This window comes from Nostocoides veronense (assembly GCF_039531185.1).
Lineage (GTDB): Bacteria > Actinomycetota > Actinomycetes > Actinomycetales > Dermatophilaceae > Nostocoides_A > Nostocoides_A veronense.
Window position 1 is genome coordinate 40,163 of record NZ_BAAAPO010000016.1, and the last position, 56,039, is coordinate 96,201.

Here is a 56,039-nt window from a genome sequence, read left to right on the forward strand (position 1 = left end):
CAATGCGCCGATTGCGTGCTGTCGCGCGGATCGGGTGTCGATGCGTTACTTCGGCGCGTCGGGTCCGTTGTAGACCGTCTGGCTCCCGGCCCGCCGCACGGCCTCATCGAGCGCCGCCGGATCCACCGAAGCGGGTCCGCCGAAGGCGACCACCAGCTCGGTCGCCGCCCGCGAGCGGTCGAGGCGGGCCGCGGTCAGGGACGGCAGGGTCGCGCCCTTCGCCAGCAGGATAGGCTGCTGCCATTGGCTGATCAGCGCGCCGCCGGTCGTGGCGTCCGGCCAGTTCAGGCCGGAGACGATTGTCGCGATCCACTCGGCGGTGAAGAAGCGGTCGGCGACCTTGGCGGCCACCTCATAGCGGTCGGCGCCGGAGATGACCTCAACACCGGCATACCCGGCCAGGCTGCGGCTCCCGCCGCCACCGATGCCGAAGAGGGTCGTCCCCGCATGCGCGCTGAGGTATGCCGCGGTCTCGGCTGGCATCGTGTCCGCGTCGCTGAGCAGGATCACGCCGCGGTTCGCGGTCGCCGCCGGGCTGGCCACCAGCGCGTCAGGGAATACGCGCCCGTTGGCGACGAAGATGCTGGCCGGCTGGGCCCCGCGCACGGCACTGAGGGTGTCAGCCACGGTCGTGGCAACGGCGAAACGGTTCGCGCCGCCGAGTCGGACAACAGGGTGGCCGGTGCTGCGCAGGGTGGCCAAGACCGCCTCGTCCACGGTCGCGGGTCCGCCCAGGACGTAGACCGTCGTCCCCGGCTTCAGCACCCGACTCAACTCCGAGACCACGGCTGCGTCGACGCGATCGCGGCGCGTCAGCATCAACGGTCCCTTGAGTGCGGCCGAGAGCGGGCTGCCGGTGAGGGCATCGGCATACGCCTCGCCGCCGGCGATGACGGCGCCGCCGGCGCTGGCCGCGGCATACACGCTGCGCGAGACATTGACGCCGACGTCATAGCGGGTGTCGCCGCCGATCCGAATGCTCTGCGCCGCAGCGGTTTTCGCTCGCCAGGAAATGCGGGTGTAGGGCTCGCCCGCTGGGGAGACAACCAGCGTGGAGACCGTCGTGGGGTCGTAGAAGCCGTTTGTCCCGAGGCTCACCACCCGCACGGCCGTCTGGCTGCACGGATTGGTGCCGGCGGCGACGCCGACGAGATAGGCGATGCGCCGCCGGTCGGGGCTGAAGGCCGGGGCGACGGTGGTGCACGGCATACCCGCCTGCACCACGGCGGTCGGCTGCAGGGGCTGGTTGAGGTGACGGCCGTCCTGGTAGTCGACGAAGAGCGAGGCCTTCGTCGTGCCGGGCTCGACGCCGAGGAAGGTGATGAAGGTGCGGGCGCTGCTGTCCTGGACGCCCTTGCCGGCTTCCTGCGCGATATCCGGATCGCCGGGCCGATAGCTGGAGACGAAATAGTCGCGGGTCGGGAAGGGCGCCGGCTGACCGGAGAGCTTCATGGGGCTGCGCACCGGGACGAGGAAGAGGTTCGAGATGCTCCCGCTGACGCCGCGGACGACGGCCTCCGAGCCATAGGGGCTCACGGCGAAGGCGCCATATGTCGCACCGGCGGCCGCGAGCGGTTGGATCCACCGGCTGCCCGGCGTCATGGAGACCGCCGAGCTATAGGGGGCCGCGGTGGGCGACTGCTGGACGAAGCCATCGCCGGACGGCAGCCAAGACGGCGCCAGCGCGCCGGTCGGGCGGGGGTAGGTCGCGACGAGAGCCCCATCGGCGGTGCGAGTCGACCAGGCGGCGGCGCCGCCGTCCAGGGCGATATCGCCGGCGGGGGACCACACGCGCGGGGTGTCCCCGGTGATCTTGCTCAGCTGCGCGCCTAGCGTGCCGGTGGCGTCATTGAAGGCATAGGTCGTGCTGCCGCTGGCGGTGCTGACGCTGATGGCATCGGCCGTGACGGGCATCGGGGCGGCCCGGTGGGCCTGGCTGGCGAGCTGCTGCAGGCTTGCCCCTGCTGGCTGGTCGGTCGCCGAGGCGCTGGGCATTGCGTATGCCGCGGTGGAGGCGGGCAGGGCGAGCGCCGCGGCGACGAGGCGGCGGGCGCGGGGAGAGCGGGACATGGTGGAAACTCCTGGCGTGCGGCATACCCGTGGGGGCGGGGCCTGGCCAACCTAATGCACGAGGGTGAACGGCACGCCAGTGCCCCGACACACCATCGAGGAGGTGGCCGGTGGCCTCAGGGTCGGCACCTAGACTGAAACTTCCGATGGGCCGCCGCCGCGCCGATCCTTGTTCACAACCAAAGGTCTTTGACTCCGCGCATGATCCGATTCGAGAACGTCACCAAGACGTATGCCCGCTCGCAGCGCCCGGCCCTCGACGACCTCTCCCTGGAGATCGAGCGCGGGCAGTTCGCCTTCGTCGTCGGCCCGTCGGGTTCCGGCAAATCGACACTCTTGCGCCTGGTGATCCGCGAGGAGCCGACGACCAGCGGCTCGGTGCTCGTCGCGGGCCACGATTTGGCGATGCTGCCCCCGCGCAAGGTGCCGCGGTTGCGCCGCCAGATCGGCACCGTCTTTCAGGACTTCCGGCTGCTGCCGAACAAGAATGTGACCCAGAATGTGGCCTTCGCGCTGCAGGTGCTGGGCAAGCCGAACCGAGCCATCCGGATGCTCGTGCCGGAAACCTTGGAGTTGGTCGGTTTGGAGGGCAAGGGCAAGCGGATGCCCCACGAACTCTCCGGTGGTGAGCAGCAGCGCGTGGCAATCGCCCGGGCTGTGGTCAACAAGCCGCCGATCCTGCTGGCCGACGAGCCCACCGGAAACCTCGACCCCACGACCAGCCTCGACATCGTGCGGCTGCTGGCGGATATCAACAACCAGTACGGCACCACGGTGGTCATGGCGACCCACGACAATGTCATCGTCGATGAGATGCAGCGGCGGGTCATCGAACTCGATCACGGTGTCCTGGTGCGCGACGAGGCGCAGGGCAGCTATATCCCCGCTCCTAGCTTTGACGAGCCGGCCCCCGCGCCGGAACCGGACGAAGGCGACCTGTGGGCCGATCCGAATCCGGACTGGACCGAGGATGTCGTGCGAGGGGACGACTGATGCGCCTGCGATTCCTCCTCGGCGACGTCTGGGTCGGGCTACGCCGCAATATGTCGATGGCGATCTCGGTCGTCCTCGTGACGATGATCTCGCTCTTCCTGCTCGGACTCGGGTTGCTCGCCCAGCGGCAGGCCGATGTCATGAAGGGCTATTGGTATGACCGCGTCCAGGTCTCGATCTTTATGTGCACCAAGGACTCTCGCCAACCCAATTGCACCGGAGCGGTGACCGAGGACCAAAAGGAAAACATCCGCAGCCAACTTGACCAGCTGCGACCGCTGGTCAAGGAGGTCTTCTACGAGAGTGAGCAGGAGGCCTACGACCGCTTCGTCGAGCAGTTCAAGGACACCCCGCTCGTGGGCAATATCTCGGTCGGCGACATTCCTCAAAGTTTCCGCGTCGCGTTGAGCGATCCGTCGAAATATGACGTCGTGGCCAGCACCTTCGAGGGTGCCCCCGGGGTCGCCACGGTTCAGGACCAGAAAAAGGTGCTGGACAAACTCTTCTCGATCCTCAACAAGTTCACGAGGTATGCCGTGGCCCTGGCCATCGTGATGGTCGCCTGCGCGGTGCTTCTGATGGCGACGACGATCCGGCAAGCCGCTTTTTCTCGTCGACGAGAAATCGGGATTATGCGGCTGGTCGGCGCGTCCAATATGGCGATTCGGCTGCCCTTCATTGCGGAGACCATCATCGCGGCGATCGTGGGGGCGGGTTTGGCGCTCGGCCTGCTCGTCGCCGCTGTGCGGGCGCTGGTCGGCGATAACTCGCGCAATGTCGTCCTCAATCAGGCGACCATCGGTGCGGCCGACGTCTGGCATATCGCACCGATCCTCGGTGGAATGGCGGTGGCTCTCGCGATCGTCACCTCCACGATCACGCTCTGGCGTTATCTGCGCGTCTGAGGCAGCCTTGGTCACGACACGCCGGAGCCGCGTAGGTGCTGACGTGCCGGGTCACGCTCGCTACCCTTGGGACCGATGATGCACGTGGGACGAACGAGGCGCACTGCCCGAACCGTGGTCGTAGCCGCCTCGCTGGTGAGCGGCACGCTCGCGTTGTCCGTCGTGGCCGGCAGCACGGCCCGGGCGGACCTCAACGACGACAAGCGCAAGGTCCAATCGCAGATCACCGCGCTGCAAGAAGACATGGACCACACCTCCGCCGCCTTGGCGAAGGCCAATGCCGCACTCCAGGACAGCCAGAGCCGGCTGCCCGGTGCGCAGAATGCGCTTGCGGCGGCGCAACAGGCGCAGGCTGCGGCAGATGCGCGCAATGAGCAGGCCAAGGTCGACCTCGCGAAGGCCAAGGCGGATCAGGCGCAGGCCGCTGCTGACCTCCAGGCGACCCAGAAGGCCCTGGCGGACACCCGCTCGGCCGTTGCCGGATTCGCCGCGCAGCTCTACACCGAGCAGGGTAGCGGCACTCTGGCGATCGCCTTGGAGACCAGTGACCCGCAGGCGCTCGCCGACCGGATGTCGATGACCGATGTCCTCTCGGACCTGCAGAACAGCACCCTGGAGGAACTCTCCACCTCCAATGCCTCGCTGCTGGCCGACCAGGATTATCTCGCCGCGACCAAGGCCAAGGTTGCCGCCGCTCAGGCCGCGACCGAAGCCGCGCTGGCGGACGCCACCTCGGCTGCCAACGCCGCTGCTGTCGCGAAGGCGACCCTGGAGAGCCTGATCGCACAGCAGAGCGCCGCGACGGCCACCTTGGCCACCGAGAAAGCGGCCGAGAAGAAGCGGTATGCCGACTTGACGGCCGAGTCCGATCGCATCACCGCCAAGCTGGCGGCGATCGCGGCCGAAGAGAAGCGCAAAGCGGAGGAGGAGCGCAGGCGCAAGGCCGCCGAGCAGGCCGCGGCCGAAGAGGCCGCGTCGAACAACAATGGCAACAACAATGGCGGCACCACCGGCTCCAACCCGACGTCGAATCCGCCGCCGGTCAATGACGGCGGCTTCTTGTCCGCCCCCGTGCGCACCGGCTGGGTTTCCTCGGAGTTCGGGTGGCGGATGCACCCGATCTTGAACTACCTGCGTTTGCACGCCGGTCGTGATTATGCCGCCCCCTGCGGCACCCCGATCTATGCCGCGGCACCCGGCACTGTCGTCTCGGCCGGCTGGGGCGGCGGCTATGGCAACCAGGTCATCATTTCGCACGGTCTGGTCGGGGGTGAGGCCCTCGCCACGACCTACAACCACATGGAGCGCATCGTCGCCGGCTATGGCGCGATCTCTCGCGGTCAACTCGTCGGCTATGTCGGCACCACCGGCCTCTCGACCGGCTGCCACCTGCATTTTGAGGCCCGCGTCAATGGAGCCCCCCAGGATCCGCGCCGCTGGCTCTGAAACACCCCACGAAGTTTCCTCACTCGCAAGCTCGCTCCGGTACTTCGCGGGGACCCCGTCCGGGATTTTCGCAACACGGCCTAGCGGCTCGAGTTGGCGCCGCCAGGTAGCCTGATCCGGCCCGCGCCCGCGACCTGGGTGTCGGCATACCCACGAACAAGGACGGATCAGGTGGCCAAGGAGACCGGGCGCAAGCTGGTGGCGAGCAATCGCAAGGCTCGCCACGACTACCTCATCGAGGACACCTTCGAGGCCGGCCTATCCCTCATGGGCACCGAGGTGAAGTCGCTGCGGATGGGCCGGGCCTCCCTCGTGGATGGCTTCGCGATCTTCTATGACGACGAGTTGTGGCTCGAGGGGGTGCACATCCCCGAATACACCCAGGGCACGTGGACCAATCACACCGCGCGGCGCCGCCGCAAGCTGCTGCTGCACCGGGGGGAGCTGGACAAGTTGATGGCAGCCACCCGCGAGAGCGGGCGCACGATCGTCCCGCTCGCGCTCTATTTCAAGGACGGTCGCGCCAAGGTGGAGATCGGACTCGCCAAGGGGAAGAAGGCCTATGACAAGCGGCACGCCCTGCGGGAACGGCAAGACCAGCGGGATATGGCTCGGGCGCTGCACAGTCGCGGGGAGTGACGCGTGATCACGAATCTTCGGCGCCTCCTGGCCGTCGTGGCGCTGCTGCTCGGGCTCGGTTTGCTCGCCGCCCCGGCCGGAGCCAGTGGCCTGGATCGCGGCTTCGTGGCCGTCGGCACGGGGGAGCGGATCGGCGCCTACGACAATGCGATGGTCCTCAACCCCGACGGCTCGGTGCGCATCACCGAGACGATCACCCATATCTTTCCGGAAGGTCAGGAGCGGCACGGCATCACCCGCGATATCCGCATCCGCGCGGGCTACCGGGACTCCCAGGACGTCTACCGCTATTACCGACTCAGTGACCTGCAGGTCACCTCACCGACCGGCGCGCCCACGGATGTCGATGAGAGCGAGCTCGGCGCCTACCTCCACCTGCGCATCGGGAGCCCTGACGAGACCGTCAGCGGGTCCCAGACCTATGTCATTGCCTACACACTCGCCCATGTCGTCAACGAGATCGACGCAGACCGCGCCGAATTCGTCCAGGACATCGTCTCGACGGCCAATGAGCAGTGGTATGACGAGATCACCGCGTCCGTCACCGCACCCGCAGCACCCCTGCAGGTGGGCTGCAATTTCGGCGAGCGGGGCGCGGACTCGATGTGCACGGCGACGGCCGGTTCGCCGTCGACCTTCTCGCACAAGGATCTCGAACCTGGCCAGGCGATGACGGTCGCGGTGTCGCTGCCTCGCTCGGCTTTTGGGGACCTGAGCCCGGAGCTCATCGAGGACTCGACCAATAACGAGAGCTACAACGATCCCAGCGTGCCGCCGGCGGTCTCGCGGCTCGCCGGCCAGCTCACCGGTGGCCTCGGACTTTTCTTGCCGGTGCTCGCGGCGGCCGGGATGTCGGCCCTGGTCTGGACCCGAGGGCGCGACGAGCAGTATGCCGGGCTGACCCCGGGCCTGGCCCCCGGTGCAGGGGAGCAGGCGGGAACCGTGCGCCGGTCGCGGCCGGGAACCGTTGCCGTGCAGTTCAATCCGCCGACAGGTGTGCAGCCCGGCCTCGTCGGGACGCTGATCGACGAGAGTGCCGACACGGTCGATGTCACCGCGACGCTGCTCGATCTGGCCGTCCGCGGCTACCTCACGATCAGCGAGACGACGAAGAAGTATGGTCGCGCCGACTGGCAACTGACCCGGACTGTGCCCCCCGCGGGTGCCAAGGCGCTGAGCACCTATGAAGAGATCCTCATGGAAGGCATCTTCCAGAGCGACAACCAGGTCCGCCTGTCGGAGTTGAAGAACACCTTCTCCTCCACGCTCTCCTCCGTGCAGGGCTCGATGTATGCCGAGGTGGTGCGCCGCGGCTGGTTCCGTCACTCGCCGCGCGCCCAGCGAGACTCCTGGTCCGGCTTCGGGACCGCCCTGATCTTCCTGGGAATCCTCGCCGTCTTCTTCCTCTCCGGAGTAATTCCGGCGGGTCGCCCGCTCTCGGCGCTGCCGTTCACCGGCACGACGATCCTTGGCATCGGGCTCGCCCTGAGCGGCCTGATCGTCAAAGTCCTCGGCCGCCGGATGGCCTCGCGCACCGCCGATGGCAGCGCCGTGCTCGCCCAGTCCCTGGGCTTCCGGCAGTACCTCGTCACGGCCGAAGCGAACCAGATCCGGTTCGAGGAGGCGCAGCAGATCTTCTCCGCCTATCTGCCCTATGCGATCGTCTTCGGCGTGGCCGAGAAGTGGGCCAAGACCTTCGATGAGGTGGCCGCCGCCGCTGCCGCGCAGGGCGTGACGATCAACGCGCCGATCTGGTACATGGGCCCGAACTGGGGCACCGGCGGCTTCTTCAACGAGATCACCTCCGGAGTCGACGACTTCGCCACCCAGGCGGCCGGCACCTTCATCTCCACCCCAGGCAGCTCCGGCACCTCGGTCTTCGATGGTGGCGGCGGCTTCGGTGGGGGATTCGGCGGGGGTGGCGGCTTCTCCGGCGGCGGCGGCTCCGGGTCGTCCGGCGGCTCCTGGTAGCGCGTCCACCCGGGATCGGGCTCAGCAGGTGTCGAGCATGTCCGAGAGGGCTTCGCGCTCAGCAGCTGTGACCGTGAGGTCGTAGCTCGCCTTCACCTCGACATACGACCGGGCAAAGCGGCATTGGTATGCCGCCGGCGGTCGCCAACTCTCCGCCCCGCGATAACTCTTGGCGAAGTTGGTGGCCGCGGAGACGGCATACAACTCGTGGATCGAGGTGTCGTTGGCGAACTGAACCCGGCGCTCGGGTGGCCACTCGCGGGCGCCTGAGATCCAAGCATTGAAGAGCGAGACGAGGTGGTCGATCTGGATCGTCGCGGCGATTGTCGGGTCCTTCATATTCGGACCGGGCAACGTCTCGCCGGTGTAGGCATCCACCCAGGTGCCGGAGAGGACCTCCCGGCAGCCGGTCCCGTGGCTCCGGATGACGCCGACGACAAGGTCGCGGCCGCCGCGGCGCAGCGTGTCCTGGCGCGCACTGCAGCCATTGCCGTCCAGGTCCGGCCAGGTCGAGGGCCCAAAGGCGGCTCGGCAGAAGTCATCTCCGCGAGTTCGTTCGGCGGTTCGGAGCCGGCTCAAGGCGGCCCGCGCGGCGCTCGTGCCGAGCATCGCGGTGCGAGTCCGGGGCAGCCGCTGCGACGGAAGGCTGGTGTTCTCCGGGCAGGACGATGGCACGGTCTTTGGCGGCGCCGGCTCGGTGCCCGGATTGGTCGAGGGCGAAGCGGCGGTCGGGCTGGCTGAGGCCGTCGCTGACCCGTCGGCTCCCCGCTCGGGAAGCAGCGAGCAACTGGTCAGCGCCAGCGCGAACAGGGTGGCGAGGAGCACGGGAAGCACGGACCGGACGGGGCGGGCGGGGCGGGTCTGGAACGGCATACGCATGCTCCTTCCCGGGGAATTGACTTGGGCCCGTCGGCGTTAGCCGTCATACTGAACCACGCGACCGACATCGTGCGGTTCGCTCTTTGACAAGTCCACAGCGTGACGGAAGGTCGTTCGCCCCTCGGGGGTGATCGGTTTCGACATTGGTCGGTCTTCCAGGGGAAGCGGGTCGAGGACGCACGGTTATCTCGTCAACGCTCCGTGCAAACCAATAGGTGCCAACTCCAAGCGCACCGACTTCGCCCTCGCCGCCTGAGCGAGCCCGAAGTCCGTTGGCCTATGCGTGATCTCCGCATAGTCACCAGCGTCAGCTAGAGATCTTGCTGCGTCGCCTTGCCGAGGGGTGGCGCGGGACTCTTACTCGGCTGGGCCTGTCAGGGAACGTGTGCGCGCGAGCCCTGGGGCCGAGAAACTCCATAGCGCACTGCACCCGGAGAAGTCCTGGTTCGCCGTCAGTGGACGCGGGTTCGATTCCCGCCACCTCCACCGGCTCGTTCGCGAGCTTTGGTGGACATCTTCCGTCACGCCGTGGAGGCGTCGGTATGCCGATCAGGTTCGGCTCGGCTCGCCCAGATCGAGCGCCCAACGATCGCCTTGCTGGGTGAACCCGAGCCGCCCGTAGTGCGTGGCAACCATTCCGGGCGGCGTGAGCACCCGCCGAAAACCCTTGCGCTGCAACAGTTCACTCTCGCGATAAACGAACTCGCCGGGGGAGAAGTCGCGATAGGGCTCGGTGACATAATCCAGATCCACCTGCGCCGTGCCGTCGCCGGCATCGTGCACGATCACCACCCCAGCCGTGGTGTCGCCATTTTGGATGAGGTATGCCGTCGCGGGTGCGGCCATCCCCGCGAAACCCGGATTGAAGCGACTGATGTCGGCCGCGTGCCGGCTCAGATAGCGCTGCAGGGGCGCATCATCGGCCTCGACCGGGATGATCTCGTAGGCCGCGCCAGCCCCGCGGTGCTCGCGCAGCAGCTTCACGATGTAGTAGACATTGAGCCCGGCCAGGACGGCATTCATGGCCACCATCGACCAGACCTCGATGCCCCAATTGAAGACCAGCAGGGCGATCGTGGCGGCGAGGTTGAGCAGGCGCAGCCGCAGGATGCGGGTCTGCATCACGGAAAAGACCAGCAGGGCCGAGCCGGCCCAGCCGAGGATGTCGAGTGCGCTCACGTGTCAGTGCGCCGGTTCAGTTCCAGGCCCAGCGCACGACAACCTGCGCGCTGACCGAGTTTTCGCCCAGCTCCACCGGCATCGACCCGGCATAGCTGTCCATCGCCATCTTCGCGCGCGAGAGGCCACCCACGGGGACCGGCCCCCCGCCGGAGGGGGTGTCCACGACATACAGCACCTGGCCCAAGGCCCGGCCGGCAAGTGCCGCGAACTGGCGCGCCTTGGTCTCGGCATCGGCGAAGGCCGCCCGCCGGGCCTCGGTCACCAGCGGCGCGGTGTCCTCGATCTGAAGGGCGATATTGTCGATCGTCAAGGCATTGCCGACGGCCGTGGAGAAGGCGGTGATGAGGCGACCGACCTGGTCGCGATCGCGGATCCGCAAGCGTAGCGACTGCTGCGCGACATAGCCGCTGATCGAGGAACCGTCGCGGTCATATTGCGGATAGACCGAGGCCCCCGTGGTCTGCATCTCGGCCGGCTTCAACCCGCCGTCCCGGGCCAGCCCGAGGATCGCGTGCATCCCGGTGTCGGCCGACTGCAAAGCATCCGCGACGGATCCGCCCGGGCAACGCACCGACAGATCGAGCGCGACGAGATCCGGTGGCGCGAGCGCCGTGCCGACTCCGGCCATTTCGACGAAGGCATCCATAGTCCGGCACAGTAGTAGTGATGGCCGCCCTCGTGCCGCCGACCCGCTCGCCCCCGACCTGGAATCCTCAATGCTGCCCACCCCCCGGCTCGCCCGGACCCTTGCCGTGCTCGCGATCGCCGCCAACGCCTATGCGCTCTTCGACCCCGACCCCGGCGGCCCGGCGCTCTTCCCGCACGCGGACAAGGTCATCCATACCTTGATCTTCTGGGTGCCCACGGCGCTCGCGGTGCTCGGGCGGTGGCCGGTGCCTTGGGTGGCCGGCGGGATGCTGGCGTATGCCGCCGCCTCCGAGATCACGCAGGCCGCCCTGCTGCCGCACCGCAGCGGGTCGTGGGGTGACCTGCTCTGCGATGCACTAGGCGTCGGATTGGGGGTCATGGCGGGCCTGCGTGCGAGACACTATGTCCATGCGCCCGACGCAGTTGTCCGGATGCCTGCTCGTCGCGACACCTGAGATCGACGAGGGCATCTTCTTTCGCAGCGTCATCCTCGTGCTGCACCACGGACCGGACGGAGCCCAAGGTGTGATCCTGGGCAGGCCCCTCGAAGCACAAGTCGACGCGGTGCTCCCGGGTTGGGGCAGCGCCGCACCCGATTGCGAGCGGCTCTTTCAAGGCGGACCCGTCGAGGTCGACTCGGCCCTCGCCGTAGCCCGCCTCGGCGGGGACGGACCAACCCCGACCGGCCTGCGGCGCGTGTTGCCCGGGATCGGTTTGGTGGATCTGGACGGCGACCCGCATGCCCTCTCGGGAATGGTGGTGGGCCTGCGCATCTTCGCCGGCTATGCCGGCTGGACCGCCGGCCAGTTGGAGGCCGAGATTGATGCGGGCAGTTGGTATGTCGTCGCTCGGGAGAGCGGGGATGGCTTCGGCCCCGTGGGGCAAGACCTGTGGCGAACCGTCCTCGCCCGGCAGCGGGGTGCGCTCGCCTTGGTGGCGAGCTATCCGCGGGACCCGGGGATGAACTGACGCCCGAAGCAGCAGGGGAGCCTCGTCATACACTGGCCGGCATGAGCAGCAGCCCTGGACTGGACGAGCCGGGCGCTCCCGGCGGCCCCTCGACGAGTACGTCTTTGCTGGAGCGGACCGAAACAGTCCCCCAACTGCAAGAGCCGGGCGATCACGAGCGGTTCAGCCACTATGTCCGCAAAGAGAAGATTCTCGAGTCCGCGATGACCGGCGAGCCGGTGGTGGCGTTGTGTGGCAAGGTGTGGGTGCCGGGGCGGGACCCACAAAAGTTCCCGGTATGCCCGATCTGCCAGGAGATCTACGACGGCTTGCGCGCCCCGCAGGACGGCGAGGACTGACGCTCGCGGGTGCCCGGAGAGTATGTGAGCCTTTGACTTCCCGATTTCGTCGCCCTTCGCGACTGAACGTGGCAGGGTGTTCCCGCGGAGGGACCGAAGGGGGCCCTCCGGGAGGAAACGAAAGGACACCACATATGTCACGTCGAGCCATGCTGGCGATCCCAAGCGCTGCACTGCTGACCCTGGGGATCGGCGCGGCCCCCGCGTCGGCCAAGGTGATGGCAGGCACGAACTCCGCTGCTGCCGACTGCGTCGTCCACACCGACGCCCGCGTCGCCAAGGGGGGCGTCGCGAAGGACCCGAACCACGGCTCGCAGGCCGAGGTCGCGGCCGCCGAGAAGATCTTCCAGAAGGCCCTCGCCGACCGTGGGTTGCACCTGGACGCCCAGGGCCGCGCGGTCGATGCCCAGGGTCGTCAGGCGCCGGCGACGGTCGTGCCGGTCTACTTCAACATCATCACCGCAGGCACCAAGGGTGCGGTGACCCAGACCCGGGTCAGCAAGCAGATGGCAGTCCTGAACAACGCCTTTGGGACGGCCGGCTTCTCGTTCAAGCTCATGGCCACCAAGCGGGTCAACAACTCCACGTGGTTCAACCTCAAGGCCGGCTCGAGCGCCGAGCGGTCGATGAAGACCACGCTGCGCAAGGGCGGCACGAACGCCCTCAACATCTACACGGCCAACCTCAGCGGCGGTCTGCTCGGCTGGGCGACCTTCCCCTTCGACGGCAACGCCGGGGACAAGATGGATGGCGTGGTGCTGCTGCACTCCAGCCTGCCCGGCGGCTCCGCCACCAACTACAACCTCGGTGACACCGCCACGCACGAGGTCGGCCACTGGATGGGGCTGTGGCACACCTTCCAGGGCGGCTGCGGCGGCGCGGGTGACCAGGTCGCCGACACGCCGGCCGAAGCCTCGCCCGCTTTCGGCTGCCCGACCGGCCGCAATACCTGCTCGTCCCCGGGCTTGGACCCCATCAAGAACTTCATGGACTACACCTACGACTCGTGCATGACCATGTTCACCGCCGGTCAGAAGTCGCGCATGAAGGCGCAGTGGGCAGCATTCCGCGGCTGACGTCGACGATGGCAGCCCGCCGACCACGGGGCTGACACATTGGACAAAGGGCCGCCACACCTCATCGGTGTGGCGGCCCTTCGCCGTCGTGCCTAGCCCGGGAGCAGGGCCGGTATGTCGCCCGGGAGCGGGGCGGTTACATAGGTAGCCCGGGAGCGGGGCCGGTTCGGTGGGCTGCTCGCGCAGCCCGAGATCAGTCCGTCAGCGCGCGGCGCACCAGGGGCGCGGTGCGGTGCTGCAGGTGGGTGACCAGCGAGATCGCGGTATTTGCGCGGACCACATGCTCGTCATTGAGGACGGCATCGATGACCCGGCCCAGGTCGGCGTTGTCGCGCGCGACGACACGGACCAGCAGGTCGCCCTGGCCGGTGATGGAGTGGATCTCCAGCACTTCAGGGATGCTCGTGAGGTGCTCGACCACCGGCGTGTGCCCCTGGCGCTGGCGAATCTCCAGCATGCAAAAGGCCGTCACGGGGAAGCCGAGGGCCTCCGGATCCAAGGTGGGGGCAAAGCTGTGGATGACGCCGCGCTGCGAGAGCCGATCAAGGCGGGCCTGCACCGTGCCGCGGGCGACGCCGAGGGTTCGCGAGGCACCGAGGACGCCGATATCGGGGTCGTCCGAAAAAACTTCGATCAGACGCGCGTCCAGTTCGTCGATCGTCGTGCCGGGGGAGGGTGCCACGCGTTGATAGTGACAGCTTTATCGGTCAACTTGCCACATGGCCGAACAAATTGAGTAAAGATACCTAGCGTTGTTGCGCACTCTCCCGGTAATCGGCACAGTGAGGGATATGCCCGAGCCGACCATGACCCTGACCGAATCCGAGCGCGACGCCGATCTGGGCCTGCATCAGCTCAAGCAACTGATCGGCTTGGTGGAGTACGACGCCAGCACCGACCCCTTCCCCGTCACGGGATGGGACGCCATCGTTTTCGTCGTCGGCAATGCCACCCAGGCAGCCCACTACTACCAATCGGTCTGGGGTATGGAGCTGGTCGCCTACTCCGGCCCCGAGAACGGCAACCGCGACCACAAGGCCTTCGTGCTGAAGTCGGGTTCGATCAAGTTCGTCCTCAAAGGTGCCGTCGACCCGAACAGCCCCCTCATCGCCCACCACGCCAAGCATGGTGATGGTGTCGTCGACATCGGTCTCGAGGTTCCCGATGTCGACAAGTGCATCGCTCAGGCCAAGCGCGCCGGCGCGACCGTCCTCGCAGAGCCCTACGAGATCTCCGACGAGTTCGGGACCGTGCGCCTGGCCGCGATCGCCACCTATGGGGAGACTCGGCATACCCTCGTGCAGCGCGAGATCGACGGGGTCCGGTATGCCGGACCGCACGTCCCGGGCTACCTCCCCCGAGCCTCCAGTTTCGTCAAGCGTGAGGGAGCGCCGAAGCGGCTCTTCCAGGCGCTCGACCACGTGGTCGGCAATGTCGAACTCGGCAAGATGGACGACTGGGTCACGTTCTACAACAAGGTCATGGGCTTTGTGAACATGGCGGAGTTCGTCGGCGATGACATCGCGACCGACTACTCCGCCCTGATGTCCAAGGTCGTCGCTAATGGCAACCACCGCGTCAAGTTTCCGCTCAACGAGCCGGCAATCGCCAAGAAGCGCAGCCAGATCGATGAGTACCTCGACTTCTACGCCGGCCCCGGTGCTCAGCATCTGGCGCTCGCGACCAATGACATCCTGCGCACGGTCGATGAGTTGCGCAAGGAGGGAGTGGAGTTCCTCGACACCCCGGACGCCTACTACGAAGATCCCGAACTGCGCGCGCGGATCGGCCAGGTGCGGGTTCCCGTGGAGGAGTTGCAGAAGCGCAAGATCCTCGTCGACCGCGATGAGGACGGCTACCTTCTGCAGATCTTCACCAAGCCGCTCGGCGACCGGCCGACCGTTTTCTTCGAGGTCATCGAGCGGCACGGCTCGCTCGGCTTCGGGAAGGGCAATTTCAAGGCCCTTTTCGAGTCCATCGAGCGTGAGCAGGACAAACGCGGCAACCTCTAATGTCGCGCTCTGCCGCAGGCGCAATAAGGCGGCGCTAGCCGAGCACTACCGGCCGGTAACAGTCACCTTCGCAAGCATGACTGCATACGGGGCTCTGCACACTGTCACCTCATCTCGGCGAGCGCTGCTTTCGATGGCTGTAGTCGGCGGGGCGGCGATCATCGCCGATCCGGCGCACGCGGCAAGCGAGAAGGCGAATCGCCTGACGATCATCGTCAAGGTCAAGGGTCGCTGGCAGGTCGGCTCCTCATCGGCGACCACGCTGAATGCCAACACCGTGCCCGAGGACCCAACGATCGCGGCGCTTATCCGCCCCGCGCACGAGAAGGTTCTCGCCTATGTCAACTCCGTCATCGGCACCTGCACGCAGGCGATGAGCGCGGCCACGTCACGTTATGAGGACACCGCCGCGATGGACTTCATCAACCAAGTGCAGGCGCAGGAGGTCAAGGCCCACCTGACGGGCGCCGCCGCCGGCCTGCCGGTCTTGTCCATTGCCGCGCCCTTCAACAAGGCGGCCGCGATCCCGCAGGGCTCGGTCACGGTGCGCGATGTCGCGGGGCTCTACATCTACGACAACACCCTGCTCGGCATCCAGTTCTCCGGTGCCCAGGTCAAGGCCTATCTGGAGAAGTCGGCGGAGTACTTCAAGCCGGTGCCCGGGCCAGGGACCTATGCCGCGGCGGATGTCACCAATGCCGCCACCGTCGCCGCCCCGAACGGCACGCCGGACTACAACTACGACATCATGTGGGGCCTGGACGCCCGGCTCACCTATGACATCGACCTCGCCGCGCCGGTAGGCTCGCGGGTCGTGGGGCTGTCGTATGACGGCGCTCCCGTCGCCGACTCCCAGCAGTTCGGCGTCGCGATCAACAACTACCGCCAGTCCGGTGGTGGCGGCTTCCCCGGCGTGACGACGGCTCCGGTGGTCTACAACAAGCAGTTGGAGATCCGGCAGCTGATCATCGACTGGGTGACCGCCCATGGCGTCGTCGACCCGCCGAGCTTCTTCACCATCGACTGGAAGCTGACCGCGAGCGGCACGCCGTTGACGATCACTCCCTAGTCCCCGGCGACCGCAGCCTGCGTCATTCGGCGGCGATGATCTGCACTAGGCGGGTGCAATCCTGGAAGTCGCGCGGGTTTCGAGTCATCAGCGGTATGCCGTGTTCCGCAGCCACCGACGCGATCATCAGGTCGAACCTTCGGGGCCGGGGATTGCGACCAGCAGCCCTCGTGAGCGCGATCAACGTGCCATAGTGGCTGGCCGCGACCTCGGAGTACACGAGTGGCTTGATGGACGACCTGATTATGCTTAGTCGCTGGCGGCGGTGTGCGGCGACAAGCGGGTCCGGGTGGCTGAGGCCTGACGTAAGTTCCGCCAGTGTGATGGTGCTGATGACGTAGTGGTGGCCCGGCACGGCATCGTGTCTCGGCGGGTCGATGACGGCTGAGGTGTCCAGCAGGATGCGGGGGGTCATGCTTGTGACGGCCGGTCCCAGGCGTCCTCGTCTGCGAGATTGCCGATTCGGGCGTCGAGGAACTCCCGTTCATCTGCCTCGAAGGACGCGATATCCCAGGGCGGAAGGTTTCCCAAAAGCCGGCTCAACTCTTCAAAGCTGACCGCTTCGCGGCGATCGTTCACGTGTGGGACGACGTCCGCGATCGGCTTACCTCTGCGGGTCACCGTGAAGCGCTCGCCCGCTTCGACGCGGCGCATGATCTGGGCGTTGTCATTGCGCAACTCGCGCTGGCTGATGGTCGTCATGCTACGAATGTAGCACTTTGCGTCGGGCGTCAGCCGCGGCGGGGGCGGCGCTCGAGTCCGATGATTACCGCCGCGAGCAGGGAGCCGAGGCCGAGACCGATGGACACGGCCGTCGCAACCTGCGAGCGTGCCTGCGTCGTGCAGGCGACGACCAGGTCGTGGGGGAGGGTGAAGCCCGGCTCGCCGCCGGTGACGACCGGCCCGCGAATCGCGATGGGCAGAGTCTGGCCGCAGATGGTGTTCAGCGCCTCGGCCCGGCTGAGCACGGTGACGGCGAGCGCCAGCATCAGGCCGAGCGTCAGGCAACTGACGATCAGCTTGACGGGGTGGGTTCGTCGAGCGCCCACTCGCGCAACGGCGACCCGCGGACTTGACCTGGGCTTATGTCCGGATCACGACTCGGCAGGGTGGACATTGGCATCGCTGAGGTTCGCCGGTCCAGCAGCACCCCAGCGGCCAAGGGCGTCGATGGACTCGCGCAGGTCGCGGCCGCGCTCGGTCAGGGCATAGGCGCGGGTGTTGTGGCGCAGTGGCAGCCGATATAGGACGCCGGCGGTTTCAAGTTCGCGCAGACGCGTGGCCAGGATGTTCGTCGGCACGCCGAGGTCGCGCTGCAGATCGCCATACCGCTGGGGTTGCTCCAGCAGGCGTTCCACGATCAGCAGGGCCCAACGCGCGCCGACAACCTCAAGGGCGGCGGCGAGATCGCTCACGCGCCCGGTTCAGTGTCCGGCTTCATCCAGAACGGCGAGTAGTGGTAGCCGTCGGGGTCGTCGAATTGGCGCTGATACATGAACGGATAGTCGTCGGTGTCGCCGATCCGTCCGCCCGCGGCGGCAGCCCGCTCGATCAGCTCATCGACGGCCTCGCGGCTGTCGAGGTCGAAGGAGACGGTGACCTTCGAGGGCGTGTCCGGCCCGCCGATCAGGTCCTCGGTGCCGCCGACACTGGCATACCCCTCGCGGCTGCAGAGCATCAGGTATTGCTCCGGCGCGAGAGCAAAGCAGGACACATTGTGGTCGGACATCTCGGGATTGAGGGTCCAGCCGAGAGCGGTGTAGAACGCGGTCGTCCGCTCGACGTTGTCGACCGGGCAGGTGATGAAGAGGCTCATGACCGGCATACTTGCAAAATGCAAGTGGACACGTCAAGGGCCGGGGGTCCGGCGCTCCTCGGCGATCGAGTTGCCGCCGTCGACGAGCAGGACCTGGCCGGTGATGTATGCCGCGCCGGGAGAGGCGAGGAAGGCAATGGCGGCGGCGATCTCGTCGGCGGTGCCGGATCGGCCGGCCGGAACCAACTCGCCTTCGGTCACCTCGCCAGGTGTTTGGGAGCCGGTGGCGATCCAGCCCGGCGCGACGACATTGACGGTGACGCCGTGGCGCGCCTCGTCCACGGACAACGCGCGCGCGAGCCCGACGAGGGCGGCCTTGGCCGCGGCATACGCCACCTCGCCCCGCATGGCCATCGCGGCCCCGGTCACGGAGGAGACCAGGATGATCCGGCCGGCGCCGCTCGCGCGCAGGTGGGGCAGGGCTGCGCGGCAGGTGAGGTATGCCGTGTCGAGATTTCGCGCCAGCGACGCCCGCCACCGCTGCGGGTCGGTCTCGTCGATGGAGCCAGCGAGGTAGTCACCGTCCAGCGCGGACACCATGCCGGCGTTGGCGACCAGGATGTCGAGGCGCCCGTGTGCGGCATACGCCTGCGCAACAAGGGAACTCGCGTCCTCCTCCCGCGTGAGGTCGCCGACCACCCCGAGCGTCGGTATGCCGCGCGCCCCCAGTTCTGCGGCGCGCTCGTGCACCCGGTCCGTGGTGGCGGCGAGAGTGAGAGACGCGCCGAGGTCGCCGAGGAGGCGCGCCGCGGCATACCCAATGCCTGTCGGGGAGCCGGCCCCCGTGACGAGGGCTGCTCGGCCGCTGAGGTCGAATGGTGGCGGTGTCCTCATATCTGCAGGTCCTCCAGTGGCCGCCAGCCGTGGGCGAGGGCGCGAGTGTCCCGGTCGAAACGGAAGAAGTGTCCTTGGCCTGGCTGGTCGAGATCGCGCGTGATGGCCTGGCCCAGGAGGTGGCACAGCAACAGCGTGCCGACGCCGCCGTGGGCGACGATGACGATATCGCCGTCGCCGGAACGAGGGTCCGCGAGAACCGACTCGAGCGCCGCGACAATCCGGGCCTGCTCGTCGGCGGCCGTCGCCCAGCCTCGGACACTTCGTTCGGGGTAGGCGAAGAAGGCATCCGCGAGTTCCTCGAACTCCTCAGGTGGCACGAATCCCGTTGCACTGCGGTCGTTCTCACCCAACTGCGCCAACTCAAGCCGGGGTATGCCGCCCGCCACCAGCTCCGCTGTCTCCCGCGCCTTGGTCTCCGTCGAACTCCACACGGCTGTCACGGCGTCGAGGAAGGGCGCGCCGGCGATGGCGGCGGCCCGCTGCCGACCCACCGCCGAAAGACCCCAGTGCGGAACCGGAGTGTCGGGGTCGACGACGACCTGCGGGTGGGTGAGGAACCAGACCGAACGACGCGGTGTCATGCTGTCGACGCCGAGGCTGCGGTCGCCAATAGGTCCTCGATGGCGCTGACGATGTGCGGGTCTGTCGGGTAGTTCGTGGACAGCCAGGCAAGGATTGCGCGAGCGCCGTCGACATTGTTGCCGTATCCCGGGGCCATGCTGGAGTAGTCCGGTTGGTCGCCGCCGCGCGCGCTCTCCACCCGACGGATGGCTTCGAAGGGGTCTGGATCGGCCCAGGTCGTGCCTGGGTCAAGGCGCTGGAGCGCGAGGACCCGGTCGACGGCATACACCTGGATGAAGCGCATGGCCGTCAGGCGTTCGCCGCGCAGCTGTCGATGAAGTCCCACGAATAGATTGGTCAGGGCCTCGTTGAGATGGAACTCGACGGTATCGAGCGCGCCTCTGGCGGGAGGATCGATCTCGTCGTAGTGGAAGTCCGGTCTGCTCCAGACAACGCGGACGCCGCTCAGCGGGAGGGCCTGGAGCTCCGCCGGCGTGAAGATGGCGTACTCCAGGAAGAGGCCGTCGGCGAAGAGCGCTTTGCGGCCGTTCGGGTCATTGACGAACTCGTAGATCACTTCGCCGCCGAAGCCGCCAAGCCAGGCGATGTCGTCGAGGTAGCGACGCTTGGCGTCCGCGTCCGTGACGACGACGAAGAAGTCGATATCGGAGTGATCGTCAAAGCGGTGCGTCTCTTGGCCGGCCGAGCCGAGGCCCAAGATCGCGATGACACTCGGATCGCCGCTGACTGCGGTGGCGAGTCGGTCTAGGCGGTGCAAGTCTTCGCGCATAACGCCGTCCTTTCTCTGATGAAGGAGGTCGACGTGTCAGCCCGCGCGGGTCTTCTCCCGCCGAGGTCGCGACCTGGCCACTCTAGCGCCGCGGGATTCTCAGCCCAGGGCGGCACGGCGGCGGGCCGGGTGCATCAACACATCGACGTTGTCGGTTCGCTGCTCGATGCTGCCGAGCCCGGGCGGGAGGTCGCGCACTAGCGGGTCGTCAATGCTGTCCGGGAGTTCGGGCACGAGGTGTGGATCGACATGGAGGTATGGCCGGTCCCAGAACGGGACGGCGACAGGCGTGGCCGAGGGCAAGCCGATTCGTCGCTGTTGGGTGGCCAGTGCTTCTAGGGCGCTCGCGAGGTGGGCCCCTCGGGCGTGCCAATCGTCGGCTCGGAGCGCCTGGCCCAGTGCTGTCCCGATTGCGGGGTCGAGCGGCAACCGAGTGAAGAGTGTGCCGCGCCACTTGGAATAGGGCGCCCACTGGCGACACAGCAGGAACCCGAGATGCATCGCCACGTCGACAAGGCGCCCGGCGATCACCCGCGAGCCGAGATCGTCGCCGCGGTCGCCGGCCCGCTGCATCAGCGGAAGTTCCTGGTCGAGGCGTTGCCAGTCGCAGGCCACGAGATAGCGCCAGAGGTCATCGGGCCACCACACCAGCGCCTCGCGTAAGGCCGTTAGGTCGCCGGCGTCGTCGCGGAAGACCTCACCGGCGGTCACTTCGAGAGCCGCCTGACCGGTGAGGCTCAGCCAGTCGTATGGTGACGGGTCGCGGCGCGGGTCGAAGCCCAGGTCCTCCTGCGCGAACCGGTCGAGCGTGGACACGTCGATCCGCACCCGCTCGGTCGGGTCGCCCGACATCCCGAACCGGATCGGGAAGCCCCGAAATCGTTGGGGGAGTTGCTGGTCCAACGTAACGCTGACTCGGTCAACGTCGCGCTCGCCGACGAACAACTGCAGGCGCAGCCCCCAGTCGTGATCGCGCGACATCTCGTCGTCCAGTCCGAGGACGTCCGATCCGGTGCCGAGGCGAGCCGCGGCATACCCAAGATTCGGGAACTCCTGCCGGAGCACGGGGGAGACCAACTCAACGAAGTAGGTGCGCGCCAGCGCGAGTCCCTGCACCGCTGCGCTCATGACCCACGGGTAGGCCTGAGCTTTGGCACCACATACGGTGCCAAAGCACAGACCTTATTCACGCGACTCAGAGCGAGGCGGCGAAGGCCTCGCCGAGGATGTCCATGCCCTCGTTGAGCAAGTCGTCGCTAATCGTCAGCGGCGGCAGGAAGCGGAAGACATTGCCGAGGGTGCCGCAGGTCAAGGTGACCAGGCCGCGCTCGTGGCAGGCCTTGTTGATCGCGCCGGTGAGAGCGGCGGCGGGCGCCTTCGTCACGCGATCCTCCACCAACTCCATCGCGATCATCGCGCCGCGGCCACGGACCTCCCCGACCTGCTCATACTTCTCCGACAACTCGCCGAGGCGGCCCTTGAGGATGGCCTCGATCTCGCGTGCCCGCCCGGCCAGGTCGTCGGCTTCCATCGTCTCGATCGAGGCGAGCGCCGCGGCGCAGGCGACGGGGTTGCCGCCATAGGTACCGCCGAGGCCGCCGCCGTGGATGGTGTCCATGATGTCGGCGCGACCGGTGATGCCGGAGAGCGGCATACCGCCGGCAATGCCCTTGGCGGTGACGATGATGTCGGGCACGACCTCCTCGTGATCGACGGCGAACCAGTCACCGCTGCGACAGAAGCCGGACTGCACTTCGTCAGCGATGAAAAGGATGTCGTGGTCGCGGCACCACTGCGCCAGCGCGGGCAGGAAGCCGGGCGGCGGGACGATGAAACCGCCCTCGCCCTGGATCGGCTCGATGATGACGGCGGCGGTGTTCTCCTCGCCGATCTGGGCATGAATCTGGTCGGTGATATAGCTGAAAGCCTCTGCCTCGCAGTGCTTTTCGCCGCCCGGCCAGCGGTAGGGGTAGGCCATCGGCACGCGGTACAGCTCGGAGGCAAAGGGCCCGAACTTGTGCTTGTAGGGCATGTTCTTGGCCGTCATCGCCAGCGTCAGGTTGGTGCGTCCGTGGTAAGCATGATCGAAGGCGACGATCGCGTCCTTGCCGGTGTAGTGCCGGGCCACTTTGACCGCATTCTCGACCGCCTCCGCTCCGGAGTTGAAGAGCGCCGTGCGCTTCTCGTGGCTGCCGGGCGTCCGCTTGTTCAGCTCCTCGCAGACCTCGACGTACTCCTCATAGGGCGTGACCATGAAGCAGGTGTGAGTGAAGTCGGCGATCTGCTTCTGCACCGCATCGATGATCCGCTGGTTGCCATTGCCGACGCTCGTGACGGCGATGCCGGAGCCGAAGTCGATGAGCTGGTTGCCATCGACATCGCGCAAGATCCCGTCCTGTCCGGACTCGACATAGATCGGCAGGCCGGTGCTCACGCCCGTCGAGACCGACGCCAGCTTCCGCTGGTGGAGCTCCTGTGATTTCGGGCCAGGGATGGCGGTCTTGAGGACGCGACGCTGCTCGATCATGCGCCGATAGTATGCCCGCGCCGTCCCCGCCGATATGGGGCTCCCCGGGCCGGCGTGAAAGGATCGGTCCGTGGAGACCCCGAGCACGCCCGGCTGGTATGACGACCCCGAGGCCGCCGACCAGTTGCGCTACTTCGATGGCGTCGTCTGGACCCGGCATACCGCACCCCGAACCACCCGCTGGACCCCGCCCGAGACGAGCGCTCCACCAGCCGGCCCCACTGCGCAGGTGCCGCCCGCCGCGGCCGGCGAGGATCCATATGGTTGGCGCGGCCCGTCGAGCGCGCCGCCGCCGCAGCAGACGCACTGGGGTGCCCCGCCCGCCGGGGGCGTGCAGCAGCAATGGGGCCAGCAGCCCGCGCCCTACGGCCAGCAGCAGCCCGGCTGGGGTCCCGGCATGGGGTATGCCAGTGGCCCGGCCACCCCGGACGGCGTGCCGCTCGCGGGCTACTGGCAGCGCGTCGGGGCCTACATCCTCGACATCCTGCTGACGGGCCTGTTGTCGAGCATCTTCGGCGGCTACTTCTTGCTCAAAGCGCTGCGCCCGTGGATCGACGATTTCGTCGCCGCCGGCAATAGCAGCGACGACCCGAAGGTTTTCGAGGACCTGCTCAATTCGCTGTCGAGCTATCTGACCGGTCGCGACTTCCTCACCTATGTCGCGATCACCATCCTCGTCGGGTTGGTCTACAACGTCGGCTTCAACACCTGGCGCGGCGCGACTCCCGGCAAGATGGCGCTGCGGATCAGCGTGCGGGAGCGCGACAAGGCCGGGCCGCTGTCGCTGCAGGTGGCGCTGCGCCGATATGCCTTGACGCTCGCCATCGCCATCCTCGGCGCGCTGCCGTCCGGGCTCAGCCTGCTCGCGATGTTGCTGCGCGTCGTCGACCTGCTCTTCCCGGCCTTCGATGGCCGGCGTCAGGCGCTGCACGACAAGATCGGCGGCACGAATGTGGTCCAGGGTCGCCAGCCCAAGCGCGCACCGAAGACTCCGCCGCAGCCCTGAGCGTCCGGTCGGCTACCGGGCCGGGGCGATCGTGCCGACACACTCGGCGAGGCCGATAACGGTGCCATTCGGGCCGGGCGCGCTCGCGCGCAGGGTGATCGTGTCGCCATCCTCAAGGAAGGTCCGCGTCGACGCGTCGGCCAGCGTCACCGGCTCCTGACCGCTCCACGTCAATTCGAGGAAGCATCCGCGGGTCTCCTTGGCCGGCCCGCTGATCGTCCCCGACCCGAAGATGTCTCCGCTGCGCAGCGTCGCCCCATTAACCGTCATATGCGCCACCATCTGCGCGGGCGACCAATACATCTCGCGATATTCCGGCCGGGAGACGATCGTGCCATTCCAGTCCACCTCATAGTGGATGTCCAAACCGTATGCCGCCTCGCCCGCAAGATAGCGCAGGGGGGCCGGATCCTGTCCCGGAAGAGGCACTTTCGCCTCGCTGAGAGCGGCCATCGGTGTGACCCAGGCGCCGATCGAGGTGGCGAAGGACTTGCCGAGGAAGGGCCCGAGCGGGACATACTCCCAGGCCTGGATGTCGCGCGCCGACCAGTCGTTGAGGATGACGACGCCGAAGATGTGCTGCCAGGCGTCAGCCATCGCGACCGGCTGCCCGAGGCGCGTGCCCCCGCCGACCACGAAGCCCAATTCGGCTTCGATATCCAGCCGGACGCTCGGGCCGAAAACTGGCGCGGTCGACTCCGGAGGCTTGCGCTGACCGGACGGGCGCACGATCTCGGTGCCGCTCGCCACGATCGTCCCGGAACGCCCGTGATAGCCGATCGGCAGGTGCTTCCAGTTCGGCGTCAGCGGCTCGGAGTCGGGCCGGAACATCCGGCCGACATTGGTCGCGTGGTGCTCGCTGGCATAGAAGTCGACATAGTCGGCCACCTCGATCGGCAGCCTCATGGCGACCCCAGCGAGCGGATGCAGATGCGGCGCAACGCAATCGGCGCGCTCGGTGCCGCGCAGCGTGTCCTGCAACCAGGCCCGGGCGGCGGCCCACGCTTCGGGTCCTTGGTCGAGGAAAGCGTTGAGGCTCCCGGACTCCCAGACCATGCCGGACTCCATACCCGCCTGCTCGGCGAGCCGGGCGATGTCCAGCGCGTGGTCGGCGATGCGGACCACGACCCGCGGGCCGTCAGGGAACTCGGCCACGCCGTAGGGCAGGTTGTCCAGGCCGAAGGGCTCGTCGGCGGGCAGGTCGTGCCACCAGTTCATGAGGGGTCCTTTGTGAGGAGGTCGAGTGCGGTCAGTTCGGCCAGGGGTTCGAGCACGTCGCAGCAGCCGTATGACGGGAAGTCCGCCCGCAGCATGCTCACCTGGTCTGGGGTCAGGTCGGTCAACGCGGCGACCAGGACGGCCAGGTCCCGCTCGGCGAGCACCGACGCGAGGAAGGGCACCGACCGGCCGGCGCGCGCGGCGGCGAAAGCGGCGAGCACATTGAGAACGCCATGTTCTTCGCCGGTATGGCGTCCGCGCACGGCATGGTGCAGGCCGCCGGTCAGCTTCAACGGGACGTCCATGGCGAGGGCGTTCTGAATCGTCCGGGCGAGCTCGTTCTCGGTGGGCCAGGCCCATGAATCGGTGGCGCCGGTGCGGAATTTCGCGAGCCACTGCGTGTCTGGTCGCTCGGCGCGCGCGATCGCCAGATCGGTCAACGGCAGGGGCTGCTCGGTGCCGCGGGGCAGCTCGACGACGAGCACGGGGGCGGCGAGATCCGCGCGCTCCCAACCGTCCTCCCACCCCACCTCGACCGCGCGCAGCACGACGCGCGAGTCGGCGGCGGCGAGCTGGGCGGCATACTCCGTGTCCTCGCGAGGCGTGCCTGGGCGGGCCGCGATGGCGATGTCCAGGGGTTGCTCGTCGCGCACTTCGCCGTCGTCCGGGCCGGCGAGGTCAGCGAGCCCGGCGAGATCGAGCGCTGCTGGAATTGCGTTGGGCGGCAACAGAAGTGGACCAATCAGGTCGCTATTGGCGCTGCGCCGGATCCGACGATGCGCCGCCACGGCCGCGTCGAGTGGCGCATTCCCGGGCGGGAAGACGGCGGCATCGTCAATGAGCCCAGCGAACAGGGCGCGCGGCAGCACTGGCACTTGCTCACCGTAACAAGCTGACTCGTGCGCACCAGCGGCGGTCAACGGATGGTTGTGAGCGCCCCGGCGTCGAGGTGGAGTTCGCGGTCGGCCTGCTCGGCGCACCAGGCGTCGTGCGTGGCCATGATGACCGCTCCGCCGGCTCGGGCGTGCGCGGCCAGCAGGGCGGTGATCGCCTCGCGGGTTTCGGCGTCCAAATCACTGGTCGGCTCGTCGGCGAGCAGGACGCGTGGCTGGGCGGCGAGGGCGCGGGCGACGGCTACGCGCTGTTGCTGGCCGCCGGAGAGTTCCTCGACCAGTTGGGTTCGCGCCGAGGCGAGACCGACGGCGGCGAGAGCCTCGTCAGCGCGGGACCGGGCGTCGCGGGCGGCGACGCCAGCCGCGAGTTGGGGCACCACGACATTCTCGAGCGCGGTCAGCGGAGTCGAGAGCGCATTGCCCTGCGCGATCAGGGCGATCCCGGCGCGCGCGGCCGTCGCGCGGTCCCCGATGGGCGCCCCGCCATAGGTCACCGAACCCGAGGTCGGTGCGAGCGCTCCGGCCAGCACCCAGATCAGCGTCGACTTCCCAGCGCCTGACGGGCCCGTGATCGCGACGAATTCCCCTGGTGCCGCACGGAATCCGAGCCGGTCGAGGACCAGTCGCTCGCCGAACCGGACGCACAGGTCACGGACCTCGACGGCCCCATTGCCCGCCGCCTCTGAGCGCGTCGAGGTCGTCACACCCGCACGCTAGCAATCCATCGCGATAGCGTCGCGGGAACTGGCGGGACAAGCGGACAGGAGAGGTGATGTCAGCGCTGCGCTATCGCTGGGTGCAAGCCCTCGTCGTGCTCGTCCTCGCCTCGCTCGTCACGGCCGCGTGCGCTTTCGCGCCGTTGTATGTCCGTGCTCTCGACCAGGCGGTTGTTGCCACCACTGTGCGTGCCACGCCGGCCGCCGACGCGGGCGTGCGCATCCTGTCCTTCAGCACCGCGAATATGCATGTGACGACCGACTATCAGCATCAGCGCGATCTGGTCCCGGAGGCTCTGAAACCGGCGCTGGCGGACGGCATACCCAGCATCAGTGTCGGGGTGCGGAGGCTGCCGCTTGCCGCGGAGCCTGAGGGCAGTCTGCTGTGGCGCGCCGGCCAGTGCGAGCACGTCCGCATGACCACCGGCACCTGCCCCAACAGTGCCGGTGAGATCGCCATCAGCGCCGACCAGGCCCGGGTCTACGACCAAGCGGTCGGCAGCACCCTTGAGGTGGGCGAGTGGGATGCGTCGGTTTCGCGCGTGGAGGTCTCCCCTCAGGCGACGCTGACGGTGACGGGCATTTATGAGCAGGTCCCTGGTGACTACTGGTTCGGGACGACCTTGACCGGGGCTGCCGCGGAAAAGCTCGGCTTCGACACCATGCTCACCCCGGAAGCCACCCTCGTGAACGCCGTTCGCGCGCCAGCGGGAGGTGGCGAGGTCTATTGGGCTGAGCCGCACCAGGGGCTCGACTTACCGCTGCGGCCGGAGCAAATCACGGCGGACAATATCGCCCGGCTCGGGGCGGTCGCGAAGGACTGGATCGCCTACCCGATGGGCGTTTCGCGCTATGGCAGTGACGCCTCCGATGCCGTCACCGTGAGCACCTCCTTGCCCGCCATCGCGGACACGGCTGCGGCGTCGCGCGGCCAGGCGCGCGTCACGGTTCCGCTGCTCATGGCTCAACTGGGCCTGCTCCTGTGCACTGTGTTGTGGCTGGTGCTCGTGGGCGCGGCAGATCAGCGCCGGGGCGAGGCCGCGCTGGCGCGGCTGCGCGGGCGGGGTTCCGGCGGCGTCCGGAGCCTGTTGCTGCGCGAGACATTGCCGCCGATCGTGGCGGGAGTGCCGGTTGGGCTGGCGGCTGCGGTTGGGCTGGCCGCGGGCGCACGGCATACCCTCCTGGCCCCCGCTCCGCCGGCCGAGTTCCCCCCGACCACGGCGTATGCCGCCCTGCTGGCACTGCTGGTCATGCTCGCCCTCGCGGCCTCGTCGGTGCGCCGCGTCGCCCGCGCCCCGATCGCCGACCTCTTGCGGTCGGTGCCCGCGGGCCGGGCCAAAATGGTGCTCGGCCTCCTCGAGGCGATGGTCGTTGCGGCCGCCATCGCCGCATTCGTCGCGCTGGTCACCGGCGCCGTGCGCGGGCCCGTCGGTCAACTCGCCCCGACGCTCCTGGCGGTCGCCGTCGGCATCGTCGCCGCGCGCGTCGTTCCGGCCTTGCTGGCCTGGCTCGGTGGAATGGCATTGCACCGGGGGTGGGCACGCGCCGCCACCGCGCTGCTACACGCCAGCCGCCGCAGCGCGACGCGCTGGCTGACACCGATCGTCACCGTGGCCGTGGCAATCGTCGTCCTCAGCGCCGATCTCTTCGCCGTCGGGGCGCTGAACCGCCAGCACCGGGCTGCCGCCGAGACCGGCGCGCCCACCGTCCTCGACCTCGGCTCACGAGACCTCAAGGCCGTGTCCGACGCCATTCGCGCCATCGACCCGACCGGCACGAGCATCACGCCTGTGGTCACCATCGATCCGATCGGCAGCGGCAACACGACCACCATTGGTGTGTTGCCCGACGACTTCTCACGTATTGCGCTGTGGCCCGGAGCGGATCCGAAAAGCCTTGCCTGGCAAGCGCTTCGCCTCCCCGAGCAGCCGCCGCTGGAGATCACCGGAACGTCCGTCAGTTATGCAGCGAAGCTGCCGACCGTGGACTTCACGAGTCTCGACCCCGACGCCCAGTCCACGGCGCTTTCCCCGGCCCTGCAGATCGTCGACGCAGCCGGCGCCACCACGACCGTGCCGCTCGGAGCCGTCCCTACCGACGGCTTCCAGGGCCGCCGCAGCGCCAAGATTCCGTGCACTCACGGTTGCCGGGTGATCGGCTTGGGCGTGACGGCCCCGCTCGGCGCGGCCGGGATGCGCGGCACCCTGACCCTGAGCGACCTGCAGATCGACGACCACCCGTTGGACCTGGGCACGGCCAGCACCTGGCGACCCTCGATCTCCCCGGAGATCGCCGCATCCGACGGCGGACCCGGCGCCCTGACGCTCACCTTTGCCAATTCCGGGCAGACGGAAGCCTTCGTCGTCCACGAGTCCGTGCCGCAGGTCCTGCCGGCACTGACGACCGCGCCGGCGACACCCGCGGCTGCGGGGGCGACGATAGGCGGCTATCTCGTCGACGGCTCCGACCAACTGCTCACCTCGGCCGGCCAGATTGCGTATGTGCCCGGCGGGCCGGCCCGCACCGCTGTCGTCAACCTCGACGCCCTGCTGATCCGGGGCTGGACGGGACGCGGGTCGGCCAAGCTCACGGCATACCTCTCCTCCTCGGACCCGAGCGCCGTGGCCTCGGTGCGTGAGCGCCTCACCGGCTTGGGCATCCCGGTCACGGGGGTGCGGCATCCCGCCGACCTGGAGCGCACCTTCGCCCGCAGTGGGGCGGCCTGGAGCCTGCAGTTGACGACCGTCGTCGGCGGCTTGGCCCTGCTGACCTGTGCGGTCGCCCTCGTCGTGCTCATCGCGACCTCGTGGCGCTCCCGCAGCCGCGACTATGCCGGCCTGCGGATGGCCGGCCTGACCCGCCGGGATGTCGCACTCATCGCCATGCTCGAAACCGTGCCGGTGGTCCTGCTCGCCGGCGGGCTCGGTCTGGCCGCCGGTCTCTGGTCGGCGCCCGCCGCCCTGCAGATGGTGCCGCTGTTCACCACGCCCTCGGCGACCTTCCCTCCCGATCTGCGCACGGCCTACGGTCCGAACCTGGTGACCGCCGGGGCGGCACTGCTGATCCTCGCCATCGTCGCGGCCCTCGCCAGCCGGTATGTCGCCCGGCGCAGCCGCCTCGACCGGCTCCGGGAGGCTGCATGAGCACCGCGACGCCACGCCCGGGCCTGGGCGTCACCACCGTCGGGCTGGTGCACATCTATCGCAGCGAGGGCAGCGATGTTGCTGCGCTGTCTGGCGTCGACATCACGGTCCGGCCCGGCGAAGTCGTTGGGCTGCTCGGGCCGTCCGGGTCCGGGAAGTCCACGCTGCTCGCGCTGCTGGCCGGTCTCTTCCAACCGAGCGCCGGCAAAGTCTTCGTCGGCGACCGCGACCTCGCGGCCCTGACTGAAAGCGAACTCAACCGCTACCAAGCCGTGGACGGCTCGCTCATGCTGCAGGGCGCGCGCCGAAATCTGGTGCCCTATTTGACGATTCGCGGCAATGTGGACTTCGCCCGGCAGCACGCCGCCAAGCTCGGCGACGAGGTGCCCACCACGCAGGAGGTCGTTGATCTGATCGGCGCCGGCGAGATCGCGGACCGACCACTATCCGAACTCTCCCAAGGCCAACTGCAACTCGGCGCCCTCGCGGTGGCTCTCGCACCCGGCCCGGGCATCGTGCTCGCCGACGAACCGACGAGCGCCCTGGACCACGCCGCGCGCGACCGCATCCTCGACACGCTGCTCGATGTCAACCGCCGCTCCGGCGCCACGATCGTCATCGTCACCCACGATCCCGATGTCGCCGCCCGACTGCCGCGGACCGTGACGATCCGCGATGGCCGCATCGGCGGCGAGGGCCGCCTGGGGCAGGAGTATGCCGTGGTGACCGCCGACGGCTTCCTGCCGCTGCCGCTGCACGTGCGGGAGGGACTGCCGCCGGGCACCCTGGTCCGGCTGGAGCGCGATGGCGAGAACTGGCGGCTGGTCCCGGAGGCTGGCGGATTGCCGGGTGGCGGCGACGACGTCATACAGTGACAAGGAGCCCGGGAGACCCCCGCCGGCCGATCACGACGAGGTGATGATGTGGCGCACTACGCGAGCATGGGCACGATCCCGCCCAAGCGGCATACCCAGCACCGGGACCCCCAAGGCAACCTCTACTACGAAGAGTTGATGGGGGAGGAGGGCTTCTCCTCCGACTCCTCGCTGCTGTATCACCGGCGCATCCCGAGCGAAATCAGCGCCGCCCGCGCGTGGGAACTTCCCGACCAAACGCTCACGCCAAACCATCCCCTCAAGCCGCTGCATCTGAAATTGCACGACCTCTTCCCGCCGGAGAGCAGCGGTGTCGATGCCGTCACCGGTCGCCGTCTGATCCTCGGCAATGGCGACGTGCGCATCTCGTATGTCGTCGCTGACGCCCCAAGTCCGTTCTACCGCAACGCGATCGGCGACGAGTGCGTCTATGTCGAACGTGGCAGCGCGCAGGTCGAGACGGTCTTCGGGGCCTTCGATGTCGGGCGCGGCGACTACCTCATCATCCCGCGCGCCACCACTCATCGCTGGCTGCCGAAGCCGCCCGCCGATGACGCCGATGGCGAGCCGCTGCGGCTGTATGCCGTGGAGGCGGCCAGTCATATCGCCCCGCCGAAGAACTACCGCAGCAAGTTCGGGCAACTGCTCGAGCACTCGCCATACTGCGAGCGCGACCTGCGCCCGCCGCTCGGTCCGCTGCTCGCCGAGGATGTCGGTGCCGACGCCGGCCAGGAGACCGAGGTCTACGTGAAGCACCGCGGTCCTGGCCCCGGTGGCATTGCCGGGACGATCTACACCTATCCCTTCCACGTCCTCGATGTCGTCGGCTGGGACGGCTGCCTATATCCCTATGCCTTCAATGTCAGCGACTTCGAGCCGATCACCGGGCGGATCCATCAGCCGCCACCGGCGCATCAGGTGTGGGAGGGCTGGAACTTCGTCATCTGCAATTTCGTGCCGCGCAAGGTCGACTACCACCCGCTGGCGATCCCGGTGCCCTACTACCACTCCAATGTCGACTCCGATGAAGTCATGTTCTATGTCGATGGCGACTACGAAGCCCGCAAGGGCAGCGGCATCGGTGTGGGCTCGGTTTCGCTGCACCCCGGAGGACACGCCCACGGGCCGCAGCCGGGTGCGATGGAACGCTCGATTGGCGCCGAGTATTTTGACGAGCTCGCCGTGATGGTCGACACCTTCCGGCCCCTCGAACTCGGCGAGGGCGCCCTCGCGTGCGACGACGGGCGATACCTGCTCTCCTGGCATACCCCGTCCTCCTAAACTTCGTCCTATGTCGATCGCGCCCGTGGAGCAGGAGGTCACCTCGGCGGGCGCCGACGAAGCGCTGGACGTCCCGTGGATCACGCTGGTGTGGAACGACCCGGTGAACCTGATGTCCTATGTCACGTACGTCTTCCAGAGCTACTTCGGCTACACCCGCGAGAAGTCCGAGATGCTCATGCTCGATGTGCACCACAAAGGCAAAGCGGTGGTGAGCACGGGGCCTCGGGAGAAGATGGAGATCGACACCGAAGCGCTGCAGGGCTTCGGCCTGTGGGCCACCTTCCAAAAGGACGTATGACGTGGCCCGCGGCTTTTCCCGACGCGGCCGCGGGGCCGGTTTGCGGTTCGCGGCCCGGCTCGACGAGGGCGAGCGGGCGCTCCTGATCGAGCTCTTCAATCAGGTTCGGGATCTGATCGATCCGACCGATTCGGTTGCGGCGCAATCGGATTCATCGTCGACGCAGCCGGTGAGTGAGGACCCGTTCGACGCGATCGTCGCCGGTCTAGGAGCCGACTTCGGCTCTGTGACCGTGCCCGACTCGCCGGCCGAACTCGGGGGCCGCGGCTTCGGCTCGGAGGATCGGGACCCCGCCCTGGACCGGCTCTTCCCCGCCGCGAACCGCACCGACGAGGACGCCGCGCGCGAGTTCCGGCGCCTGACCGAGGACTCGCTGCGGGCTCGCAAGCTCAGCGGACTGACGGCTTCCATCGCCGCCCTGAGCGAGGTGGTCGATGATCGCGTCGAGCTGAGCGAGCCGAAGGCCATCACTTTCCTCGTCGCGCTCACCGATGTCCGTCTCGTCCTTGGGGACCGGCTCGGGCTGCGCGAGGACGCTGACGCCGAGCGCCTCCAGGCGATCGCCGAGGCGGTCGATCCGCAGGAGCCGGCGGCATACGCCATCGTCGTCTACGACTTCCTGACCTGGTTGCAGGAGACGCTCGCCACGTCCATGCTTCCCCGGCACTGAACTCGCCTAGGCTCTCGCACCGTGGATGCACCCATCGGGATCTTCGATTCCGGCTATGGCGGACTGACCGTGGCCCGGGCCGTCCTGGATCAATTGCCGCAGGAATCCATCGCCTATCTCGGCGACACCGCGCGCGCGCCCTATGGCCCGAGGCCGATTGCCGAAACGCGGCAGTACGCGCTGGAGTGCCTCGACCGGCTCGTCGATCATGGTGTGAAGATCCTCGTCATTGCGTGCAATACCGCGAGCGCCGCGGTGCTTCATGACGCCCGGGAGCGCTATGACGTGCCGACTGTCGAAGTGATCCGACCGGCCGTGCGACGAGCCGCCCGCGCGACGCGCAACAAGCGCGTCGGGGTGATCTCGACCAAGGGCACGCACAAGTCCAAGGCCTATATCGATGCTTTCGCCGCCGCCCCCGATATCGAGGTGCTCTCGCGGCCGTGTCCGCGCTTCGTCGAGTTCGTCGAGTCGGGGATCACCGGCGGGCCCGAGCTGCTGAAGGTCGCGCACGAATACTTAGATCCGTTGGCGGGCAAGGAGATTGACACGCTTGTCCTGGGCTGCACGCACTATCCGCTGCTGACCGGCGTGATCTCCTATGTCATGGGGGAGGGCGTGACCCTGGTCTCCTCGGCGGAAGAAACGGCCAAAGATGTCTACCGAACCCTGGCCGACCTGGATGCCTTGCGGCCCGACCACCTGCCGCCGCCGCGCCACGGCTTCTCCACGACTGGCGACCCGGAAGAGTTCCGGCGATTGGCGCGCCGCTTCCTCGGCCCCGAAGTCGAAGACGTCTTCGGAAACCTCGCGCAAACTCCGGTGACGCTCTCGTGAAGCTGACGATCATCGGCTGCTCCGGATCCTTTGCCGGACCGGCCTCGCCCGCGTCGAGCTATCTCGTGCAAGCCGATTCGGGTGGCCGCACCTATTCGATCCTGCTCGATCTCGGCAATGGCGCCCTGGGTGCGCTCCAACGGCATCTCGACCCAGACGATCTCGACGCCATCTTCATCACGCACCTGCACCCCGATCACTGCATGGACCTGACCGGGCTGTACGTCTATCGCAAGTACCGGCCTGGGGCGATGCCGCAGGCGCCCGTGCCCGTCCACGCGCCCGGTGGCGCGCGGGAGCGCCTGCACGAGGCCTACGAAGGCATCGACGATGACGGCATGCTCGGCCAGTTTGCCTTCCACACGGTGACCCAGGGCGCGGTGGCGCAGGTCGGGCCGCTTCGGGTCACGGCATACCGCGTCCACCACCCTGTGGAGGCGTACGGCTATCGCGTCGAAGCCGACGGGGCGGTGCTCGCCTATACCGGCGACACGGACGCATGCGACCGGCTCCGCGACCTGTGCGCCGATGCCGATCTCGTCCTGGCCGACAGCGCCTTCGTCGAGGGGCGAGATGTCTTGCGTGGCATACACCTAACCGGTCGACGCGCCGCCGAGGCGGCCGTGGGTGCCGGGGCTCGCCGCCTCATGCTCACTCACATCCCCGCGTGGAACGACCCGGAGGTATGCCGTGCCCAGGCCGCCGAGGTCTGGCCCGGCGAGGTGGAACTCGCCGCCCCCGACGCGACCTACGACCTCTGATCGCCAGCATTTCGGGCCGCGGCGGGCAGGCGGATACCGTGGCCGCATGACTCGTCACGACGGCCGCACCCCCGATTCACTGCGCGAGGTGCGCATCACCCGCAACTGGCTCGACCACGCCGAAGGCAGCGTGCTCGTCGAGTTCGGCCGCACCCGCGTGCTGTGCGCCGCCTCGTTCACCGAAGGGGTGCCGCGCTGGCTGAAGGGCAAGGGCAGCGGCTGGGTCACGGCGGAGTACGAAATGTTGCCGCGCTCGACCAATACGCGCAGCGATCGTGAGTCGCGCAAGGGGCGAGTCGGCGGACGCACGCATGAGATCTCCCGGCTCATCGGCCGATCGCTGCGAGCGATCATCGACACGAAAGCCTTGGGGGAGAACACGATCGTGATCGACTGCGATGTCTTGCAGGCCGATGGTGGCACCCGGACGGCGGCGATCACCGGAGCGTATGTCGCGCTGGCGGACGCCATCGCCGACGCCCATGAGCGGGGCCTGTTGCCGGCCTCGGCGCACCCGCTCACCGGCTCGGTCGCGGCGATCAGCGTCGGCGTTGTCGCCGGCACCCCGGTGATCGACCTCGACTATCCCGAGGACTCGACGGCGCAGACCGACATGAATGTCGTCATGACCGGCGACGGCCGCTTCGTCGAGGTGCAGGGGACGGCCGAGGGGGAGCCCTTTGACCGCGATCTGCTCGGTGCGCTGCTGGACCTGGCGACGGCTGGCTGTGAAGAACTCACTCGCCGGCAGGCCGAGGCTCTCGAGGCGCCGGTGCGGGAGCGCGTTCGATGAGCCGACGGGTGGTGCTCGCGACGCAGAACGAGCATAAGGTCTATGAGTTGCGGCAGATCCTCGCCGAGGTGTGCCGTGACCTCGACCTGGAAATCGTCGGAGCGTCGGACTTCCCGGACATTCCGGACGTGGCGGAGACGGAGGTGACCTTCGCCGGCAATGCCCGGCTGAAGGCCGAAGCCCTCTCTGCGGCAACGGGTTTGCCTGCCCTGGCCGATGACAGTGGGCTCGCCGTGGACGTGCTCGGGGGCTGCCCTGGGGTCTTCAGCGCGCGCTGGTCTGGCTCCCATGCTGGCCCTGGCGCCGCCCGCGCGGACAAGGATCGCGCCAACCTCTCGCTCCTGCTGGAGCAGTTGGCGGATGTGCCCGACCAGCACCGCTCGGCCGCCTTCGTCTGCGCGGCCGTCCTCGTCGTGCCCGGCCGCGAGGCGATCACCCGCGAGGGCCGCGTGACGGGCCGGATCGGGCATACGCCCCGAGGCACCAATGGCTTCGGCTACGACCCCATCTTCGTCCCGGACCACGACCCCTCACGCACTCTCGCCGAGTTCACTGACACGGAGAAGAACGCGATCTCCCACCGCGGCAACGCCTTCCGCGCCATGGAGTCCGTCCTCCGCGACGCCCTGGCCCTCTAACCCCCGGCCCCAGGGCCCTTTGTCTGGGACCGGTCAGGCGAACGGGATCGACACCTCGATGTCGACGCCGTCGGTGAGTTTCAGAGCGCCCATCATCGTGGAGAAAGGACGAACGCCGAAGTCGCTTTGCCGGATCGTGCCGGCTAGGCGTAGGACCCCCTGCTCCGGTTGATCGAGCCGCAGTTCGACCGGACCGGTGACGCCATGAACGGTGAGTTCGCCGGTGACCGACCCGTCGTCCCACGTGCCATCGATGGCCGAGGAGGCGAAGCTCAACTCGGGAAATCGTTCTGGCTCGAGGGCTTTTGCCGCATTGGCGAGGATCTTTGGCCTGTCCGATTCCGTCAGCGGCTTGGCGCCGCCCGCCCCCCCGATCACCGTGAGGTGGCGCAGGTCGGCCGTGACCTGGACCTGCGACGTGGCCGGGGTCGTCCCGAGGGTGACCTGTCCGGACCAGTAGTCGACCTCGATCGTGAGGTTGTGTCCCATGGCCGCGGCCGGGCCCTCGGTGTGGGTGCGGATCAGGAGTTGACCGTTGTCGTGGGAGAGGTCGTAGTCGCCCGTCGGGATGTCCACGGCACCAGTGTGCGCCGCGCGGTCACGCGCCTTCGCAGCGGGGTTCTGGCTCGGGTCAGTGGCCGGACGGCGGAGCCGAGCCACCTTGCGGCGCTGTCGCGGCCATGGCCTCGATGATGTCGTCGCGGATCCGGCCGGACAGGCCGCCCCAGGTCGGTTGGTAGCCGTAGATATGCCGCAGCGGAGTGCCAGTCCGGTTGCCGTCCATGATCTCGACATCATCGGCGTCGAGCATCGCCGGGTGCCAGACACCACAGGCCTCCGAGACCTTCAGCAGGTCGCGACGCAGCGTGCGGATGTAGTTGGCAACGCGCACCGACTTCAGGGTCGGGTCGAGGCCGCGCTGCAACCACTGGTTTTGGGTGGCGACCCCCGTTGGGCAGTGGTCGGTGTGACACTTCTGCGCCTGGATGCAGCCCAGCGCCAGCATGGCCTCGCGGGCGACATTGACCATGTCCGCGCCGAGGGCGAAGGCGACCAGCGCATTGTCCGGCAGGCCCAACTTGCCGGCCCCGATGAAGGTGACCCGGTCCTGCATACCTGCGGCGGCGAAGGTCTTGTAGACGCGGGAGAAGCCGACCCGGAACGGCAGCGAGACCGCATCGCTGAAGACCAGCGGGGCGGCACCCGTTCCGCCTTCGCCGCCATCAATGGTCACGAAATCGACTCCGCGAGAGCCGGATTGCATTTCCTCGACGAGGGACTGCCAGAAGGTCAGGTCACCAACGGCGCTTTTGATGCCGACCGGCTTCCCGGTTGCCTGGGCAATCTTTTCGACGAAGTCGAGCATGCTGTCGACATCGGAGAACTCGGCGTGACGGGATGGGCTGGCGCAGTCCTTGCCGAGCGGGATCCCGCGGATCTCGGCGATTTCCGGAGTGATCTTGGCGGCTGGCAGCATGCCGCCGAGGCCGGGTTTTGCGCCCTGGCTGAGCTTGATCTCGATTGCGCGAACCGGTGCCGATTCCACGACCTTCATCAGCTTGTCGAGATCGAATCGGCCCTCGTCGTCGCGGCAGCCGAAATATGCCGTGCCGATCTGCAGCATCAAGTCCCCGCCTTGGCGATGGTGGGGCGAGAGCCCACCCTCGCCGGTGTTGTGCATGCAGTTCGCAAGCTTGGCACCAGCATTGAGGGCCTCAACCGCGTTGCCTGACAGCGACCCGAAGCTCATCGCGCTGATATTGACCACGGAGTCCGGCCGGAAGGCATCGCGGCGCCCGCGCGGACCTCCGAGAATCTTCGGGCTCGGCAGCCAAACATCCTCACCCGCGTGCACCGCGGAGGGCGGCACGACATCGGAGAAGGTGTGCTGCTTGAAGATGACGTACTCGCCCGACTCGATGTCATTGTCGGTGCCGAAGCCGGTGTAGTTGTTCTGCAACTTCGCCGAGGCATAGATCCACGACCGCTGGTCACGACTGAACGGCCGCTCTTCGTCATTGCTTGTGACGATGTACTGGCGCAGCTCCGGGCCGATCTTCTCTAGCGCGTAGCGCGCGTGGGCCACCACCGGGAAATTGCGTTGCAGGCTGTGCTTCTTCTGCGTCAGATCACGAATCGCCACCCCGGCGAGGGCAGCACCGGCGGCCGAAAGCACAACTTTGGGCTTCATGGGCCCATGATGCCGGGTTCCGTCGCGGTATGGGGTGACCTCACCCCCGCTTGTCCGCGCGCCGTGCCGGGACCTTCTTCGCGGTGCTCTTCCGTGCGGCAGTCTTCTTGGTCGCGGTCTTCCTCGCCGTGGTCTTCGTCGCCGTCGCCGCCGTGGCGGTGGCCTTGTGATCGGTAGCCTTCTGCGCCGGAGCTGCGGTGGTGAGCCCGAGCGCCTGCTCGAGCTCGGCCAGAGCCTCGCCGGTGTAGACCGCGAGCCGCTGCAGGTGGGGCAGGGCGTCCCGGTCGCCGATGAAGCCGAAGTTGAGGGTGCCGGCATACGACTGGCAGGTGATGTTCAGGGCCATCCCGTGGATCGGGATCGAGAGCGGATAGTTCGCCTCGAGGCGCGCCCCGCGGAAGTAGAGCGGCTCGCGCGGTCCCGGGACATTGGAGACGCAGAGATTGAAGGTGAACGGCACCGGCGCAGGCATGCCGGTCATCGCTGCGAGCACCTGCGTCGCGGAGGGCGCCATAAGCATCGCGCTGTACGCGAGGATCGACTCCATCGGCAGGTTGGTCAGCTGCTTCTTTGCGGTGCGTGTTGAGCGAGTGATCGTCGCGAGGCGCTCGACCGGGTCAGCGATATCCGTGCCGAGGGTCGCGAGAATCGCGCCGACCGCATTGCCGCCGCCGGCGTCGCCCTTGGCGCGGACATTGACCGGCAGGAAGCTGATCAGCGGTTTGTCGCCCAATTGGCCCGACTCGGTCAGGAACTGGCGCAGCCCGCCGCCGCAGATCGCGAGCACCACATCATTGAGCGTCGCTCCGCCTGCCTTGCCGACGGCGGAGAGGCGAGCCACGTCATACTGCTGGGTTGCGAAGCGGCGATTGCGGCCGATGCGCGCGTTGAGGACCGAGTGCGGGGCTTCATACGAGGAGATCAGGTCCTTGAACTCTCCGTCGCGCCGAAGCTGCAGCCCGACAAGGGATTTGGCGAGGCTCGGCACGGACTTGGCGACATTCACGGCGCGTCCGAGCACGGCGCTCACATCGGCGAGCGGTGCCGACTTCTGCTCCGGACGAGCGCTGCGCTGCCGCGGGGGCAAGGAGAAGAAGAGGTTCTCGGCGCGTGAATCCGGATCAGTGGACAGCGAGCGAATGAGCAATTGCATGGCGCTATAGCCGTCGACGAGCGCGTGATGGAATTTCACGTAGAGCGCGAAGCGGTTGTTCTCCAGGCCCTCGATCAGATGCATCTCCCACGGCGGACGCGTCAGGTCCAGCGGATTGGAGTGCAGGCGCGAGACGAGGATGCCAAGCTCGCGTTCGTCGCCGGGGCGGGGGAGCGCCGAGCGGCGCACGTGGTACTCGATATCGAAGTCCGGGTCCGGGATCCACTGGTGCGCGGGGTTGAGCAGGAAGCCGGGGGTCTTCAGCTTGGTGTTGAACGGGGCGTGGACCGGGGCCGTCGTGCGGATCTCGTCCATGAGCCGGCGCAGGAAGTCCGGGGGAGCGTCCGGCGGCATCGTGAAGGGCAGCAGGCCCCCGACGTGCATCATCGTCTCGGGAGTCTCGCCATAGAGGAACATCGCATCCATGGGGGTCAGCCGCTTGCCAGTCATGGCGTGATTGTTGCCGATTCGGGGCTGTAGCGATACCCGCGATACGATGACAGACGATCCTCACCGACATCTGCCTTGGTGGCGCGCGCGTGCGCGAGCGGGCGGCATACGACGAAAGCATGAGACTCGTGGCAACGACCAACGACCTGAAGAACGGCCTTGTCCTCAATATCGACGGACAACTCTGGACTGTGGTCGAGTTCCAGCACGTCAAGCCCGGCAAGGGGCCGGCCTTCGTGCGCACCAAGCTGAAGAATGTGCTCTCCGGCAAGGTCGTCGACAAGACCTTCAATGCGGGCGTCAAGGTGGAGACGGCCAATGTCGACAAGCGCACGATGCAGTACCTCTACAACGACGGCACCGACTTCGTCTTCATGGACCCGGACACCTACGACCAGATCGCCGTGAGCCCGGCCACCGTCGGGGATGCCGCGAAGTACATGCTGGAGAACCAGGACGCCATCGTCGCTCGCAATGACGGCAATGTCCTCTACATCGAACTGCCCGCCTCCGTCGTCCTCGAGATCTCCTACACCGAGCCGGGCCTGCAGGGCGATCGGTCGACCGGCGGCACCAAGCCCGCCACCCTGGAGACCGGCGCCGAGATCCAGGTGCCGCTCTTCCTCGAAACCGGCACCAAGGTCAAGGTGGACACCCGCGACGGGTCCTACCTCGGCCGTGTGAACTGACTTCTCCCGGAACACGATTCGGATGGCCGCCCGCACCAAGGCGCGCAAGCGCGCCCTCGACCTGCTCTTTGAGGCTGAGGCGCGCGGCGTCAATGTCGGGGACCTGCTGCACGAGCGGCTGGCCGCGCCGGTCACCGACGCGCCGCTGAACCCTTACACCGCGACCCTCGTCGAGGGCGTCATCGCGCACTGGCGGGATATCAACGAACTGCTCAACACCTACAGCCAGGGCTGGCCGGTCGAGCGGATGCCGGCCGTCGATCGGGCCATCCTGCGTCTCGGGGCGTTTGAGGTGCTGTACAGCGAGGATGTCGCCGAGGCGGTGGCCATCAGCGAGGCCGTGGGGCTGGCCACCCAGCTGTCCACCGATGACTCGCCGAAGTTCGTCAACGGCCTGCTCGGCCGGCTCGCGCAGGTCAAGCCGACGCTGGCCTGATCGTGCTCCGCTTCACGGCGATTCGGTATGCCGATGCGGCCGACCTGGAGCTGATCGAGGACATCGAACGCGCCGCCGACATTCGTTTCGCGACCCTGTCCGCTGCGCGGGGCATCTCGTATGACGAGTGGCCGGGCCCCGGTGCGAGTGCAGCTGAGCGAGCTTCCGGCCCTGGGTTTCTCCTGGTCGCCGGACAGCCGGCTGTGGGCTTCGCTCACGTGCTCGATGTCGGCGGGCACCTGGTTCTCGAGCAACTGTCGGTGCGCCCCGAGGTCGGCCGGCTCGGCCTGGGGACCGCCTTGCTTCGGGCAGCCATGGGCGTGGCAATGGATGCTGGCCATGACCTCCTACTTCTGCGCACCTTTGCGGAGGTCGCGTGGAATGGTCCCTTCTATGCCGGCCACGGCTTCACCGAAGTGCCTGATCCGACCTGGTTGGCGCCCCTCATTGCTGCCGAAGAGCGGGACGGCCTGAGCCGCTGGGGTCGGCGGATCACGATGGCACGCCCGCTGCGGGATGAGCCCTTGCCCCGGCCCGCGGTCAGTGTGATCCCCTTGCGTGACGGGGCAGCCGGTCTGGAAGCCTTTGTCCAATATCGTGTCGGGACAATGGATTTCGCGGCCAATGCGGTCGTCTTTCCCGGCGGGCGCATTGATGCCGCGGATCGCTTGGCCCGTGTGGATGTGTCCGACGAGCTGCTGCGCGAGCACGTCTCGGCGTGGCGCGCGACGGACGTCGGGTCGGTCGCCGACGACGCGGTGAGCGCGGCGCGCACGCTGCTCGCGACCGGTCTGCGGGAGGTGCGCGAAGAGGCCGCTGCCGAGCTCGACCCCTCGCGCCTGGTGCCATGGGACAACTGGGTGACACCGATCGGGGTGCCCAAGCGCTTCGATGTCTACTTCTTCATCGTCCCTGTCAGTGCGGGGGAGGAAGCGAGTTGGCGGCATACGACCACCGAGGCGCACGACTCGCGCTGGATCCGCGTCGCAGACCTGGCCGCCGTGACGGATCGCGGCGAGGCGCTGCTCTTGCCTCCGACGCGCGCCATCGTCGACGAACTCGCCAGCCTGGGCGATCTGGCCTCCGTGCTCGCGCTGCGGCCGGTGATCCGCCCCGTCCGCCACGACCTCGACGTTCGCCGTCCCCGCCCGTCCCGCTGACCTCGGCGCTGAATAGCCGACGAGGCTTCATGCTTCCCGGCGTACGCGTCACGGGCTAGGTTCGAGGGCATGGGTGGAGAGCACACGACATACGCGACCAGGCACCGACGGACCCGAAGCGGCCTCGCCGCCTTGGCGCTCACGGGGCTCGGCTTCGCCGGGATCGGCGCGACCGCGCAGGCGGCGTCCGATGAGCCGACGATGATGATGCCGACCGGAGGCGGCTATGAGTCCGTGACCCTGGAAGCCTTCGCCAAGGCGGCCATCTCGAAGGCTACGGACAAGACGGTGGATATCGTCGTCGTGCCCTCGTCCTATGGCGATGACTGGCCGAGCCGACCGGAAAATATCGCCCTGGCCAAGCAGCGCACGGCCGAGGTCGCCGCCGCGTGCACGGCCGTGGCTCCACCCGGAAAATCCTGCACGGGCCGGCTCGCCATCCTGCTCAACCGAGCCGACGCGATGAAGCCAGCCAACTCCGCCGCATTGCGCGACGCGAGCCTGGACGGCATCTTCATCCTGGGCGGCGACCAAGGCATCGCGATGAAGGTGCTCGCGAACTCGCCGGCGGAGAAGGCCATGACCGACGCCGTCCACCGAGGCGCCGTGCTCGGTGGCACCAGTGCCGGGGCGGCCGTCGAGTCGGTCTCGATGATCAACGGCTATGTCGGGGATTATGGTGCGGCGCAAGGACTTCGGCGCGGCAGCACGCTCATGTGGTGGCGCAATGACGGCGATGCGGAGCGCGGGCTGGTGTTCGGGTCGCAGCGCGCGATCTACGACCAGCACTTCTATGAGCGGGGCCGGTTCGGCCGATCCCTGTCGACCATCGCCACCGCGGACGAGCGCTTCGGCGGCAAGAGCCCGGTCGGTGTCGGCGTCGACTACGCCACCTCGATCACCAACTACGGCGACCGCACCCTGACCCAGGTTGTCGGAAATAGTGGCGCCGCCACCATCGACTTCGAGTCGCTCGGCGCCACCCACCGCTGGGTTGGGACTGAGCGTTGGCTGTCGGCACGCAAGGTCAAGGTTAACCTGCTGACAGAGGGTAACGACTACGACCTCGTCACCCGCCGCCTGACCCTCAATGGCAAGACTGTGGGCGATGTGAGCGGCCGAGCCTGGTCGACCCCTCGCTCCAGCGCCGACGGCATCCTGTATGTCGGTGGGGGCGTCCTCGGCGGTGGCAAGGTCATTCCGTCGGTCGTCAAGGATGCTGCGGCGGCGAGCGCGAACCCGCAGAACGGCCGGGTGCTCATCCTGTCGGCGGACACTCGGGGAACCGCGGCAGCCTATGGCGACAAACTCAAGGTCGCCGGCTGGCCCGGCCACATCGACCAAGCCACCTTCGGCAAGGGCTCCTGGGCCAGCGTCAACCCAGGCCGGTATGACGCCGTCCTGATCGTCGCGGTATCCCCGCCGCAGGCGGCTAAAGCCTTTGGCAATGCGACCTTCCGAGCCCTGGCGGCGAAGGCCTTCGCGGCCGTACCGGTGGTCTTCGCGGACGGCCCGGCCGCGGCATATGCCGGCACTCGCTGGTCGGGTGAGGCCCGACCCAATGGGGACAACTATGAAGAGAAGGCAGGCGCAGCTTTCAAGACCTCCGAGGCGAAGTGGCACGCCGGGGCTGGCGTCGTCGGCGCAAGCATCATTCCGGCCTTGAACACCGACTACGTCTGGGGCCGGCTGTTCAACGCCGTGGCGGTCGATAAGGGCGAGCTGGGGCTGGGCATCAGTGCTGGCACCGCCATTCGCTTCCACGCCGGCTCCGCGACGGTCGTCGACGGCTCGGTCGTCGTGGCCGATGGCCGCGACGCCCGCACCTGGGTGAGCAGCAATGGCACCCTGGGCGCCGCCGGTCTCGTGGTCGACACCTTCGGCCCCGGCGAGGCGCTGCGCCGCTGAAAGTAATACCCCAGCGCTGGCGCAGGCCTGCCGGGTCGGCGTCAGCGCTTGGCGGAGAACGCCCAGGCGGTCACATTGCGGGTGTCCTCGACGCCGACGAAACCCTCCCAGGGCGAGTAGCGGTCGGTCGCAAAGTCGGTGTCGCCGTCATCGGCAGTGCCGCCGATGCGGTCCTTACCGGCCTGGAACATCCGCCAGAAGCCGAGGCCGCCGGAGTCCATGAGCGAGGTGACGTCATTGGTGTTATTGGTATGCCAGTTGCCAATGAAATGTCCGGCCTCGTGGGCGACGACATTGCCGATCGCGGTGCCGACAAAGCGGACCTTGTCGGTGCTCGGCCGCAGGTAATAGTTCAAGGACACGACCGCGCTTTGATTGCCCTTGACGGGTGCACTCATCAGGTCGAGCAGGACGATCGCCTCGTCGGTGCGGCCGTAATTGCCCGGGTCGATGGCATTGGCGATGCCGACGGTCTCGATGCCCGATTCGTCGATAGTTCCGCCGACGACGACCCGCGAGACATGGGGCTTGCCGGTCAGATCGGCGCTCTGCAAACCATTGACGACCTGAATCTGCAGATTGGGGATGTTCATCGCCCGCATGTCCGTGCGCAGGTTCTCCGAGGCCGCTTTGGTGATCTGCGCGGCGAGTGCGGGTAGGTCGGACTCCTTCAGCCCCCACCCGGCGAGGAACTTCTTCAGCGGTGACAGCTTTCGCTTGCCGCCGTCTTCCCACCCGAAGGTTGTCGTGTCGACGACTGCGCCGTCGAAGTCGAGATAGATGGTTTGCGGTGCGCGAGTCCCTTCACCGCCCGGCCTATAGACCTCGACGGTATGGCGGTAAGCGCCCAGCCCGGTGTCGACCATGACGCCATACCAGCCATCGGCTTCGACGACATAGGACGCATTGGCATTGCCGCCGCGAGGCAGGGGCGAGCCGGTGGGGTAATAGCCGGAGAGGTCCAACCCGCTCTGACCAGTCACATAGGTGCTGTCCCAGCGCTGAACCATGACTCGTTTGGCGGCACCCGCGACGGACGTGCCGAGCACGTCACCGCGCCGCAGTTTGACCAGGATCGCGTCGCGGTCGGTGCGCCAGCTGCCGATCTCGGCGGTGTAGGTGCCGCCACGTCCTTCGGTGGTCCCGGAGGCAGAGTCGAAGGGGTCGATCTGCCACGACCTTTCGTCGAGGACTTGGACATAGAAGGTGCCGTCCGAGGTCGTCGTGAATTGCGCGATCTCATCCACGATGCCGGGGTCCGTACTATTCCAGCCGAGGGCGACGGGCACGCCGCGGGCGTCCCAGATCGTCACCATCGTGCTGCGCTGCGAGGCGGCGATCTTCGCCGTCACCGTCTCGCCAGCCTTGGCATCCACGCGATACCAGTCGAAATCCCCGGGGAAGGGCCCATGGGGACCGTCGCCGATCCGGCCCGACACGCGGATCCGATCGTTGCCCCGGATGCCCGTCTTCGAGGCCAGCGGAATCGAGCCATTGTCCTCGGCGGCGGTGGGGAGAGCCCGCATCGTGGGGGCGTTATCGGCGAGCGAGCCGGAGACGACCATCCGATTGCGCAGTCCCGCACCGAGACCGAAGGCGCTAACCTTCTCCGCGGTCCACGTCGTGTCATTGCGCCCGACGACGCCGGCAGGCTCCTTCTCCCGGTATGCCAGGGGCGCCCCCGAGCCGCCATAGCGCGCCTTCGCGCGGTGCCCATCATCGGAAGTTGCGGCCTGTGAGCGCGCGCTCGCGGCCTGAGCCCAGGACGCAAAGTCGACCTTGTGCAGATCAGGGAGGTAGGCGATATTCGGATCCGCTCCGGTGGCGCCCGAGCCGAGTGGAGCCAATTGCATACCAGCGGCCAGTCGCGACTCCTCAGCCGCCGTCAGGCCGCCCGCCGACGGCGGATCAACCGCGGACCCGCTCGCGGCGAGCCCCGGCATCGCCAGCCCGGCCCCTGTCATACCCGCCACGATCCATGCCCTGCTGCGCCGCATCGCGGCCCCCTCCCTGGTGGGCGGGCCCCATTGCCCGCTGGCCAGACTCTACGGGCAGCCGTGCGACCGGCGCTGCAGGGGTATGCCGCCCGCCCCCTGGACGGGTGCGCGGACGCCTCGTGGCGCGGGGTTAGAGTGGGCGGCGTACGCATCCTTTAACGACCTGTCCTGTGAGGCAGGGAAGGAGGCTGGCGCTTTGGCGCACGCTGACAGCAAGCCCCCGGCGGGTCACCCCATTGATCCCGCAGGACGAACCGTCCTCTCCGGCAACGAAATCGGCCGGTGCTTGCGGCGCATTGCCCACGAGATCCTCGAACACAACAAGGGCGCCGACGATCTGGTCCTGCTTGGCATCCCAAGCCGTGGCGTCGAATTGGCGCAGCGGCTGGCCGTGATCTTGTCCGAGGTGGAGGGCTGCGGTCCGATCCCGGTGGGCGCCCTCGACATCACCATGCATCGTGATGATCTGCGCAGCCAACCGACACGGGCGCCGATGCGCACCGTCATCCCCGAATGCGGCATTGACGACAAGGTCGTCGTGCTCGTTGACGATGTGCTGTATTCGGGGCGCTCCATCCGGGCAGCCTTGGACGCGCTCGTCGACCTGGGACGCCCGAAGGCGGTCCGGCTCGCCGTCCTCATTGACCGCGGCCACCGCGAACTGCCGATCCGCGCCGATCACGTCGGCAAGAACCTGCCCACGTCGCACAGCGAAAAGGTGCAGGTCCGACTGGCCGGCTTCGACGGCATACCCGATGTCGTGCGGATCGCCGGGGGCGATGAGCGATGACGAAGCACCTGATCAGCAGCGCCGACCTGACCCGCGCGGACGTCGAGGCAATCCTCGACACCGCCGCGTCCATGCACGATGTGCAGCGCCGCGAGGTCAAGAAGCTCCCCACCCTGCGTGGACGCACGATCATCAACTTCTTCTTCGAAGATTCCACCCGGACCCGATCGAGTTTCGAGATCGCTGGCAAATGGATGTCCGCGGACACCATCAACCTCTCGGCCAAAGGGTCCTCGACCTCCAAAGGCGAATCGCTGCGCGACAGCGTCCAGACCATCAACGCGATGGCCGTCGATGCCCTGGTGATTAGGCACAACCAGAGCGGCGCCTGCCAGCAGGTGGCCGGTTGGGTCGATGCGTCGGTCATCAATGCCGGCGATGGCACGCACGAGCACCCGACCCAGGCGCTGTTAGACGCCTACACCTTGCGGTCGAGGATAGGTGAACTCGACGGCAAGCATGTCGTCATCGTGGGGGATCTGACCCACAGTCGGGTCTTCCGCAGCAATGTCATCACCCTGAAAACCCTGGGTGCGCGCGTCACGGTCGTCGCACCGCCGACTCTCATGCCGTCGGGAATCGGATCGTGGTCCGCCACAGACGGATTCGCGACGTCCTGGGACTTCGATGAGGTGCTCAGCGGCGATGATCGTCCGGACGCTGTGATGATGCTGCGGGTCCAACGCGAACGGATGAGCGGGGGCTACTTCCCGACGCCGCGCGAATACACCGTCGGCTACGGCCTGACGCGGCCCCGGCTAACGAGCCTGCTGCAGCGCAATCCAGACGTGCTCGTCATGCATCCCGGGCCGATGAATCGCGGTTTGGAGATCAGTGCGGATGCCGCAGATGCGCCGTCCTCGGTCATTCTCGATCAGGTCTCCAGCGGGCTGGCCGTGCGGATGGCCGTCCTCTATCACCTGCTCGCCGGCGAAGGGAGCGCAGCATGAGCGACCTGCTGATCACCGGTGCCGTGGTCTGGAACGACCGCGAGGCGGGAGACCCACGCGAGCCACGCCCCGGTGAGCCGGCCGACCTACTGATTCAGGGCGGCGTGATCACCCAGTTCGGACGGGTTGATGCACCGCCGGGAATCCGCCATATCGACGCGGACGGCCTGTCCCTGCTACCGGGCTTCGTCGACCTGCATACGCACCTGCGCGAGCCGGGCCGCGAGGACACCGAGACCATCGCCTCGGGCTCGGCGGCCGCTGCCGCGGGCGGCTTCACCGCGGTCCTCGCGATGGCGAACACCTCGCCCGTCACCGACACCGCTGAGGCCGCGGAGCTGCTGTATGACCGTGGCCGCACCGTCGGGCTGGTCGACGTCATACCGGTCGGTGCCGTGACGAAAGGCCTTGGGGGAGAGGAGCTTGCCGAGCTTGGGCTGATGGCGCGATCCCGGGCTAGGGTGCGGCTCTTTTCGGATGACGGCTTGTGTGTTCAGGACGCGCGGGTCATGCGGCGGGCGCTGGAATATCTCAAGCCCTTTGACGGCGTGATCTCGCAGCATGCCCAGGATGCATCGCTCGCCGGCGCCGGTGCGTGCTGCCATGAGGGCGAGATCTCTGGCCGGTTGGGGCTTCCGGGGTGGCCGGGTGTTGCCGAATCGGTGATCGTCGCGCGCGATGTCCACCTGGCTCGGCACACGGATTCACGGGTGCACATCGCGCACGTCTCGAGCGCCGAGTCGGTCGAGATCATCCGGTGGGCCAAAGATCGTGGGATCAAGGTGACGGCCGAGGTCACCCCACACCACCTCGCGCTCGGGACCGAACTGGTGGCCAGTTACGACCCGACGTTCAAGGTCAACCCGCCGCTGCGACCGAGCGAGGACCAGGAGGCGCTGCGGAATGCCCTGGCCGACGGCACCATTGATGCGGTGGCGACGGACCATGCCCCGCACGCCCGTCACGACAAGGAGCACGCTTTCGAGGCGGCGGCCTTCGGGATGCTGGGGCTGGAAACGGCCTTTTCCGTCGTCCACGACATGATGGTGAAAACGGGTCGGATGACGATGATCCACCTCACGCGCCGGATGTCTCGCAATCCGGCGCGCATCGCCGGTCTGGACGGCCACGGCCGAGGCATCGGTGTCGGCCGGCCGGCGAATCTCGTGCTCGTCGACCCGCAGCGTGTCGTGACCGTCGACCGCGCCGCCTCGAATTCGTTGTCCCGCAACAATCCTTGGCACGGCCTGAGCTTCAAGGGCGCCGTGCACGCGACCATCTTGCGCGGCGAAGTGACCGCGATCGACGGAAAGGTGCAACACCCGTGAGTGGTGCGTCCACGGCATACGAGCCGGCAGTCCTGGTGCTCGAGGACGGCCGGCGATTCACCGGCCGGGCGTTCGGCGCGCGCGGCACGACGGTGGGGGAGGCGGTCTTCAACACCGGAATGACCGGCTACCAGGAGACGCTGACCGACCCCAGCTATCACCGGCAGGTCGTCGTTATGACCGCGCCACACATCGGCAATACCGGGTGGAATGACGAAGACGATGAGTCGAGCCGGATCTGGGTGTCGGGTTTCGTCGTACGCGACCCGGCCCTGCGCCCCTCGAACTGGCGCTCCTCACGATCCCTCGATGCCGAACTCGCAGCTCAAGGGGTCGTCGGGATCAGCGGCCTCGACACGCGGGCGCTCACCCGGCATCTGCGCGAGCGAGGCGCCATGCGTGTCGGGATTTTCAGCGGAGCCGACGGCGAGCTGAGCGCCAAGGACCAATTGGATATCGTCGCCGCTTCGCCCCAGATGAGCGGCTCTGCGCTCGCGCCAGAGGTCAGCACCGCGCAGCCGTATGTCGTTCCGGCCGTGGGCGATCGGCGCTTCACCGTGGCCGCGGTGGACCTCGGGATAAAGGCGATGACACCGGCCCTGATGGCGGAGCGCGGCATCGAGGTCCATGTGCTTCCGGCGACCGCGACCTTCGCCGACATCCACGCGATCAACCCCGATGGCGTCTTTTTCTCCAATGGGCCCGGTGACCCCGCGACCGCCGAACATGAGGTCGGCGTCTTGCGCGAGGTCCTCGCCGCGCGCATCCCGTTCTTCGGCATCTGTTTCGGCAACCAACTCCTCGGCCGGGCACTGGGTTTCGGCACCTACAAACTCCGTTACGGCCACCGCGGCATCAACCAACCGGTGATGGATCTCGGCACGCGCAAGGTCGAGGTCACTGCGCACAACCACGGCTTCGCCGTCGACGCACCCATCGGGGAGCCGGTCGCGGCGCCGGCCGACCCCGCATACGGACGGGTCCGGGTCTCCCACGTCTGCCTCAATGACGATGTCGTCGAGGGGTTGGAATGCCTTGACCTGCCGGCCTTTTCGGTGCAATACCACCCAGAGGCGGCGGCTGGCCCGCACGATGCCGGATACCTCTTTGACCGCTTCGTCACCCTCTTGGAAGGGGAGCGCTGATATGCCGCGCAGGACCGATATCTCCAGCGTCCTGGTGATCGGCTCTGGTCCGATCGTCATCGGCCAGGCCTGCGAGTTCGACTACTCCGGCACCCAGGCCTGTCGGGTGCTGCGCGAGGAGGGCATCCGCGTCATCCTCGTCAACTCGAATCCGGCGACGATCATGACCGATCCCGAGTTCGCCGACGCCACCTATGTCGAGCCGATCACCCCCGAGGTGATTGAGAAGATCATCGAAAAGGAACGGCCCGACGCCGTCCTCGCCACCCTCGGAGGCCAGACCGCGCTCAACGCCGCGATGGCGCTGCACGAACGGGGCATCCTCGCGAAATACGACTGCCCGCTCATCGGTGCCAATGTCGAGGCGATCCAACTTGGTGAGGACCGCGAGAAGTTCAAGGGCGTCGTGGAGCGCTGCGGGGCGGAGTCCGCGCGGTCCGTCATCTGTCACACGATGGACGAATGTCTCACGGCTGCAGCGGAATTGAGTTATCCGGTTGTCGTTCGACCGTCCTTCACCATGGGCGGGCTCGGCTCCGGCTTCGCGTATGACGAGAGCGACCTGCGCCGAATCGCCGGCGCGGGACTGCAGTACTCGCCGGTCACCGAAGTGCTCCTGGAGGAGTCGATCCTTGGCTGGAAGGAGTACGAGCTCGAGGTCATGCGCGACCACGCGGACAATGTCGTGGTCGTCTGTTCCATCGAGAATCTCGACCCGATGGGCGTGCACACCGGCGACTCCATCACCGTGGCCCCGGCCCTGACGCTGACCGACCGTGAGTACCAACGGCTGCGCGATATCGGCATCGACGTCATCCGCGAAGTAGGTGTCGACACCGGTGGCTGCAATATCCAATTCGCCGTCGACCCCAAGACTGGCCGGATCATCGTCATCGAGATGAATCCGCGCGTATCCCGTTCCAGCGCACTGGCTTCCAAAGCCACAGGCTTCCCGATCGCCAAGATCGCCGCCAAGATGGCGATCGGCTACACACTGGACGAAGTGCGCAATGACATCACCCAGGAAACGCCGGCCAGCTTTGAGCCGACGCTCGATTACATCGTCGTCAAGGTGCCCCGATTCGCCTTTGAGAAGTTCCCGTCCGCCGACACAACCCTGACGACAACGATGAAGTCTGTCGGGGAGGCCATGTCGCTCGGTCGGTCTTTCACCGAGGCGCTGCAGAAGGCCTTGCGGTCCATGGAGAAGTCCGGCTCCTCGTTCCACTGGGACGGCGAGGCCCCAACGGGCGCGGATCTCGAAGCCTTGCTGCTCGATATCGCCCGGCCCACGGACGGGCGCATCGTCGGCGTCCAGCAGGCACTGCGCGCCGGAGCCAGCGTTGAGCAGGTGCACGACAGCACCGGCATCGACCCGTGGTTCCTCGATCAGATCGCGCTGATCAACGAGATCGCCACCGACCTCGCCGCAGCCCGTCAACTCACGCCCGAGCTGCTCCGCGAAGCAAAGCGACATGGCTTCTCCGACAAGCAAATCGCCGCAATCCGCGGCATGAGTGAGGATGTCGTCCGCGGGGTTAGGCACGCCCTCGGTGTCCGTCCCGTCTACAAAACGGTCGACACGTGCGCGGCCGAGTTCGCGGCGCGCACGCCCTACTACTACTCCGCATACGACGAGGAGAGCGAGGTCGAGCCCCGCGAACGCGAGGCGGTCCTCATCCTCGGCTCCGGCCCCAACCGGATCGGTCAAGGTGTCGAGTTCGACTACTCCTGCGTCCACGCCAGCTTCGCGCTGCGTGATGCGGGCTATGACACGGTGATGGTCAACTGCAATCCCGAGACCGTCTCCACCGACTACGACACCTCCAGTCGGCTCTACTTCGAGCCGCTGACCCTTGAAGATGTCCTCGAGGTCATCCATGCCGAGCAGCAGGCCGGCCCGGTTGCCGGCGTCATCGTGCAGCTTGGCGGGCAGACGCCGCTGGGCCTGGCGCAGAAGTTGAAGGACGAGGGCGTCACGATCGTTGGCACCTCTCCCGAGGCGATTCACCTGGCCGAGGACCGTGGCGCGTTCGGCCGCGTGCTCGCGGCAGCGAATCTTCCTGCGCCGCAACACGGAATCGCGTTCAGCGCCCAAGAGGCCGTCGATATTGCCACCCGGATCGGCTACCCCGTGCTGGTGCGGCCGTCATACGTCCTCGGCGGGCGCGGCATGGAGATCGTGTATGACGACACGACCCTCTCGGAGTACGTCACCCGCGCGGCCCTCGCCTCCCCGGAGCAGCCGATCCTCATCGACCGCTTCCTCGACGACGCGATCGAGATCGATGTCGATGTGCTCTATGACGGCGAGGAAATGTTTGTCGGCGGGATCATGGAACACATCGAGGAAGCCGGCATCCACTCCGGCGACTCGGCGTGCACGCTGCCGCCGGCCACCCTCGGTGCGCAGGAACTCGACCGGGTCCGGCGCAGCACGCTCGCCCTCGCCGAGGGGATTGGCGTCCGCGGCCTGATGAATGTGCAGTTCGCGCTCGCCCACGACGTTCTCTATGTGCTGGAAGCCAATCCGCGCGCCTCGCGCACCGTGCCCTTCGTCGCGAAGGCGACGGGGGTGCCACTGGCGAAGGCCGCGGCGCGCGTGATGCTCGGGTCCCGGATCGCGGACCTTCGCGCGGAGGGCCTGCTGCCGCCGGTGGGCGATGGCGGGAAATTGCCGACCCACGCGCACTTGTCGGTCAAGGAGGCCGTGCTGCCCTTCAAGCGCTTCCGCACCGTCGACGGCACGGTCGTCGATGCCCTGCTCGGGCCGGAGATGCGCTCCACCGGTGAAGTCATGGGCATCGACCGCACCTTCGGGTCGGCTTTCGCCAAGAGCCAATTGGGCGCGACCACGGGCCTGCCGGATAGTGGTCGGATCTTCGTCTCCATCGCCAATCGCGACAAACGCGCCATGATCTTCCCGGTCATGCGACTCCAGGAGCTGGGCTTCACCATCGTCGCGACGACGGGCACGGCGGATGTGCTGCGGCGCAACGGGATCGACGCAGAAGTCGTTCGCAAGGTCAGCGAGCGATCGCCTGGTGATGTCAGCATCGTCGACGAGATTCTCGCCGGGACAATCGACATGGTCGTCAACACCCCCTCGGGCGCCAATGCGCGGGAGGACGGCTACAAGATCCGGCAAGCGACCACCGCGATGGATAAGCCGATCATCACCACGGTCCAGCAGCTCGGCGCCGCCGTCCAGGGCATCGAGGCGGCGCGCAAAGACACCCTGAGCGTGAAGTCTCTCCAGGAGCATGCGCGCGACCTCGATCTCTACGGGACCGGGCTCGCGCAATGACCACGACTTCCGGCGATCGCCTGCACTCGGTCCGCGCGGAGGTCATCGCGGCCGCCGCGGCGGGCGACTACCGCCACCTCGTGGTCCTCGCCCCCGAGATCGCCGCGGCAGCGCGCCCGGGACAATTCGTTGCGCTGGCTGTCGGCGGAGAAACCTCGGGTCTGCTGCTAAGACGCTCGTTCTCGATTCACCGCGTCGAGCCCGACACGGGCACGGTCGAGATTGTCGTCGCGGATGCCGGGCCCGGAACGCGGTGGATCACCCGGCTCGTTGCCGGGGAGGCGGTCGAGGTCCTTGGGCCGCTCGGCGTGCCCTTCCCGGTCCCCGACGAGCCGACCCCGTGTGTCTTGCTCGGTGGCGGCTATGGCTCCGCACCGATGTTCTGGCTGGCAAAAGTCCTGCAGGACAAGGGCTGCCACGTTGATCTGGTCCTCGGCGCGGCCACCCAGGACCGGCTCTTCGGTGCCGACCTGGCGGATCGGGTCCCGCTCACCGTGACGACCGACGATGGCTCGGCTGGCATTACGGGCCGCGTCACCGACCCGCTCTCGGATCTCCTGCGCACGAGCGGGGCCACCCTGGCCTACGCGTGCGGGCCGATGCCGATGCTGCGCGCGGTGACGCAGGTATGCCGTCCCCTTGGCGTGACGGCCTATGTCGCCGTCGAGGAGTCGATGGCTTGCGGCATCGGAGTGTGCATGACGTGTGTGCTGCCCGTTGTTGGGGCGGACGGTGTCACCCGCATGAGCCGGTCCTGCGTCGAGGGCCCGACCTTCGACGGCGCGCGCGTGCGCTGGGAGGCCATCGCCGACGGGCGGGTGGCCGTGCCCGATGACTGCCTCGGTTCCCCCGCGAGTCTCGCAGCGCTCAATCACGCGGCAGCACAGGGGAGTTCGCGATGACTGTGGATCTCACCACCGATCTCGGCCACGGGGTGCTGCTGCCAAATCCGGTGCTCACCGCATCGGGATGCGCCGCCAACGGCAAGGAATTGCACCGGCTCGAGGACATCGCGAAGATCGGCGCCTTCGTCACCAAATCGGTCAAGCGTGACCCGCAATCCGGCCGCGGCACTCCGCGCATGGCCGAGACACCGAGCGGCATGCTCAACTCCATCGGGCTGCAGGGCCCCGGTATTCACGCTTTCGTCGAACACGACCTGCCGTGGCTGCGCTCAGTCGGCGCGCGCGCCATCGTGTCCATCGCGGGGGAGAGTTCCGCGGAGTTCGCCGAGGTGGCGCGCGCTCTCGTGGCGGCCCCCGATTTCGACGCCACCGTGGCGGCGATCGAGGTCAATATCTCGTGCCCGAATGTCGCGAACCGCGGACTGGTCTATGCCTGCGATCCCGCGAGTTCTGCCGAAGTGCTGCGCCTCGTCGTCCCCGAAGTCCCGCGCAGCACACCACTATTCGCCAAACTGACCCCGGATGTCACAGACATCACCGTCATCGCGGAAGCCGCACTCTCGGCGGGTGCGCAGGGCCTGACGATGATCAACACCCTCCTCGGCATCCGCATCGACACCGAGCGGATGCGACCGCACCTGTTCGGTCTGACCGGCGGCCTGTCCGGACCGGCCATCCGCCCGGTGGCCGTGCGCGCGATCTGGCAGGTGTATGCCGCGATGCGGGCGGGCCGCATACCCACCGCCCCCATCATCGGTGTCGGGGGAGTGCGGACCGGGGAGGACGCCCTCGAGCTGACCCTCGCCGGCGCCAGCGCGGTCCAGGTGGGCACCGCGATCTTCAACGATCCGCTCGCACCCTGGCGGGTGGCCCGAGAGCTGGGCGACCTGCTCCACGCACGCGGCATACCCAGGTATGCCGATGTCGTGGGCGTGGCGCATGACCACTAATCGGATGAGATCACCTAGGAGAGGCCCATGACGGACGGCACTTCGATGGCTTTCGGGGCGCGGCTGCGCGTGACGATGGACACGTTCGGCGCCGTGTGCGTCGGGATTGACCCCCACCCGGAACTGCTCACCAGCTGGGGCCTGCCGGTCTCCGCGGCGGGCGTGCGGGCCTTCGCGCAGACCTGCGCCGAGGCCTTTGCAGGACGCGTCGCGGCCGTCAAGCCGCAGTCCGCCTTCTTTGAGGAATATGGCAGCGCCGGCATCGCTGTGCTGGAAGAGATCCTGCCGATTTTCCAGGCAGCCGGGACGCCGGTCATCCTCGACGTCAAGCGCGGCGATATCGGGTCGACGATGGCGGGTTATGCCCGCGCCTATCTCGCGGACCAGGCGCCGCTCGCGTGTGATGCCATCACCGTCAGCCCCTATCTAGGTTTCGGATCGCTAGCTCCTGCAATGGATCTCGCTCAGCAGACAGGCCGAGGGCTCTTTGTGCTCGCGTTGACCTCCAATCCCGAGGGCCGGTCGGTCCAGCATGTCGGGGGGGCCGGCGCGAGCGTGGCGGGGGCCATCGTGACCGGGGCGGCCGAGGCCAATGCACGTGCTGCCGGGCGGGGGGAGTTGGGCAGCATCGGGCTCGTCGTCGGAGCGACCGTCGGCTCGGCCGTGCGGGACCTCGGAATCGACCTCGCAGCGGCCAACGCCCCCATCCTGGCGCCGGGCTTCGGGGCTCAAGGCGGCACCGCCGCTGAGGCCGCCGCGGTCTTCGGCGCGGCCCTGCCGAATGTCCTGGCGGCCAGCAGCCGTGAGGTGCTTTCGGCCG

General features: G+C 67.7%; 55 protein-coding genes and 1 other RNA gene (1 of these 56 cut by a window edge). 34 read left to right on the top strand and 22 right to left on the bottom strand.

Annotated elements, in window-relative coordinates; translation table 11 throughout:
• Positions 1-45: 45 nt before the first annotated feature.
• Positions 46-2,070 carry a cell wall-binding repeat-containing protein gene (locus tag ABD225_RS04980; RefSeq protein ID WP_344082090.1) on the bottom strand — a complete coding sequence of 675 codons (2,025 nt, stop codon included), beginning with the start codon at positions 2,068-2,070 and terminating at the stop codon, positions 46-48.
• Positions 2,071-2,271: 201 nt separating this feature from the next.
• Here ABD225_RS04980 and ftsE point away from each other — a divergent pair, with 201 nt between their 5' ends.
• The 5 genes from ftsE (at position 2,272) to ABD225_RS05005 (ending at position 8,024) form a co-directional block, all read left to right on the top strand.
• Entirely contained in the window at positions 2,272-3,063 is a 792-nt protein-coding gene (gene ftsE, locus ABD225_RS04985; protein ID WP_344082092.1) for a cell division ATP-binding protein FtsE, read from the top strand.
• The gene (gene ftsX, locus ABD225_RS04990; protein WP_344082094.1) at positions 3,063-3,968 is read left to right on the top strand and encodes a permease-like cell division protein FtsX; all 906 of its coding nucleotides are present in this window, start codon (positions 3,063-3,065) and stop codon (positions 3,966-3,968) included. Before ftsE ends, ftsX begins: the two co-directional genes overlap by 1 nt.
• A 135-nt stretch (positions 3,969-4,103) precedes the next feature.
• Complete coding sequence (locus tag ABD225_RS04995; RefSeq protein ID WP_344082096.1) at positions 4,104-5,414, top strand: peptidoglycan DD-metalloendopeptidase family protein; 1,311 nt, start codon at positions 4,104-4,106, stop codon at positions 5,412-5,414.
• A gap of 171 nt (positions 5,415-5,585) precedes the next feature.
• Complete coding sequence (gene smpB, locus ABD225_RS05000; protein WP_344082098.1) at positions 5,586-6,053, top strand: SsrA-binding protein SmpB; 468 nt, start codon at positions 5,586-5,588, stop codon at positions 6,051-6,053.
• A gap of 3 nt (positions 6,054-6,056) precedes the next feature.
• The gene (locus tag ABD225_RS05005) at positions 6,057-8,024 is read left to right on the top strand and encodes a DUF2207 domain-containing protein (protein WP_344082100.1); all 1,968 of its coding nucleotides are present in this window, start codon (positions 6,057-6,059) and stop codon (positions 8,022-8,024) included.
• Positions 8,025-8,045: 21 nt separating this feature from the next.
• Here the strand turns inward: ABD225_RS05005 and ABD225_RS05010 are convergent, their stop codons facing one another.
• Positions 8,046-8,897, bottom strand: a complete 852-nt coding sequence (locus ABD225_RS05010) for a GmrSD restriction endonuclease domain-containing protein (RefSeq protein ID WP_344082102.1) — start codon at positions 8,895-8,897, stop codon at positions 8,046-8,048.
• Between the two features lie 129 nt (positions 8,898-9,026).
• Here ABD225_RS05010 and ssrA point away from each other — a divergent pair.
• Positions 9,027-9,392: a transfer-messenger RNA gene (gene ssrA, locus ABD225_RS05015) on the top strand.
• Positions 9,393-9,452: 60 nt separating this feature from the next.
• On the opposite strand, the gene ABD225_RS05020 is transcribed toward ssrA, so the two are convergent.
• Together ABD225_RS05020 and ABD225_RS05025 are read right to left on the bottom strand one after the other, a co-directional pair.
• Complete coding sequence (locus ABD225_RS05020) at positions 9,453-10,082, bottom strand: hypothetical protein (RefSeq protein ID WP_344082104.1); 630 nt, start codon at positions 10,080-10,082, stop codon at positions 9,453-9,455.
• Positions 10,083-10,098: 16 nt separating this feature from the next.
• The gene (locus ABD225_RS05025) at positions 10,099-10,731 is read right to left on the bottom strand and encodes an SIMPL domain-containing protein (protein ID WP_344082106.1); all 633 of its coding nucleotides are present in this window, start codon (positions 10,729-10,731) and stop codon (positions 10,099-10,101) included.
• A gap of 70 nt (positions 10,732-10,801) precedes the next feature.
• Between ABD225_RS05025 and ABD225_RS05030 the strand changes: the two genes are divergently transcribed.
• The 4 genes from ABD225_RS05030 to ABD225_RS05045 all read left to right on the top strand — a co-directional run bounded on the left by ABD225_RS05030 (position 10,802) and on the right by ABD225_RS05045 (position 13,116).
• The gene (locus ABD225_RS05030) at positions 10,802-11,188 is read left to right on the top strand and encodes a VanZ family protein (RefSeq protein WP_344082108.1); all 387 of its coding nucleotides are present in this window, start codon (positions 10,802-10,804) and stop codon (positions 11,186-11,188) included.
• Positions 11,142-11,702: a YqgE/AlgH family protein gene (locus ABD225_RS05035; RefSeq protein ID WP_344082110.1), complete on the top strand. Its 561-nt coding sequence runs from the start codon at positions 11,142-11,144 to the stop codon at positions 11,700-11,702. Before ABD225_RS05030 ends, ABD225_RS05035 begins: the two co-directional genes overlap by 47 nt.
• Positions 11,703-11,743: 41 nt before the next feature.
• Entirely contained in the window at positions 11,744-12,040 is a 297-nt protein-coding gene (locus tag ABD225_RS05040; protein ID WP_344082112.1) for a DUF3039 domain-containing protein, read from the top strand.
• A 134-nt stretch (positions 12,041-12,174) separates the two neighbouring features.
• Positions 12,175-13,116 carry a zinc metalloprotease gene (locus tag ABD225_RS05045; protein ID WP_344082114.1) on the top strand — a complete coding sequence of 314 codons (942 nt, stop codon included), beginning with the start codon at positions 12,175-12,177 and terminating at the stop codon, positions 13,114-13,116.
• Between the two features lie 193 nt (positions 13,117-13,309).
• On the opposite strand, the gene ABD225_RS05050 is transcribed toward ABD225_RS05045, so the two are convergent.
• Positions 13,310-13,798: an Lrp/AsnC family transcriptional regulator gene (locus ABD225_RS05050; RefSeq protein ID WP_344082116.1), complete on the bottom strand. Its 489-nt coding sequence runs from the start codon at positions 13,796-13,798 to the stop codon at positions 13,310-13,312.
• Between the two features lie 109 nt (positions 13,799-13,907).
• On the opposite strand from ABD225_RS05050, the gene hppD reads away from it, so the two are divergent.
• Both hppD and ABD225_RS05060 read left to right on the top strand, forming a co-directional pair.
• On the top strand, positions 13,908-15,128 hold the full coding sequence (gene hppD, locus ABD225_RS05055; RefSeq protein ID WP_344082118.1) for a 4-hydroxyphenylpyruvate dioxygenase: 1,221 nt from the start codon (positions 13,908-13,910) through the stop codon (positions 15,126-15,128).
• A 133-nt stretch (positions 15,129-15,261) separates the two neighbouring features.
• A complete protein-coding gene (locus ABD225_RS05060) occupies positions 15,262-16,197 on the top strand; it encodes a 5'-nucleotidase C-terminal domain-containing protein (protein ID WP_344082120.1) in 936 nt (311 codons plus the stop codon).
• Positions 16,198-16,219: 22 nt separating this feature from the next.
• Here the strand turns inward: ABD225_RS05060 and ABD225_RS05065 are convergent, their stop codons facing one another.
• The 10 genes from ABD225_RS05065 to gabT form a co-directional block, all read right to left on the bottom strand.
• On the bottom strand, positions 16,220-16,612 hold the full coding sequence (locus ABD225_RS05065) for a PIN domain-containing protein (RefSeq protein WP_344082122.1): 393 nt from the start codon (positions 16,610-16,612) through the stop codon (positions 16,220-16,222).
• A complete protein-coding gene (locus tag ABD225_RS05070; protein WP_344082124.1) occupies positions 16,609-16,899 on the bottom strand; it encodes a type II toxin-antitoxin system Phd/YefM family antitoxin in 291 nt (96 codons plus the stop codon). The genes ABD225_RS05065 and ABD225_RS05070 overlap by 4 nt, the downstream gene beginning before the upstream one ends.
• Positions 16,900-16,928: 29 nt before the next feature.
• Positions 16,929-17,246, bottom strand: a complete 318-nt coding sequence (locus ABD225_RS05075) for a hypothetical protein (protein WP_344082126.1) — start codon at positions 17,244-17,246, stop codon at positions 16,929-16,931.
• Positions 17,247-17,291: 45 nt separating this feature from the next.
• Positions 17,292-17,612, bottom strand: coding sequence for a winged helix-turn-helix transcriptional regulator (locus tag ABD225_RS05080; protein WP_344082128.1), 321 nt, complete (start codon positions 17,610-17,612; stop codon positions 17,292-17,294).
• A complete protein-coding gene (locus tag ABD225_RS05085) occupies positions 17,609-18,013 on the bottom strand; it encodes a VOC family protein (RefSeq protein ID WP_344082130.1) in 405 nt (134 codons plus the stop codon). Before ABD225_RS05085 ends, ABD225_RS05080 begins: the two co-directional genes overlap by 4 nt.
• A 33-nt stretch (positions 18,014-18,046) precedes the next feature.
• On the bottom strand, positions 18,047-18,847 hold the full coding sequence (locus ABD225_RS05090; RefSeq protein ID WP_344082132.1) for an SDR family NAD(P)-dependent oxidoreductase: 801 nt from the start codon (positions 18,845-18,847) through the stop codon (positions 18,047-18,049).
• Positions 18,844-19,431: a histidine phosphatase family protein gene (locus tag ABD225_RS05095; protein ID WP_344082134.1), complete on the bottom strand. Its 588-nt coding sequence runs from the start codon at positions 19,429-19,431 to the stop codon at positions 18,844-18,846. Before ABD225_RS05095 ends, ABD225_RS05090 begins: the two co-directional genes overlap by 4 nt.
• A complete protein-coding gene (locus ABD225_RS05100) occupies positions 19,428-20,201 on the bottom strand; it encodes a hypothetical protein (RefSeq protein ID WP_344082136.1) in 774 nt (257 codons plus the stop codon). The genes ABD225_RS05095 and ABD225_RS05100 overlap by 4 nt, the downstream gene beginning before the upstream one ends.
• Before the next feature lie 99 nt (positions 20,202-20,300).
• On the bottom strand, positions 20,301-21,329 hold the full coding sequence (locus ABD225_RS05105) for a DUF4037 domain-containing protein (protein ID WP_344082138.1): 1,029 nt from the start codon (positions 21,327-21,329) through the stop codon (positions 20,301-20,303).
• Positions 21,330-21,396: 67 nt separating this feature from the next.
• Positions 21,397-22,728, bottom strand: a complete 1,332-nt coding sequence (gabT, locus tag ABD225_RS05110; protein WP_344082140.1) for a 4-aminobutyrate--2-oxoglutarate transaminase — start codon at positions 22,726-22,728, stop codon at positions 21,397-21,399.
• A 70-nt stretch (positions 22,729-22,798) separates the two neighbouring features.
• On the opposite strand from gabT, the gene ABD225_RS05115 reads away from it, so the two are divergent.
• Positions 22,799-23,734 carry an RDD family protein gene (locus ABD225_RS05115; protein ID WP_344082142.1) on the top strand — a complete coding sequence of 312 codons (936 nt, stop codon included), beginning with the start codon at positions 22,799-22,801 and terminating at the stop codon, positions 23,732-23,734.
• Between the two features lie 12 nt (positions 23,735-23,746).
• Here the strand turns inward: ABD225_RS05115 and fahA are convergent, their stop codons facing one another.
• The 3 genes from fahA to ccmA are packed head-to-tail and all read right to left on the bottom strand — an operon-like array spanning position 23,747 to position 26,549.
• Positions 23,747-24,952 carry a fumarylacetoacetase gene (fahA, locus tag ABD225_RS05120; protein ID WP_344082144.1) on the bottom strand — a complete coding sequence of 402 codons (1,206 nt, stop codon included), beginning with the start codon at positions 24,950-24,952 and terminating at the stop codon, positions 23,747-23,749.
• Positions 24,949-25,827 carry a hypothetical protein gene (locus tag ABD225_RS05125; RefSeq protein ID WP_344082146.1) on the bottom strand — a complete coding sequence of 293 codons (879 nt, stop codon included), beginning with the start codon at positions 25,825-25,827 and terminating at the stop codon, positions 24,949-24,951. Before ABD225_RS05125 ends, fahA begins: the two co-directional genes overlap by 4 nt.
• 41 nt (positions 25,828-25,868) lie before the next feature.
• Positions 25,869-26,549 carry a heme ABC exporter ATP-binding protein CcmA gene (ccmA, locus tag ABD225_RS05130; protein ID WP_344082148.1) on the bottom strand — a complete coding sequence of 227 codons (681 nt, stop codon included), beginning with the start codon at positions 26,547-26,549 and terminating at the stop codon, positions 25,869-25,871.
• A gap of 68 nt (positions 26,550-26,617) precedes the next feature.
• Between ccmA and ABD225_RS05135 the strand changes: the two genes are divergently transcribed.
• Genes ABD225_RS05135 through rdgB form a run of 9 tightly spaced genes read left to right on the top strand, consistent with a single transcriptional unit; the run spans position 26,618 to position 35,860 of the window.
• On the top strand, positions 26,618-29,704 hold the full coding sequence (locus ABD225_RS05135; RefSeq protein ID WP_344082150.1) for an FtsX-like permease family protein: 3,087 nt from the start codon (positions 26,618-26,620) through the stop codon (positions 29,702-29,704).
• Positions 29,701-30,579 (top strand): ABC transporter ATP-binding protein, encoded by an 879-nt coding sequence (locus ABD225_RS05140; protein ID WP_344082152.1) that lies wholly within the window; start codon positions 29,701-29,703, stop codon positions 30,577-30,579. The genes ABD225_RS05135 and ABD225_RS05140 overlap by 4 nt, the downstream gene beginning before the upstream one ends.
• Positions 30,580-30,627: 48 nt before the next feature.
• Positions 30,628-31,860 (top strand): homogentisate 1,2-dioxygenase, encoded by a 1,233-nt coding sequence (locus tag ABD225_RS05145; protein WP_344082154.1) that lies wholly within the window; start codon positions 30,628-30,630, stop codon positions 31,858-31,860.
• Positions 31,861-31,870: 10 nt separating this feature from the next.
• Positions 31,871-32,161 (top strand): ATP-dependent Clp protease adapter ClpS, encoded by a 291-nt coding sequence (gene clpS / locus ABD225_RS05150; protein WP_344082156.1) that lies wholly within the window; start codon positions 31,871-31,873, stop codon positions 32,159-32,161.
• A gap of 1 nt (position 32,162) precedes the next feature.
• Complete coding sequence (locus ABD225_RS05155) at positions 32,163-32,831, top strand: DUF2017 domain-containing protein (RefSeq protein WP_344082158.1); 669 nt, start codon at positions 32,163-32,165, stop codon at positions 32,829-32,831.
• A 21-nt stretch (positions 32,832-32,852) separates the two neighbouring features.
• On the top strand, positions 32,853-33,668 hold the full coding sequence (gene murI, locus ABD225_RS05160) for a glutamate racemase (protein WP_344082160.1): 816 nt from the start codon (positions 32,853-32,855) through the stop codon (positions 33,666-33,668).
• Positions 33,665-34,429, top strand: a complete 765-nt coding sequence (locus tag ABD225_RS05165; protein WP_344082162.1) for an MBL fold metallo-hydrolase — start codon at positions 33,665-33,667, stop codon at positions 34,427-34,429. Before murI ends, ABD225_RS05165 begins: the two co-directional genes overlap by 4 nt.
• A 46-nt stretch (positions 34,430-34,475) precedes the next feature.
• Positions 34,476-35,222: a ribonuclease PH gene (rph, locus tag ABD225_RS05170; protein WP_344082164.1), complete on the top strand. Its 747-nt coding sequence runs from the start codon at positions 34,476-34,478 to the stop codon at positions 35,220-35,222.
• A complete protein-coding gene (rdgB, locus tag ABD225_RS05175) occupies positions 35,219-35,860 on the top strand; it encodes an RdgB/HAM1 family non-canonical purine NTP pyrophosphatase (protein ID WP_344082166.1) in 642 nt (213 codons plus the stop codon). The genes rph and rdgB overlap by 4 nt, the downstream gene beginning before the upstream one ends.
• Before the next feature lie 33 nt (positions 35,861-35,893).
• Here the strand turns inward: rdgB and ABD225_RS05180 are convergent, their stop codons facing one another.
• Genes ABD225_RS05180 through ABD225_RS05190 form a run of 3 tightly spaced genes read right to left on the bottom strand, consistent with a single transcriptional unit; the run spans position 35,894 to position 39,654 of the window.
• A complete protein-coding gene (locus tag ABD225_RS05180; RefSeq protein WP_344082168.1) occupies positions 35,894-36,436 on the bottom strand; it encodes a YceI family protein in 543 nt (180 codons plus the stop codon).
• 55 nt (positions 36,437-36,491) lie between these two features.
• A complete protein-coding gene (locus ABD225_RS05185) occupies positions 36,492-38,051 on the bottom strand; it encodes an FMN-binding glutamate synthase family protein (protein ID WP_344082170.1) in 1,560 nt (519 codons plus the stop codon).
• A 40-nt stretch (positions 38,052-38,091) separates the two neighbouring features.
• The gene (locus tag ABD225_RS05190) at positions 38,092-39,654 is read right to left on the bottom strand and encodes a WS/DGAT/MGAT family O-acyltransferase (protein ID WP_344082172.1); all 1,563 of its coding nucleotides are present in this window, start codon (positions 39,652-39,654) and stop codon (positions 38,092-38,094) included.
• A 128-nt stretch (positions 39,655-39,782) separates the two neighbouring features.
• On the opposite strand from ABD225_RS05190, the gene efp reads away from it, so the two are divergent.
• From efp to ABD225_RS05210, 4 genes are all read left to right on the top strand, one after another.
• A complete protein-coding gene (gene efp / locus ABD225_RS05195; protein WP_344082370.1) occupies positions 39,783-40,343 on the top strand; it encodes an elongation factor P in 561 nt (186 codons plus the stop codon).
• A 22-nt stretch (positions 40,344-40,365) separates the two neighbouring features.
• The gene (gene nusB / locus ABD225_RS05200) at positions 40,366-40,779 is read left to right on the top strand and encodes a transcription antitermination factor NusB (RefSeq protein ID WP_344082174.1); all 414 of its coding nucleotides are present in this window, start codon (positions 40,366-40,368) and stop codon (positions 40,777-40,779) included.
• A 2-nt stretch (positions 40,780-40,781) separates the two neighbouring features.
• Positions 40,782-41,939, top strand: a complete 1,158-nt coding sequence (locus tag ABD225_RS05205) for a GNAT family N-acetyltransferase (protein WP_344082176.1) — start codon at positions 40,782-40,784, stop codon at positions 41,937-41,939.
• A 69-nt stretch (positions 41,940-42,008) separates the two neighbouring features.
• Entirely contained in the window at positions 42,009-43,847 is a 1,839-nt protein-coding gene (locus ABD225_RS05210; RefSeq protein ID WP_344082178.1) for a Type 1 glutamine amidotransferase-like domain-containing protein, read from the top strand.
• A gap of 41 nt (positions 43,848-43,888) precedes the next feature.
• Here the strand turns inward: ABD225_RS05210 and ABD225_RS05215 are convergent, their stop codons facing one another.
• The gene (locus tag ABD225_RS05215; protein WP_344082180.1) at positions 43,889-45,844 is read right to left on the bottom strand and encodes a hypothetical protein; all 1,956 of its coding nucleotides are present in this window, start codon (positions 45,842-45,844) and stop codon (positions 43,889-43,891) included.
• A gap of 196 nt (positions 45,845-46,040) precedes the next feature.
• Here ABD225_RS05215 and pyrR point away from each other — a divergent pair, with 196 nt between their 5' ends.
• The 8 genes in view from pyrR to pyrF are tightly spaced (at most 27 nt apart) and all read left to right on the top strand, a layout consistent with a single transcriptional unit that may run on beyond the window.
• Entirely contained in the window at positions 46,041-46,634 is a 594-nt protein-coding gene (gene pyrR / locus ABD225_RS05220) for a bifunctional pyr operon transcriptional regulator/uracil phosphoribosyltransferase PyrR (RefSeq protein ID WP_344082182.1), read from the top strand.
• Complete coding sequence (locus tag ABD225_RS05225) at positions 46,631-47,584, top strand: aspartate carbamoyltransferase catalytic subunit (RefSeq protein WP_344082184.1); 954 nt, start codon at positions 46,631-46,633, stop codon at positions 47,582-47,584. The genes pyrR and ABD225_RS05225 overlap by 4 nt, the downstream gene beginning before the upstream one ends.
• On the top strand, positions 47,581-48,912 hold the full coding sequence (locus ABD225_RS05230) for a dihydroorotase (RefSeq protein WP_344082186.1): 1,332 nt from the start codon (positions 47,581-47,583) through the stop codon (positions 48,910-48,912). The genes ABD225_RS05225 and ABD225_RS05230 overlap by 4 nt, the downstream gene beginning before the upstream one ends.
• On the top strand, positions 48,909-50,057 hold the full coding sequence (carA, locus tag ABD225_RS05235; RefSeq protein WP_344082188.1) for a glutamine-hydrolyzing carbamoyl-phosphate synthase small subunit: 1,149 nt from the start codon (positions 48,909-48,911) through the stop codon (positions 50,055-50,057). The genes ABD225_RS05230 and carA overlap by 4 nt, the downstream gene beginning before the upstream one ends.
• A 1-nt stretch (position 50,058) precedes the next feature.
• A complete protein-coding gene (gene carB, locus ABD225_RS05240; protein ID WP_344082190.1) occupies positions 50,059-53,364 on the top strand; it encodes a carbamoyl-phosphate synthase large subunit in 3,306 nt (1,101 codons plus the stop codon).
• On the top strand, positions 53,361-54,266 hold the full coding sequence (locus ABD225_RS05245; RefSeq protein WP_344082192.1) for a dihydroorotate dehydrogenase electron transfer subunit: 906 nt from the start codon (positions 53,361-53,363) through the stop codon (positions 54,264-54,266). The genes carB and ABD225_RS05245 overlap by 4 nt, the downstream gene beginning before the upstream one ends.
• A complete protein-coding gene (locus tag ABD225_RS05250; protein WP_344082194.1) occupies positions 54,263-55,219 on the top strand; it encodes a dihydroorotate dehydrogenase in 957 nt (318 codons plus the stop codon). The genes ABD225_RS05245 and ABD225_RS05250 overlap by 4 nt, the downstream gene beginning before the upstream one ends.
• A gap of 27 nt (positions 55,220-55,246) precedes the next feature.
• Positions 55,247-56,039, top strand: partial view of an orotidine-5'-phosphate decarboxylase gene (gene pyrF, locus ABD225_RS05255; RefSeq protein WP_344082196.1) — the 5' portion only. The gene runs 53 nt beyond the window's last position; 793 of the gene's 846 nt are visible here — the first part of the coding sequence; the start codon lies at positions 55,247-55,249; the stop codon falls past the right edge of the window.

Excerpts from the sequence above, each read along its gene's own strand:
- ABD225_RS04980 (WP_344082090.1), bottom strand. The coding sequence starts at position 2,070 with ATGTCCCGCTCTCCCCGCGCCCGCCGCCTCGTCGCCGCGGCGCTCGCC.
- ftsE (WP_344082092.1), top strand. The coding sequence starts at position 2,272 with ATGATCCGATTCGAGAACGTCACCAAGACGTATGCCCGCTCGCAGCGC.
- ftsX (WP_344082094.1), top strand. The coding sequence starts at position 3,063 with ATGCGCCTGCGATTCCTCCTCGGCGACGTCTGGGTCGGGCTACGCCGC.
- ABD225_RS05010 (WP_344082102.1), bottom strand. The coding sequence starts at position 8,897 with ATGCCGTTCCAGACCCGCCCCGCCCGCCCCGTCCGGTCCGTGCTTCCC.
- ABD225_RS05025 (WP_344082106.1), bottom strand. The coding sequence starts at position 10,731 with ATGGATGCCTTCGTCGAAATGGCCGGAGTCGGCACGGCGCTCGCGCCA.
- ABD225_RS05030 (WP_344082108.1), top strand. The coding sequence starts at position 10,802 with ATGCTGCCCACCCCCCGGCTCGCCCGGACCCTTGCCGTGCTCGCGATC.
- ABD225_RS05035 (WP_344082110.1), top strand. The coding sequence starts at position 11,142 with ATGCGCCCGACGCAGTTGTCCGGATGCCTGCTCGTCGCGACACCTGAG.
- ABD225_RS05040 (WP_344082112.1), top strand. The coding sequence starts at position 11,744 with ATGAGCAGCAGCCCTGGACTGGACGAGCCGGGCGCTCCCGGCGGCCCC.
- ABD225_RS05045 (WP_344082114.1), top strand. The coding sequence starts at position 12,175 with ATGTCACGTCGAGCCATGCTGGCGATCCCAAGCGCTGCACTGCTGACC.
- hppD (WP_344082118.1), top strand. The coding sequence starts at position 13,908 with ATGCCCGAGCCGACCATGACCCTGACCGAATCCGAGCGCGACGCCGAT.
- ABD225_RS05060 (WP_344082120.1), top strand. The coding sequence starts at position 15,262 with ATGGCTGTAGTCGGCGGGGCGGCGATCATCGCCGATCCGGCGCACGCG.
- ABD225_RS05065 (WP_344082122.1), bottom strand. The coding sequence starts at position 16,612 with ATGACCCCCCGCATCCTGCTGGACACCTCAGCCGTCATCGACCCGCCG.
- ABD225_RS05070 (WP_344082124.1), bottom strand. The coding sequence starts at position 16,899 with ATGACGACCATCAGCCAGCGCGAGTTGCGCAATGACAACGCCCAGATC.
- ABD225_RS05085 (WP_344082130.1), bottom strand. The coding sequence starts at position 18,013 with ATGAGCCTCTTCATCACCTGCCCGGTCGACAACGTCGAGCGGACGACC.
- ABD225_RS05090 (WP_344082132.1), bottom strand. The coding sequence starts at position 18,847 with ATGAGGACACCGCCACCATTCGACCTCAGCGGCCGAGCAGCCCTCGTC.
- ABD225_RS05095 (WP_344082134.1), bottom strand. The coding sequence starts at position 19,431 with ATGACACCGCGTCGTTCGGTCTGGTTCCTCACCCACCCGCAGGTCGTC.
- ABD225_RS05100 (WP_344082136.1), bottom strand. The coding sequence starts at position 20,201 with ATGCGCGAAGACTTGCACCGCCTAGACCGACTCGCCACCGCAGTCAGC.
- ABD225_RS05105 (WP_344082138.1), bottom strand. The coding sequence starts at position 21,329 with ATGAGCGCAGCGGTGCAGGGACTCGCGCTGGCGCGCACCTACTTCGTT.
- gabT (WP_344082140.1), bottom strand. The coding sequence starts at position 22,728 with ATGATCGAGCAGCGTCGCGTCCTCAAGACCGCCATCCCTGGCCCGAAA.
- fahA (WP_344082144.1), bottom strand. The coding sequence starts at position 24,952 with ATGAACTGGTGGCACGACCTGCCCGCCGACGAGCCCTTCGGCCTGGAC.
- ABD225_RS05135 (WP_344082150.1), top strand. The coding sequence starts at position 26,618 with ATGTCAGCGCTGCGCTATCGCTGGGTGCAAGCCCTCGTCGTGCTCGTC.
- ABD225_RS05140 (WP_344082152.1), top strand. The coding sequence starts at position 29,701 with ATGAGCACCGCGACGCCACGCCCGGGCCTGGGCGTCACCACCGTCGGG.
- clpS (WP_344082156.1), top strand. The coding sequence starts at position 31,871 with ATGTCGATCGCGCCCGTGGAGCAGGAGGTCACCTCGGCGGGCGCCGAC.
- rph (WP_344082164.1), top strand. The coding sequence starts at position 34,476 with ATGACTCGTCACGACGGCCGCACCCCCGATTCACTGCGCGAGGTGCGC.
- rdgB (WP_344082166.1), top strand. The coding sequence starts at position 35,219 with ATGAGCCGACGGGTGGTGCTCGCGACGCAGAACGAGCATAAGGTCTAT.
- ABD225_RS05185 (WP_344082170.1), bottom strand. The coding sequence starts at position 38,051 with ATGAAGCCCAAAGTTGTGCTTTCGGCCGCCGGTGCTGCCCTCGCCGGG.
- ABD225_RS05190 (WP_344082172.1), bottom strand. The coding sequence starts at position 39,654 with ATGACTGGCAAGCGGCTGACCCCCATGGATGCGATGTTCCTCTATGGC.
- nusB (WP_344082174.1), top strand. The coding sequence starts at position 40,366 with ATGGCCGCCCGCACCAAGGCGCGCAAGCGCGCCCTCGACCTGCTCTTT.
- ABD225_RS05210 (WP_344082178.1), top strand. The coding sequence starts at position 42,009 with ATGGGTGGAGAGCACACGACATACGCGACCAGGCACCGACGGACCCGA.
- ABD225_RS05215 (WP_344082180.1), bottom strand. The coding sequence starts at position 45,844 with ATGCGGCGCAGCAGGGCATGGATCGTGGCGGGTATGACAGGGGCCGGG.
- ABD225_RS05225 (WP_344082184.1), top strand. The coding sequence starts at position 46,631 with ATGACGAAGCACCTGATCAGCAGCGCCGACCTGACCCGCGCGGACGTC.
- ABD225_RS05230 (WP_344082186.1), top strand. The coding sequence starts at position 47,581 with ATGAGCGACCTGCTGATCACCGGTGCCGTGGTCTGGAACGACCGCGAG.
- carB (WP_344082190.1), top strand. The coding sequence starts at position 50,059 with ATGCCGCGCAGGACCGATATCTCCAGCGTCCTGGTGATCGGCTCTGGT.
- ABD225_RS05245 (WP_344082192.1), top strand. The coding sequence starts at position 53,361 with ATGACCACGACTTCCGGCGATCGCCTGCACTCGGTCCGCGCGGAGGTC.
- ABD225_RS05250 (WP_344082194.1), top strand. The coding sequence starts at position 54,263 with ATGACTGTGGATCTCACCACCGATCTCGGCCACGGGGTGCTGCTGCCA.